The following is a 56066-nucleotide window of genomic DNA, read 5'->3' on the forward strand; positions in this document are numbered from 1 at the left end:
CTCCGGCGCAGCAGGCTCCGGCCCGCGCCGCCCGCCCGGCCCCGGCCGCCGCCCCCGCCGAGCAGCTGGCGCTGCGCGGCAAGACCGAGAAGATGTCCCGCATCCGGCAGACCATCGCCCGCCGCATGGTCGAGTCGCTCCAGGTCTCGGCGCAGCTGACCACCGTGGTCGAGGTGGACGTCACCAAGATCGCCCGGCTGCGGGACCGCGCCAAGGCCGACTTCGAGGCCCGCGAGGGCGTCAAGCTGTCGTTCCTGCCGTTCTTCGCGCTGGCGGCGGTCGAGGCGCTCAAGCAGCACCCGAAGCTGAACGCGGTCATCAACGGTGACGAGGTCACCTACCACGACGTCGAGAACCTCGGCATCGCGGTGGACGTGCCCGAGCGCGGCCTGATGGTCCCGGTCATCCACAACGCCGGCCAGCTCAACCTGGGCGGCCTGGCGCAGCGGATCGCCGACGTCGCCGCCCGCACCCGCGACAACAAGGTCAGCCCCGACGAGCTGGCCGGGGGCACCTTCACGCTGACCAACACCGGCAGCCGCGGCGCCCTGTTCGACACCCCGATCCTCAACCAGCCGCAGGTCGGCATGCTCGGCACCGGCGCCGTCGTCAAGCGCCCCGCCGTCATCGACGACCCCGAGCTGGGCGAGGTCATCGCGGTCCGGTCCATGGTCTACCTGGCCCTGACCTACGACCACCGCCTCATCGACGGCGCCGACGCCGCCCGCTTCCTGGGCACCATCAAGCACCGCCTGGAAGAGGGCAACTTCGAGGCCGACCTCGGCCTCTGAGAACCCCGAACACCACGGAGCCCCGCCGCGCGAACGCGCGGCGGGGCTCCGCGTTTACACATGCATGGCCGTACCGTCTACGGCATGCTGGGAGTGACACCATTGGGGAGAGCGACCCCAGCAGGGCGACTGGAGGCGACCACAGTGAGCGAGCACGCCCTCTCTCTCGGAAACCACGATGACGGTGCTCTGGATCTGCGAAGCTACGCGGAACAGCTTCTGGAGACCCACAAGGTCGAATACGTGGATGAGGGGGTACTGCTGGTGATGGCGCCGGCGGGCTTCGAGCATCGGTCGATCATCGAGTCGATCGTCGACGCCATCAAGGGAGCCTTCTACACCTCCCAGACCACGACCAACTGGGCCACGCACTCCGAGAACTTCCAGTGGGACCTTCCCGACCAGAGCGGGCGTTTCTACATCCCCGATCTGGTAGTGACACGCCGGGACGCGCACACCGCGCAGGAGGAGCGGGAAGGAATCGCCCTGGTCGTCGAGGTCACCTCGCCGAAGTCCCCCGACACCGTGCTGAACGACCGGGAGACCAAGCCCAAGCAGTACGCCAAGGCCGGGATTCCGCTCTATCTTCTGATCGACCAGGAGCTCCGCACCTGGACGCTGCACGCCCTGGCCGACGGCTGGATCCGCTACCAGATCGCGGCGGACGGCCGCTACGGCGAGAAGATCTTTCTCCCTGAGCCGTTCGGCTTCTCGATCCCCACCGGGGACTGGCCCGAGTACGGGTCGTTCTGACCTTCACACGTGGGAGCCCCCCGGCCATGTGGCCGGGGGGCTCCCACATGCCTCATTCGGACCTGCGGTCGGAGACGGCGTAGGCGGAGGCCGCCGACACGGCCGCCACTCCCAGGACGGCGGGCCAGGCGCCGGTCCTCTTGGCCAGGGGGTGGGAGCCGCCGAAGCCTCCCAGATAGATCGCGGTGAGGGCCGCGGCGGGCACCGGACCGGCGGTGCGGGCCCAGTCCCGGGCGCACCAGGCGCCCGCGGCGGCGAGGACCGCGCCGCCCAGTTCGCGGCGGCGGGTGAAGCGTGCGGTGGCGTATCCGCCGATGAGGCCGGACGCGGCCACGGCGGCAGAAGGGATCTTCGGCATGTCCTGGAGGTTACCCATCCGCCGCCCCCTAGGCTCGGCATATGAGGGTGACGGTCACGGGTTCGACCGGGCTGATCGGGACGGCCCTGGTGCGCTCGCTGCGCGCCGACGGGCACGAGGTGGTGCGGCTGGTGCGGCGCGAGCCGTCCGGGCCGGACGAGGCGCGCTGGGACCCGGCGGGCGGCACCGTGGACGCCGCCGCCGTGGAGGGCTCCGACGCGGTCGTGCACCTGGCGGGCGCGGGCGTCGGGGACCGGCGGTGGACCGCGTCCTACAAGAGGGAGATCCGCGACAGCCGCGTGCTCGGCACCCGGACGCTGGCCGAGGCGGTCGCGAGCGCCGCGCGCGGGCCGAAGGTGCTGGTGTCGGGGTCGGCGATCGGGTTCTACGGCGACACCGGGGACCGCGAGGTGGACGAGGACGCCCCGATGGGCCGCGGGTTCCTCGCCGAGCTGGTCCGGGACTGGGAGGCCGCGGCGCGGCCGGCGGCCGAGGCGGGCGTCCGGGTCGCGCACGCCCGCACCGGGATCGTGCTGGACGGGAGGGGCGGCCTGCTGGGCAGGGTGCTGCCGCTGTTCCGGCTGGGCCTCGGCGCCCGGCTCGGCGACGGCCGCCAGTGGGTCAGCTGGATCTCCGCCGACGACGAGGTCGCTGCGCTGCGCTTCCTGATCGACCACGAGATCTCCGGCCCGGTCAACCTCGTCGGTCCCTCCCCCGTCACCAACGCCGGCTACACCCGCGCGGTCGCGCGGGCCGTGCGCCGTCCGGCGGCGCTGGCCGTCCCGGCGTTCGCGCTGCGGCTGGCGCTGCGGGAGTTCGCCGACGAGGGACCGCTGATCAGCCAGCGGGTGCTGCCGCGCCGACTGGAGGAGGCGGGCTTCCGTTTCGCTCACCGCGACCTGGGGTCGGCCCTCGAAGCGGTCCTGTGAGGCCCAAGATTCACCAAAACGCCCTGCGGTCGCCGACGGTACCCGTACCGTGACCCTGAGAAACGCGCCGACTGCACTGAGGAGCGCCGGGAGCAATGAGCACAGACGGACAGCCGCACATCTTGGCCATCGGCGGCGGGACCTTCGTCCCGGACGGCAGGTACGGCGTGAAGCCGAGCCCGCTGCTGCGCTACGCCCTCGACCTGACCGGCCAGGACCGCCCCCGGGTGTGCTTCCTGACCACGGCCGTGGGCGACGGGGCCGAGTACATCGCCCGGTTCTACGGCGGGTTCTCCCGGCTGGACGCGGAGGTCAGCCATCTGGCGCTGTTCCCGATGCCGAACGTCGCCGACATGCGCGCCCACCTGCTGTCCCAGGACCTGATCTACGTGTCCGGGGGCAGCGTCGCCAACCTGCTGGCGCTGTGGCGGCTGCACGGCCTCGACGAGATCATGCGGGAGGCGTGGGAGGCGGGCGTGGTGCTGTCGGGGCAGAGCGCGGGCGCGCTGTGCTGGCACGTCGGCGGCACCACCGACTCGTTCGGCCCGCAGATGAGCCCGCTCACCGACGGGCTGGGGTTCCTGCCGTACTCGTGCGGCGTCCACTACGACAGCGAGCCGCAGCGGCGGCCGTTGCTGGAGCGGCTCGTCGGGGAGGGCAGGCTGCCGGGCGGGTACGCCGCCGACGAGTCGGTGGCGCTGCACTACGTGGGCGCCGAGTTCGTGCAGGCGGTGTCCTACCGCAAGGAGGCCGGGGCCTACCACGTCCAGGCCGACGGGCCGGGCACCGCCAAGGAGGTCCGGATCGAGCCGCGGCTGCTGGCCACGCTCTGACCGGCCGACGGCGACCGGCCGGTAACAACCAGGCGGCATAAGCTGGGCGGCGTGAGCGACGTAGACGTACGCGAGTCCGGCACGGAGACCCCGGAAACCGCCGAGCCGGTCCGCAACCCCCGCAGGGACGACGGCGACCTCGTCGTGGTGCACGTCGGGTTCGGGAGCGCGGCCGTTCCCTACCTGGAGGGCTGGGACCTGCAGAAGCGGGTCCAGCAGCGGCGGATCGACGACGAGATCGGCGACACCGTCCTGCTGATGGAGCACGAGCCCGTCTACACGGCGGGCAAGCGCACCGAGCCCCTGGACCGGCCGTTCGGCGACCCCGGCGCCCCGGTGGTGGACGTGGACCGCGGCGGGAAGATCACCTGGCACGGTCCCGGGCAGCTCACCGGCTACCCGATCGTCAAGCTCCGCGACTCCACCGGCGGCGTGGCCATGGTGCGGGTGCTGGAGCACATGATGATGGCGGTCTGCGCCGAGTTCGGACTGACCACCAAGTTCGTGGAGGGCCGCAGCGGGCTGTGGGTGCCGGGCGCGCCCGACCGCAAGCTCGGCTCGATCGGGATGCGGGTGCGCCGGGGCGTCACCATCCACGGCTTCCAGATCAACTGCGACAACGACCTGTCATGGTTCGACCGGATCGTTCCGTGCGGGATCCGGGACGTGGGGTCCACGAACCTGTCGCGGGAGCTGGGGCGTCCGGTGCCGGTGGCCGAGGTCGTCCCGCTGGTGGAACGCCACCTGGCCGAGCTGCTGGGCGCCCCCGCGGTGCTGCACCGCACCACCGCCCAGCTGGAGGCGTGAGGGCCGGGCGGCCGGGGTCCGTCCCGGCCGCCCGGCTCACGCCCGCGGCGCCATCGCCTTGTAGACGGCCTGCCCCTCGTCGGCGGCGTCCCGGAAGAACCGCGTGAGGCCCTCGTAGGCGGGCCGGAAGAACCGCTCGCGGGCCGCCTCGTCCAGGGCGGCCGCGTCCTGCACGCCGGCGGCGGCCATCGCGGCGCGGTCCCAGCGGCGCGCGACCGCGTCGAACGGCGTGTCCGCCAGGTGCTCGGCGGCGCTCTTGACCCGCTCGGCCGCCAGGTAGATCACGTCCAGGCCGAGGTCGGCGGTGCCGTTCTCGGTGAGCAGCCGCCCGCCGCACACGATGTCGGCCTCCGGCGGACGCCCGTCCCACGGGTCCCCGGTGATCAGATAGTGCAGCACCTGCCAGCCGCCGCCCAGGTCCAGCAGCGCCCCGGCGGACCGGTCCCGCCAGCGCGGCGTGCCGAAGACACGGTGGGCGATGCGCGCGGGATCGGGCTCCCCCTCCAGCACCGGCGGCACTCTGAGGTACGACATTGCCAGACCCAAGGGGTTCCTCCTGCGAAGGGTGAAGCGAAGGCGACAGCCAGTCACCTTAGAGAGATCCACAGCTACGGAGGGTAGAAACGCGGGAATCGGTGGCCGTCTCCCGTGGTCGCCGCCCCTCCGGGGACGATCATCCCCGATGTGCCGACGGGGTTGATCCGGACGTAACCTGAGGGGGTGACGACGGTGACACCTGAGGGGCGCAAGCTCCTGCGCATTGAAGCCCGCAACAGCCAGACCCCCATCGAGCGCAAGCCGGAGTGGATCAAGACCCGGCTGAAGATGGGCCCGCAGTACCGCGAGCTGACGTCCCTGGTGAAGTCCGAGGGGCTGCACACCGTCTGCCAGGAGGCCGGCTGTCCCAACATCTACGAGTGCTGGGAGGACCGCGAGGCCACGTTCCTCATCGGCGGCGACCAGTGCACGCGGCGCTGCGACTTCTGCCAGATCGACACCGGCAAGCCCGCCGAGTTCGACCGGGACGAGCCGCGCCGGGTCGCCGAGTCGGTGGCCACGATGGGCCTGAAGTACGCGACCGTGACCGGCGTGGCCCGCGACGACCTGGAGGACGGCGGGGCCTGGCTGTACGCCGAGACCGTGCGGCAGATCCACGCGGCCGTGCCCGGCTGCGGCGTCGAGCTGCTGATCCCCGACTTCAACGCCGACCCCGCGCAGCTGGCCGAGGTGTTCTCCTCCCGCCCCGAGGTGCTGGCGCACAACGTGGAGACCGTGCCGCGGATCTTCAAGCGGATCCGGCCCGGCTTCCGGTACGAGCGCTCCCTCGAAGTGATCACCCGGGCGCGCGAGGACGGCCTGGTCACCAAGTCGAACCTGATCCTCGGCATGGGCGAGACCCGCGAGGAGGTCTCCGCGGCGCTGCGCGACCTGCACGAGGCGGGCTGCGAGCTGGTCACGATCACGCAGTACCTGCGGCCGTCGCCGCGCCACCACCCGGTGGAGCGCTGGGTCAAGCCCGAGGAGTTCGTCGAGCTGTCGGCCGAGGCCGAGGAGATCGGCTTCGCGGGCGTGATGTCCGGGCCGCTGGTGCGCTCCAGCTACCGGGCGGGCCGGCTGTACAAGCAGGCGATCGAGGCCCGCCAGGGGTGACCGGCGGACGGTAGCGCACGACTATCCTTGGGGACATGTCGAAAAAGCCCACGGACGGGGCCCAGGAGCGAGTGGGCCGTTTCAAGCAGATCCGCATGGTCGCGGGCCTGCTCAAGCAGGCCGACCCGAAGGCCCTCCCGATCGTCTTCGGTGCCGCGCTCGCCACTCTGGTCGCCGTCATCCTCATCGGTCTGCTGATCGACCAGCTCTGGTTCTTCATTCCGCTGGGCGTCCTGGCCGCGTTCGCCGTGGGCATGATCATCTTTGGGCAGCGGGCGCAGAAGGCGCAGTACAAGATGATCGCCGGGCAGCCGGGCGCGGCCGCCGCGATCCTGAAGAACATGCGCGGCAACTGGTCGGTCACCGAGGCCGTCGCCGGCAACCGGAACCTCGACATGGTGCACCGGGTCGTCGGCCGCCCCGGCGTGGTCCTGGTGTCGGAGGGCCCGCGCAACCGGGTCGGCCAGCTGCTCGGCGCGGAGAAGAAGCGCCTGTCGCGCGCCGCCCAGCAGGTGCCGATCTATGACGTGCAGGTCGGCGACGAGGAGGGCCAGATCCCGGTCGACCGGCTCCAGCGCCATCTGATGAAGCTGCCGCGCAACCTGACCAAGGGCCAGGTCGCCGAGCTGAACGACCGCCTCCAGGCGCTGCCCCGCGCGATGCCCATGCCCAAGGGCCCGGTCCCGCGCGGCGCGCGGATGCCGAAGGGGCCCAAGCCGAAGACCCGCTGACCCTCCCCCACGACGAGGAAAGCGCCCCCTCGGGGGCGCTTTCGTGTTCCCGCCGCGTTCTCCCGCGGGGTCAGACGCGCACGACGATCGAGTTGGCGGCGCGGTCGTGCAGGCCCCGGTAGTCGCGGTCCCAGACGAGGGCGGGGATGACCAGCACCAGCAGGAGCGTCCGCACCAGCGCCCACACCGGCCCGACCGGGCCGCCGTCCGGCCGCACCACCCGGATGCCGGTGATGCGCTTGCCGATGGTGATGCCGAGCAGGCTGGTCAGGACCCACGCCTGGATCGCGAAGATCACCAGCGTGGCCAGGCTGCGGGTCGGCGGGGACCACGCGAGGACGTTGGCCAGCAGGCTCGCCACCAGCAGCGACAGCAGCCAGTCGATGAGCAGTGCCAGCAACCGGCGGCCATAGCCCGCCACCGACCCGCTGCCCTCCGCGGGCAGTCCCAGGCGTTCTCCCGGCGTTCCGAGGTCGACCCCGGCCGAGCGGGCGCCGCCCAGCCACGTCTGCGTCCACCGAGGCCCCTCGGCCTGGCGTCCCTTACCGCTGCTCATGCCCTCTACGCTATCCGCTCCCCGGCGCGGCCCCGATCCGGCCCCGCTTACCGCCCCCCGCCCGGGTCCCGGTCAGTGACCGACGTCATAGAGTGATGCGTAACACACCGGAAACACAAGGGACACGGCCGGGAAACGGCCGCCCCATAGCCTGCCCGAAGCCAAAAGCGCCCCAAGGAGGCTGGATGTTCAGCAGCGCCGACGAGGTCCTGAGCTTCATCAGGAACGAGGACGTGAGGTTCGTCGACTGCCGCTTCGTGGACCTGCCCGGCAAGATGCAGCACTTCACGTTCCCGGTGGAAAGCTTCGGCGAGAGCGCGTTCACCGAGGGGCTGATGTTCGACGGCTCCTCGGTCCGCGGATTCCAGGAGATCCACGAGTCGGACATGCTCCTGCTGCCCGACCCGAGCACGGCGGTGGTGGACCCGTTCCGCCAGCACAAGACGCTGAACCTGAACTTCTTCGTGCACGACCCGCTGACGGGCGAGCCCTACAGCCGCGACCCGCGCAACGTCGCCAAGAAGGCCCAGGACTACCTGCGCGGCACCGGCATCGCCGACACCTGTTACTTCGGCCCCGAGGCCGAGTTCTACATCTTCGACGACGTGCGCTTCGAGACGAAGCAGAACGCCGGGTACTACTACCTCGACTCGATCGAGGGCGCCTGGAACACCGGCCGCGAGGAGCCCGGCGGCAACCTCGGCGCCAAGCCCCCGTACAAGGGCGGCTACTTCCCGGTCCCGCCGATGGACCACTACACGGACCTGCGTTCGGAGATGGTCGCCCAGCTGCTGTCGTCGGGCATCCACGTCGAGATGCAGCACCACGAGGTCGGCACGGCGGGCCAGGCGGAGATCGACTTCCGCTTCGACACCCTGCTGAAGACCGCCGACAACCTCCTGCTCTACAAGTACATCGTCAAGAACGTCGCGCGCGCGGCGGGCAAGACGGTGACGTTCATGCCCAAGCCGATCTTCGGCGACAACGGCTCCGGCATGCACTGCCACCAGTCGCTGTGGAAGGACGGCTCCCCGCTCTTCTACGACGAGGTGGGCTACGCGGGCCTGTCCGACAACGCCCGCTACTACATCGGCGGCCTCCTCAGGCACGCGCCCGCGCTGCTGGCGTTCACGAACCCGACGGTGAACTCCTACCACCGGCTGGTGCCCGGCTACGAGGCCCCGGTGAACCTGGTCTACTCCCAGCGCAACCGCTCGGCCTGCATCCGCATCCCGATCACCGGGAACAACCCGAAGGCCAAGCGCGTCGAGTTCCGCGTGCCGGACCCGTCCTGCAACCCGTACCTGGCGTTCTCGGCGATGCTGATGGCGGGCCTGGACGGCATCAAGAACAAGATCGAGCCCGCCGACCCGGTCGACAAGGACCTCTACGAGCTGCCGCCGGAGGAGGCCCGCGCGATCCCGCAGGTCCCCGGCTCCCTGGAGGAGACCCTGGCCGCGCTGGAGGCCGACCACGACTTCCTGCTGGAGGGCGGCGTCTTCACGGCCGACCTGATCGAGACGTGGATCGCGATGAAGCGCGAGTTCGAGATCGACCCGATCCGCCTGCGCCCGCACCCGCACGAGTTCGAGATGTACTACGACATCTGATCCCGAGCCTGGCGCTCGCGGCACAGCACTCCGGACACGAGGCCGCCGGTCTCCCGCCGTACCACGGCGGGAGACCGGCGGCCTTCCGTGTGAGCCGGGTGGTCATGGGAACGACCCTCGCCGGACGAAATCCGATAGGACCGTTTTCCGGCGAAGTCCCCCTTTGTTGATCTTGATGCTTCTATGCTCAAGATCATGTTGATGCGCCGAACCCTGCGGGCCGTCACCGCGCTCACCGTTACCCTCGCCGTCGCCGTCACCGGCTCGGTCGGCGGTGGGACGGCGACGGCGCGGGCCGACGAGGCCCAGCCGCAGTCACTGTTCTACAACCACGCCTACGCGGTGGTCGACAAGGAGACCGCCGACGCCATCGAGAACTCCGACTACCTCCGGAAGTTCGCCAACTTCGAGGTCCGCACCACGACCGGGGGCGGCATGACCTGGAAGGGGCGCTACCTGTACGGCCGGGAGACCTACATCGAGTTCTTCGGTGAGGGCGACCTGCCCGGCCAGGACGCCCTGTTCGGGTCCTCCGGGATGGCCGTCTCGACCGAGAACGCCGGCGACCTGGTCAAGGTGACCGACCGGCTGAAGGCCCTGGGGGTCACCGACCCGGCCGAGTACCGCCAGACCCGGAACTTCGGCGACGGCGTGCCGGTGCCGTGGTTCGACACCATCCGTACCACCGGCGACCAGTACGACGCCTTCGACGCCTGGGCGATGGAGTACCTGCCGGAGTACTTCGCCGACCCGCGCAGCAAGACCGAGCCGGCGAGCCACCCCGGCGACGTCAGCCGGGAGCGCTACCTGCCCGACACCTACCGCGACCGCATGATGCGCGACGTGACCGCCCTCCACCTCGCGGTGCCCCAGCGCGACCTCACCAACACGGTGCCGCTGCTGAAGGCCGGCGGCTTCGCCGTCCAGACCCTTCCCAACGGGATCGTCGCGCTGCGCGGCGGGACGAGGATCCAGCTCGACGCCGTCCCGCGCGAGCGGGCGGGCCTGCGGCGGGTCGAGATGTCGCTCAACCAGTACCTGGACCACCGGCACGAGGAGCGGATCGGCAGGTCCACCCTCGCCGTCGGCCCCGGCGCCCGCGCCGTGTGGACGTTCGACGGCCCGAAGTAGGAACCGGACACCGGGACGAACGGCGCCCGGACCGGCCCGCGTCACGATCGTCGCGGGCCGGTCCGGGCGCCGTCGCGCGTGGGGGCGGATTCGGCCGTCCTGACCTGGGTAGGAACCGCGCCCCAGCGATCTGGAGGCGGCCATGACGGAGCAGGCGCCGGACCGGTCCGGCGACGTCGGACGCGGTGCCGCGGAGGAGACGGACGACTCCCCGCACGAGGACCCCGACGCGACGCGCGAGGGCGAGGGCGCGGGCGACCGCCCCGAGGAGCTGAACCCCGACGACTTCGAGTGACGGGCGGGAGGGAACGCGACCGTGAGGACACGGAGGCAAGCGGCGTCGGTGGCGGCGTCCGGCACCTGGCGGGACCCGGACGGGGTGCGGCTGCCCGCCGGGGAGGTGCACGCCTGGACGTCCGGGACCAACCAGACCCTGTGCGGCCTGCCGCTCAGCCGTGCCCGGCTGCTGCGGTTCCCGCACGTCGCCTGGCCGGACATCCTTCCCGAATCGGGAGGATCGGCCGACCGGGTGCAGCGGGTGTGCCCGCGCTGCGCCGCCGCCATGGGCCGCCGCCGCGACGAACGCCCCTGGACGCGCACCGATCCCCGTCCCTGACCGGCACCGGCCGCGCTTCCCGGCGTTCCCCGTCCGCGGGTGACGGCCGGGACGCGGACGACCGGCGGAGCGGGGCCGGGGGTCTTCGCGAGGCCCATCCCCACTGACCCGGGCGGAGTTGTCCGCAAAAGGCCATGCGGCCCTTCCCGCCGACCAACGGTGATCGCGCGAGCGTGCGCCGGTGCGTGGTGAAACGAACGGAGCCTGGAGTCCCTCCGCGCGGAAGAACGCCGACGGCGTTTCCGGTGCGACGGATCCGCAGGTCCGGGCCCGGCGGCCGCCGTCCGGAGACCGGACCGGCCGTCGCGGGCGAGGCCGTTCCCGTCCTCCCTGGTGGCGCGCCCCTCACCCCGACGGCCGCCGTCGCGCGTCATCCCTTTCGCCAACGGCCGTACACGGGTCTTTTCCCTGACGTCCGGTTGTCCGCCTTTTCTGACAGGGTTACTTTGATCGAAGTCAGATTTCAGCCGTCGACCGAAGCGGGGGTCGCGATGGCACGGTCCGGCGACAGGCGAACGGTGGCCGCGCACGAGGCGGTCGCCGCTCCCGCGCCGCCGTTTTCCGGGGAAACGCGCGGCGGATCCGGGTCGCCTGTGCTGGGGGTGGCGCTCCTGCTGGTCTCCGCGGGCTCGTTCGGCGCCATGGCGATCTTCGCGCGGATCGCCTACCGGCACGGCGCCGACGTCCACGGCGTACTGGGGGCGCGGTTCCTGATCGCGGCGACGATGCTGGTGGCGCTGATGGCGGTCACGTCGGCCCGCTGGCCGCGCGGCCGTGACCTGTGGGTGCTGCTGGCCATGGGCGCGGTGGGCTACGTCGGGCAGTCGTTCTTCTACTTCACCGCGCTGACCCGCATCCCGGCGGGCCTGGTCGCGGTGCTGTTCTACACCTACCCGGCCCTGGTCGCGGTGTGCTCGATGGTCGTGACGCGCCGGGCCCCGGCGCGCGGCACGGTGACGGCCATCGTCCTCGCGACGGCGGGCGTCGTGCTGATCGCGGGGGTGCAGTGGTCGGCCGACGCGGTGGGCATCGCGCTGGCACTGGCGGCGGCGGTCGTCTACACCGGCTACATCATGGCGGGCAGCCGCCTGTCACCGCAGGTCGGCTCCCTGTCCTCGACGGCGGTGGTGTGCCTGGCGGCGGCCGCCGTGTACCTCGGCGCGTGCGCGGCGCACCGGCCCGCGCTCCCGGTGGACGCGGCCGGGTGGAGCGGCGCCGCCGCCACGGCGGTGCTGTCCACCGTGGTCGCGATCATCACGTTCTTCGCGGGCCTGCGCCTGCTGGGCGCGGCGCCCGCCGCGGCGATCTCCACGGCCGAACCGGCCGTCACGGCGGTCCTGGCCTTCCTGGTCCTGGGCGAGGGTCTGTCCGGGCTCCAGGTGGCCGGAGCCGCGGCGATCTGCGTTTCGGTTCTGTTCATTGTCCGAGGTCAGCAACAACCGGAATAGTCCGGTTGCGATTAACCGTCCGCCTCTTCCGCGCTTTACCTCGAACGGCCGACCGTGCTTTCACCGGCCGTTCCCATCGGACTTGACCGATTTTCGGATTCCCTCCTGACTGAACCCATCCGATGAACGCCTGCGCCTTTTCCGGGCCGCGGGCCGCGGCCGCGCCCGCGTGCGGCCGCCGAGGAGGAACGCTCCATGACCGACTGCCATCCCGTCGCGCACCGGCGCGACGCGTCCGCCGTCGCCATCGTCGGCACCGGCTCCTACCTGCCCGCCACCGAGGTCACCAACGCGCAGCTCGAATCGCGCCTGAACGTCCCGCCCGGCTGGATCGAGGAACGCACCGGGGTGCGGGCGCGCCGGGTCGCCCGCGAGGACGAGGCGACCTCGGACCTGGCCACGGCGGCCGGCGAGGCCGCCGTGGCCGACGCCGGGATCGACCGCCGCGAGATCGACCTGGTGGTCGTCGCCACCTCCACCCCCGACCAGCCACTGCCCGCCACCGCCTGCACCGTGCAGGCCAACCTGGGCCTGGCGGGGTGCCCGGCCTTCGACGTCGACGCGGTGTGCACCGGCTTCCTCTACGCGCTGGAGGTCGCCCGGTCCATGATGACCGGCAACCCCTCCCTCCGGCACGCGCTGGTGATCGGCGCCGACACCTACTCCCGTGTCCTGGACCACACCGACCGGCGCACCTCCGTCCTGTTCGGCGACGGCGCGGGCGCCGTCGTCCTCGGCCGGGCGCCGGTCGGCATCACCGACCTGGAGCTGGGGGCCGACGGTTCCATGGCCGACTACGTCCGCATCCCCGCGGGCGGCAGCCGCCGTCCCACCAGCGCCGACACCCTGCGCTCGGGCGGGCACCTGTTCCGGATGGAGGGGCGCGCCGTCCGCCTCTTCGCCGAACAGATCTTCGCCGACCTAGTCGACCGGGCGCTGGCCCGCGCCCGGCTGGACGTCGGCGACCTCGGCCTGGTCGTGCCGCACCAGGCCAACGTGCGCATCCTCGAACGCTGCGCCGGGCGGGCCGGACTGTCGCCCGGCCAGATCGCCATCACCGCCGACACCTACGGGAACACCGGCGCCGCGTCGGTTCCGGTCACGTTGCACCAGGCCGTGCGCGACGGGCGGGTGCGCCCGCGCGACAAGGTGCTGTTCGTCGCCTTCGGCGGCGGCATGACCTGGGGAAGCGCCCTGATGACATGGGCGGGACGCGACGACCGGGGCCCCGGCCACGCCTCCCGACCGACCGAACTGCAGGGGAGCACGCGATGACCGCCGACGTCGGCCACTCCTACCTCGGCCGCACCGGGCGGTCCCACAAGCTGTACCGCAGGGCCCTGGCCACGATGCCGGCCGGCGCCACCCGCAGCCTGAACTCCTGGCCGCCGCATCCGCTCTACCTGACCCACGGCCGCGGGTCCCGCGTCACGGACGTGGACGGCAACGAGTACGTCGACCTCCTCAACAACTACACGGCCCTGGTCCTGGGGCACGCCGACCCGGAGGTCGTCGAGGCCGTCAGCGCCGCGGCGGCCCGCGGGACCAGCTTCTCCTTCTCCACCCCCCAGGAGAGCGAGCTGGCCGAGCTGCTGTGCGCGCGCGTGCCGTCGCTGGAACGGGTGCGTTTCGCCGGTTCCGGCACCGAGGCGGTCATGTTCGCGCTGCGCCTGGCCCGCGCGCACACCGGGCGTTCGCGCATCGCCAAGATGGAGGGCGGGTTCCACGGAACCCACGACGACGTGGCCGTCAGCGTCCGGCCCTCGCCCGGCTCCTGGGGGCCGGCGCACGCGCCGGCGTCCACCGCCGACATGGCCGGACTGCCCGACGGCTGCCCGGACCGCGTGCTGGTGCTGCCGTTCAACGACGTCGCGTCCACCACCGCCCTGCTGCGCCGCCACCACCGCGACCTCGCCGCGGTCATCGTCGAGCCGATCCTGGGCGTGGGCGGCATGCTGCCCGCGACCGGGGAGTACCTGGCGGCGCTGCGCGCGCTGTGCACCGAGCTGGGCATCGTGCTGATCTTCGACGAGGTCATCACCCTGCGGGTCTCCCCCGGCGGGGCCCAGGCCGCCTACGGGGTGCGCCCCGACCTGACGGTGATGGGCAAGGTCATCGGCGGCGGGCTCCCCATCGGCGCCTACGGCGGGCGCGACGACCTGATGAGCCAGCTCGAACCCCAGGGCGGCACCGATGTCTACGACGCCCGCTCCGGCGGTCCCCGCCTCTACCAGGGCGGCACCTTCACCGGCAATCCCTGCAGCCTCGCCGCCGGGCTGGTCACCCTGCGGCGTCTCACCCCGCGGGTCCAGAACGAGCTGGCCGCCAAGGGCGACCAGCTGCGGGGCGCGCTCGCCCGCCGCATCGCCGACGGCGGGCTGGCCGCCGCGGTCACCGGTCACTCCTCCCTGTTCAACATCCATGTCGGCGTCACCGACGTCACCGGGTTCCGCGACGTCCGCCGCGTGGACGCCGCCGCGCAGCAGGCGCTGTTCCTGGACCTGCTGACCGAGGGGTTCATCATCGCCCCGCGCGGGATGGGCGCCGTCTCCACCGCCACCGACCGCGCCGACATCGACGCCTTCGTCGACGCGGTCATCGCCGCGCTGACCCGCCTCGCCGCCCCCTGACGGACCGCACCCGCCCGCGAAGGAGTGCCGACCATGCAATGGACCCCCGACCAGCGGCGACGCCGCCGCCACTTCCACGATTTCGCCGCGCGCGTCATCGCCCCCGGCAGCGCCGGACGCGACCGCGCGGCGGCCTTCGACCGCTCCCTCTGGCAGGCCCTGGCCGACGAGGGCTTCTGGGCCGCCCGCGTGCCCGCCGAGTACGGCGGCTCCGGCGGCGACCTGTGGGACTTCCTCGCCGGGTTCGAGGGCCTGGCCCTGGGCGCCGACGACTGCGGCTTCGTCCTGTCGGCCGTCGCCCACGCCGGGTTCATCCAGCTCCTGCTCGACCACGGCACCCACGAGCAGCGGGCCGACCTGCTGCCCCGCCTGGTCGGCGGCGCGGTCGGCGCGACCGCCGCCACCGAACCGGGCGGCGGCTCCCACGTGGCCGCCATCACCACCAGCGCCGTCCGCCGCGACGGCGGCTACCTGCTGTCCGGTTCCAAGTCCCACATCACCAACGCCCCCGTCGCCGACCTCATGCTGATCGTGGGACGCGTCCCCGAGGCGGGCGGCCACGACATCACCCTGTTCGTCATCGACGCCGGGCAGCCCGGGGTCGAACGCGGCAAGGCCGAGGAGCTGCTCGGCCAGCGGACCAGCCCCACCGGCGCCATCGAGATGGACCACGTCCCCGTCGGCCCCGACCGCGTCATCGCCGGCGTCGGCCAGGGGCTGGAGACGCTCTACTCCTTCCTGGCCTTCGACCGCCTCATGTACGGCGTCGTCGCGGCCACCCAGCTGGAGAACATGATCGACCTCGCCCGCCGGCACGTCACGACCCGGCGCGCCTTCGGCGCCCCGCTGGCGGAGCACCAGTTCATCCAGGACAAGCTCGTCGACATGAAGGTCACGCTGGAGGCCAGCCGCCATCTGGCCTACGCCACCGTCGCCGCCCTCCTGCGCGACGACCCCGACCTCGGCTCGCTGGCCTCCTGCACCAAGCTCACCGCGTCCGAGGGACTGGTCCGCGCCGGCACCGAGCTCATCCAGATCTTCGGGCACCTGGGCTTCCGGACCGACCAGGGCGTCGAGCGCTACCTGCGCGACGCCGTGGCGTTCCGCATCGCCGGCGGCACCACCGAGATGCAGAAGAAGAACATCATCAAGTTCCTGCTGCGGCCCCGGCCCGCCTCGGACCCGGCGCGCGAACCCGTCCCGGCACCGTCCTGAGATCCGCCGTCCCGAAGGAGAACCCCATGTCCGGCACCCCCGACCGGCCCGCGCCCGGCCCGCGCGTCGACGCCCGCCGCACCATCACCGTCGCGCCCGCCGACTGCGCCACCCAGTGGGGCAACGACGACCTGGAGGTGCTGTCCACCCCGGCCATCCTCGGCCACATGGAACGGCTGTGCGTCACCGCCGTCGCACCCCACCTGCGCTCGGGCCAGATGACCGTGGGCGTCTCGGTCGAGATGCGCCACCTGGCCCCCACGCCGGTCGGCGAGAAGGTCGAGTTCCACATCACCACCGCGCTCACCGGCCGCAGGTTCACCGTGACCTTCACGGCCGCCGACTCCGCGGGCCGGGTGCTGGCCACCGGCACCCATGACCGCGCCATCGTCGACGAGGCGGCCTTCCGTGCCCGCATCGGCGGCCCCGCGTCCTGACCGGACGCCCGTCCCCACCGAAACCGCCCAGGCCGAGGAGCCACCATGGACTCCCCCACCTCGTTCGCCGTCCCCTCCGAGATACGCATCCTGACGAACCCGCCGCTGCTCCTGCGGAAACACGACGGCACCGCCGTGTGCAAGCTCATCGCCACCCGCTATGTGCCCGACCTCGGCTGGGTCTACGAGACCGTCGACGCGGACTCCGACGCCGAGCACGTCAAGCAGGTGGAGTGCCTGCGCAGCATCATGGGCTACACCGTCCTCGGCGAGGCCGGCCCGGCCGCCTGACCCCGCCCGTCACGACACCCGCCCACCGGCGATCCGGGCGGTGGCGCAGGCGCCGCCGCCCGGGTGGAGGCTCGGTGTTCCGTCACCGGGTGGTGCCATCATGTGCCATTGGCAGTGGGAGGGGCAGGGCGTGATGGTGCAGCAGGGTCTACGGCCCGTTCGGGAGCCGCGGGAGGTTCTGCGGGGGGCCCACGAGCTGTTGGAGGCCGCGCGGGCGTTGCTCGGGGACCACCGGGAGGCCCGCGCCGGCGTGCACGAGGCGTTGCGGCCGTTGCGGAACGGGATCGCGCGGGAACAGCTCTCCGCCATGCCCGTGGCGCGGCTGAAGGACGTCACCGGCGGGCGGCTGCGGCTCGGGGCCGTCGAGCAGGCCGGGATCTCCACCGTCCTCGACGTGCTCGACTCCACCCCCTACCGGCTCCAGCTGATCCCCGGCGTCGGGCCCCAGACCGCCAACCAGCTGCATGCCGCCGCGCGCCAGCTCTGCGAGGCCGCCGAGCGGTCCGCCTCCATCCGCGTCGACGCCGGGTCGCGGGACGAGGCCACCACCCGGCTGCTCATCGCCCTGCACCGCCTCGTCAACGCCGGGACCGGCCTCACCAGGGCCCGCGCCCTCGCCGAGGAGCTGGACGAGCGGCTGAGCCCGCTCCTCGCCGACGCCCGGCCTCTGCGCAGCTGGTGGCGGCGCGTCCTGGCCACCAGAGCCCAGCGGGAACGCGCCCGCGCCGCCGTCGCGCGGGCGGCCGCGATCCTGGAGGAACGGGCCGGGTCCCGGACCCTGCTCGCCCAGGCGTCGGTGGACCTGCTGCGCCCCCCGGCGGACGGCGACCGGGCCTGGATCGACTACGAGCTGCGCGCCGCCGACTACCAGACCCTGCTGGCCGAGCTGGCCGCCGTCGACCCCGAGCACGACGCCGTCGAGGGCTTCCTCCCCACCGACCTGGCCGAACGCGTCCGGGCCCAGCCCCTGGACGACACCCACCGCGACGTCTCCCTGCGCGGCTACCAGGCGTTCGGGGCGCGGTTCGCGCTCGCCCAGCGCCGGGTGATCCTCGGGGACGAGATGGGGCTCGGTAAGACCGTCCAGGCCATCGCCGCCATGGCCCACCTGCGCGCCGAGGGGGCCACGCACTTCCTGGTCGCCTGCCCGGCCAGCGTCCTGGTCAACTGGGTGCGCGAGGTCGAGAGCCGCAGCTTCCTGCCCGTGCGGCCGGTCCACGGGCCCGGCCGGGCGCGGGCGTGGGAGGAATGGGCGCGGGACGGGGGCGTCGCGGTCACGACGCTCGACAGCCTCCACACCCTGCCGCCCGCGCCGGGGGTGGACGTCGGCATGTTCGTCGTCGACGAGGCCCACTTCGTCAAGAACCCCGAGACCCGCCGGTCCAGGGCCGTGGCCGCGTGGTGCGGGAACGTCGGGCGCGTGCTGTTCCTCACCGGCACCCCCATGGAGAACCGCGTCGAGGAGTTCCGCAACCTCGTCGCCCACCTGCGGCCCGAGCTGCTCCCCGCGATCCGGCAGAGCGACGCGGCCGTGGGGCCGAGGGCGTTCCGCGCGGCGGTCGGGCCCGTCTACCTGCGCCGCAACCAGCGGGACGTGCTGCTGGAGCTGCCCGAGGTCATGCACGTGGACGAGTGGGAGGAGTTCAGCGCCGCCGACGCCCGGGCGTACCGGAAGGCCGTGCGGGACGGCAACTTCATGGCCATGCGCCGCGCCGCCTACGCCGACCCGCAGCGGTCGGCCAAGCTGCGCCGCGTCGTGGAGCTGGTCCAGGAGGCCGCCGAGAACGAGCTCAAGATCGTCGTCTTCTCCTACTTCCGCGACGTGCTGGCCGCCGTCCACCAGGCGCTCGGCCGGGAGGTCCACGGCCCCGTCACCGGCGACGTCCCGGCCGCGCGGCGGCAGGAGATCGTGGACCTGTTCACCGACGAGCCCGGGCACGCCGTGCTGCTCGCCCAGGTCCAGGCGGGCGGCACCGGGCTGAACCTCCAGGCCGCCTCGGTGGTCATCCTGTGCGAGCCGCAGGTCAAGCCCACCCTGGAGGCGCAGGCGGTGGCGCGGGCCCACCGGATGGGGCAGGCGCGGCGGGTGCAGGTCCACCGGATCCTCACCCCCGAGGGCGTCGACCAGCGGCTGCTGGAGATCCTGCGCGTCAAGGAGGGCCTGTTCGACGCCTACGCGCGGCGCAGCGACCTGGCGGAGGCGACGCCGGACGCGGTGGACGTGTCCGAGCCGGAGCTCGCCCGGATGATCATCGCGGAGGAGAGGGAACGGCTGGCCACCTGAGCGTCCGGGAACTCTGGGAAGATCGCCGGTGCCGGGCGTGTTGGCATGGGCGCCGGCTTCCGCAAGTGACCGAAGGGGATCTCATGGCCACGGTGAACGTCGAGCGCACCGCCGACGGCTTCCAGGCGACCAACGACCGCGGGGCGCGCGTCGCGATCGGGGACGGCGACACCGAGGGCGCGTTCACGCCGGTGGAGCTGCTGCTGGCCGCGCTGGGCGGCTGCGAGCTGGTCACCGTGGAGCCGCTGACCTCCCAGCGCGGGCACCGCATGGCGCGGCTGGCCGCGACGGTGTCGGCCGACAAGGTCGCGACCAGCAGGCTCGGCACGATCACGATCACCTACGACGTGGAGCTGCCGGAGGGCGACGCGGAGGCCGACGAGGTGCTGCGGAAGGTCGCCAAGCGCGTCCACGACAGCTACTGCACGGTCGGCAACGCCCTCAAGGAGCCGATGAAGGTCGAGCAGATCGTCCCCTGAGCCGGTCCGCCCGCGGGCTCCCCTCCCCGGCGGCTCCCCCGCCGGGGTGCCGCGCCTCCCCCCTAGGTCCGGAGGCCGTGCGGGGTTCGTACTACTCAAGGCTGAGATGAAGACCATTCGTCGCGGTGATCTCAGGGAGGTGGCCTCCCGGCAAAGATAAATAACATGGCCCAAACCGCCCCCGCAGCCCCCCGCGGCCATGTCGCGGACCGGCCCGCCCCCACGAGCCGGCGCCCCTCCCCCGGCGGGACCGCCGCCGCCCGGCGAAGGCGCGCGCTCGCCGCGCCGCCGGTCTGGCGGGAGCTGCTGCTGATCGCGCTGTTCTACGCGGCCTACACGCTGACGCGCCTGCTGCTCGTCGAGGACGGCACCGGCCCGGCGTTCGCGCACGCCGACCAGATCCTGGGGTTCGAACGGGCGATCGGCCTCGACGTGGAACTGGGCCTCAACCAGCTACTGCTCCAGGTGCCGTGGCTGGCGCGCACCGCCAACCTGTTCTACGCCACCGCGCACTTCGCGGTGACGCTCGCCGTGGTGGTGTGGCTGTACCGGCGGCGACCGCGCGACTACCGCTGGCTGCGCGCCTCGATCATGCTGGCGACCGGGGCCGCGCTGGTCGGGTTCTGGCTGTACCCGCTGGCCCCGCCGCGGTTCCTGCACAGCGAGGGCTTCGTGGACCCGGTGACGGCGCTGCACTCGTTCGGCCTGTACGCCAGCGACGCGTCGGGCACCCTCACCAACCAGTACGCCGCGATGCCGTCGATGCACGCCGGATGGGCCCTGTGGTGCGGCTACGTCATCATGCGGCTGGCGCGGCGGCGCTGGGCACAGGTCGTGGGCCTGCTGTACCCGGCGACGACGGTGTTCGTGATCCTGTCCACCGCCAACCACTACGTGCTGGACGCGGTCGCGGGGATCGCGCTGGTGGGCGCGGCCCTGGCGGTGTCGTGGGTCCTGTACCACCGGTGCCCGGCGCCGCTGCTGCGGCTGCGGGCCGCCGCGTGGCAGCGGGCCGCGGACTGGACGCGCCCCCTGGCCGGCTCCGACCGGGCCCGCGCCGTCCGCTGACGGATCGCCCGGCGGGTCAGTCGGCCCCGTAGAAGACGCGGTCCACGACGGCGCGGGCGCGGCGGGCGTGCCGCCGGTAGTCCTCCAGCAGCTCCCCGGTGGCCGGGTAGCGCAGGACGCGGGCGACGGCGCTGCGCTCGCGGTGGTGCTCGGTGGGCAGCAGGTCGGACGGGCGGCCCCGCACCAGCATGGTCGTGCCGCGGATGCGGGTGGCCAGCCGCCACGCGTCGGCCAGCACCCCGGCGTCGGACCGGTCGAGCAGCCCGGCGTCGGCGGCGGCGTCCAGCGCCGCGAGGGTGCGGGTGGTGCGCAGCCCCGGGACGTCGTGGGCGTGCCGCAGTTGCAGCAGCTGGGCGACCCACTCGACGTCGGACAGCCCGCCGGGGCCGAGTTTGGTGTGCAGCCGCCGGTCGACGCCGCGCGGGAGCCGTTCGGACTCCATGCGTGCCTTCAGCCGCCGGATCTGCCGGACGGCGGCCTCGTCGATGCCGCCGTCGGGCCAGCGCAGCGGGTCGATGAGCGCGCCGAACCGCGCGCACAGCTCCGGGTCGCCGACGAACGGGTCGGCGCGCAGCAGCGCCTGCGCCTCCCACGGCTCCGACCAGCGGGCGTAGTAGGCGGCGTAGGAGGCGAGGGTGCGCACCAGCGGTCCCCGGCGCCCCTCGGGCCGCAGGTTCGGGTCGATCTCCAGCGGCGGGTCGGGGGCGGGCAGCGCCAGCAGCCTGCGCAGCTCCTCGGCGACGGCGTACGCGGCGCGGCCCGCCTCCTGCTCGTCCGCGCCGGGCATCGGGTCATGGACGAACATCACGTCGGCGTCGCTGCCGTAGCCGAGCTCGTGCCCGCCGAACCGGCCCATCGCCACCACCGCCATCCGGGTCGGCAGCGGCCCCCGCCGCTCCAGTTCGATCTTGTGGCGGGCGGCGCGCAGCGCGGCCTCGACCGTGACGGCCGCGATGTCGGTCAGCGCCTCCCCCACCGTCCCCACGTCGACCAGGCCGAGCAGGTCGGCGACCGCGACCCGGAACAGCTCGCGGCGGCGCAGCCCCCGCACGACCGCGACGGCCTCCTCGGCGAGCAGGGTGCCGTTCGCGCCGCCCTCGGCGTCGGTGTGCCGCCGCACGGCCGCCAGCGCCTCGCCGCGCAGCGCCGCGTACGGCCGGGGCGTCAGCTCGGCGGCGGTGCCGAGCATCGCGACGGCGTCGGGGGCGCGCAGCAGCAGGTCGGTGGCGTACCGGCTGGAGCCCAGCACCCACGCCATCCGCTCGGCGACGGTGACCTCGTCGCGCAGCAGCCGCAGGTACCAGGGGGTCGTGCCGAGCGCGTCGCTGACCTGCCGGAACCCCAGCAGCCCGCCGTCGGGGTCGGGCGCGTCGGCGAACCAGCCGAGCATCACCGGCAGCAGCGTCCGCTGGATGGCCGCGCGCCGTGACACCCCGGCGGTCAGCGCCTCGATGTGCCGCAGCGCCCCCGCCGGGTCGTGGTAGCCGAGGGCCTCCAGCCGGGTACGGGCCGCCTCCGGCGTGAGCCGCGCCTCCTCCTCCGGGAGCCGCGCCACCGCGCGCAGCAGCGGCCGGTAGAACAGCTTCTCGTGGATGCGGCGCACCTCGCGGGCGTGCCGCCGCCACCGCGCCGTGAACTCCCCCACCGGGTCGGCGCGCAGCCCCAGCGCCCGCCCGAGCCGCCGCAGGTCGGCCTCGGCGTCCGGCACCACGTGCGTGCGGCGCAGCCGGTGCAGCTGGATCAGGTGCTCCACCTGCCGCAGGAACCGGTAGGCCGCCGTCAGCGCCGCCGCGTCGTCGCGTCCCACGTAGCCGCCCCGCGACAGCGCCGCGAGCGCGTCCAGCGTGGTGGGGCTGCGCAGCGACTCGTCGGTCCGCCCGTGCACCAGTTGCAGCAGCTGGACGGCGAACTCCACGTCCCGCAGCCCGCCCGGGCCCAGCTTGAGCTGGCGTTCGGCCTCGGCGGTGCGCTGGTTGAGGTGGGTCTCCACGCGCCGCCGCATGTCCTGCACGTCCGCGACGAAGCTCTCGCCGTCGGCGGCCCGCCACACGATCGGGGCGGTCATCTCCAGGTAGCGGCGGCCGAGACCGGCGTCCCCGGCGACCGGCCGGGCCTTCAGCAGCGCCTGGAACTCCCACGTCTTGGCCCACCGCTCGTAGTAGGCGCGGTGGCTGGCCAGGGTGCGCACCAGCGGCCCGGCCTTGCCCTCGGGCCGCAGCGCCGCGTCCACCTCCCACAGCGCGCCCTCGGCGGTGCTGGCCGAGCACGCCCGCATCATCGCCGCCGCCAGCCGGGTCGCCACCCGCAGCGCCGCGTCCTCGGCGTGCCCGTCGCGCGCCTCCGCCACGAAGACCACGTCGACGTCGCTGACGTAGTTGAGCTCGCGACCCCCGGCCTTGCCCATGCCGATCACCGCCAGGCGGCACGCATCGTGCCCCTCGACCTCGGCGCGCGCGACCGCCAGGCCCGCCTCCAGCGCCGCCGCCGCCAGGTCCGCCAGCGCGGCGGCGACCTCGGCGAGGTCGGCCGCGCCGGTCAGGTCCCGCCCGGCCAGCGCCAGCAGGTGCCGCCGGTACTCCACGCGCAACGCCACCAGCGTCTCGGGCGAGGCGTCGCGCGCCACCGGGGCCTCGGCGTCGGGATCGGCGCCCACGGCCCGCAGCAGCGCCGCACGCAGCCCGTCGGCCGTCGGGGCGTCGCCTCCCCCGTCGCGCAGGACGGTCCAGTGCCCGGGGTGCCGTGCCAGGTGCCCGCCGAGCGCGTCGCTCACGCCGAGAACGGCCAGCAGCCGGTCCCGGACGGCGGGCTCCTTCTCCAGCGCCGCGCGCAGCCCGTCGCCGGCACCGCGTTCGTCGGCCGCCGCCAGCAGCCGCAGCAGCCCGGCGAGCGCCAGGTCGGGGTCGGGGGTGCCGCCGACCGCCGCCAGCAGGTCGTCGTCCAAAGGATCGCCCTCCGTGAGGAGCCGGTGGGCCCGGCCCGGATCGGTGAAGCCCAGCCGGGCGAGCCGGACGGTCGGGGACGGGCGGCGTTCGGGACTCCACGGCGCGCTCACGCCCCAACCGTAGTCCGCCGGACGTCCGCACGCCCGCACGCGGATCCCCGACCGAGAAGGGCGCCGACCGAGAAGGGCGCCGCCCGGCGCGGCGGCCTGTTCGGCCACACCCTCGCTCGGCGTCGCGGGTGATTCCGCGTTCCCGGGAGGGAACCTGCTGTTCTGGCCCGGTGGCACGAACCACCGGACTTCCGCGACGTGCGGGTAAACCGGAAATGATCTTGCGGCGTCCTTTCTGCGAACGCATCACCGAACAAAGGACGTTCATGCGGATCAGAACCCTCACCACGTCGGCCGCGGCCGTCACGGTCGCCCTCGGCACCGTCGCGGCCGTCGTCGTCACCCAGGGCGGCACCGAGAGCAACGCCGCCCCCGTCGCCGCCACCGCCAAGAAGGCCGCCGCCCCCGGCGACTTCAACGGCGACGGCTACGCCGACGTCGTCTCGGGCACCCCCCAGCAGGGCGGCGGATTCGTCACCGTCGTCTACGGCGGGGCCAAGGGCCTGGACCCGGCCCGCCGCCAGGTGGTCGCCAACCCCGGCGGCACCGGCGTCATCGGCAGCCAGGTGCTGTCGGCCGACTTCGACCGCGACGGCTACGCCGACCTGGCCGCGCGCCGCACCGGCGCCCCGTCGGTCATCGTCTACGGCGGACCCAAGGGACTGACGTCCCGGACCGCCGCGCTGCCCGCCGTGGGCGGCTGGATCGCCGTGGGCGACTTCGACGGCAACGGCGCGCCGGACCTGTCCTCGACCGACGCCGAGAAGAAGAACGTCGTCACCTACATGAACCCCGGGGCCAAGCCTGGCGCGCCGGTGCTGTCCAAGGTCGCCCAGTTGGGCGACTACAGCATCAGCCTGCGTCCGGTGGTCGGCGACTTCAACGGCGACCGCCGCACCGACCTGCTGCTGGCCGCCAGCAACTGGCTCGACGGCATCGTGTCGAACTCCTGGCTGGAGCTGCGGCCGGGCACCGCCAAGGGCCTGGGCGCCGCCAAGGTCATCTCCGGTGACCAGACCAGGGGCATCGACTCGGCCGAGGTCGAGGCGGGCGACGTCAACGGTGACGGCCGTGCCGACCTGGTCGCCAAGCTCGACGAGGATTCCGCGGCGCCGCACGGGGCGTTCACGGTCCGGCTGGCCACCGCCACCGGCTTCGCCAAGGCCCGCGTCTTCAACGGCGCGACCTCCGGCATCCCCGGCTCGACCTCCGCCTTCTCCACCCTGGAGGTCGGCGACGTCAACAAGGACGGCAAGGCCGACATCGTGGCGGGGGCCCCCGGGGAGAAGGACGGCTCCAAGCCCCAGGCCGGAATGGTGTACGTCCTGTTCGGCACCAAGAGCGGCCCGACCACCAAGGGCCTCCAGCGGTTCGGCCAGGACTCCCGGGGCATTCCCGGCACCGCCGAAACCGGTGACAGGTTCGGCGACGGCCTCCAGATCACCGACACCAACCGCGACGGCAAGCCCGAGCTGGTCGTGGGCGTGCCCGGGGAGGACAAGGGCGAGGGGCGCCTGTACGTCTTCGCCAGCACCACCAAGGGCCTGACGACCAAGGGCGTCAAGCACTTCGGCACCACCCACCTGGGCATCGCCGGCAAGCAGGCGGGCCTGGGAGGGATCCTGCTCGACTGAGCCGGACGGCCACGGACGCCCCGGACCTCCGCACGGCGGTCCGGGGCGTCCCCGTGCGCCCGCACGGATAGCGGCGCCCCGTGAAGCGCGGGCGGACCGCTCCGCTACCGGAGTCAGGTTGAGAACGGGTAAACCTTTGATGATCTTGTGGCGTCCTTTCTGCGAACGCATCACCGAACAAAGGACGTTCATGCGGATCAGAACCCTCACCACCTCGGCCGCGGCCGTCACGGTCGCCCTCGGCACCGTCGCGGCCGTCGTCGTCACCCAGAGTGGTGTCGAGAGCAACGCCGCCCCCGTCGCCGCCACCGCCAAGAAGCCCGCCGCCCCCGGCGACTTCAACGGCGACGGCTACGCCGACGTCGCCGACGGCAGTCCCTACGGCAAGATCAAGGGCACGCGCCCCACCGGCTTCGTCACCGTCGTCTACGGCGGCCCCAAGGGCGCGAGCGCGGGCCGCCGCCAGATCGTGACCAGCCCCGACAAGGAGGGCCTGCTGTTCGGCCTCGCCCTCGCCTCGGCCGACCTCGACCGCGACGGCTACGCCGACCTGGTCGTCAGCAAGGGGGGCGGTCCGGGCCGCGTGATCTACGGCGGTGCGAAGGGCCTGACCTCGCGCACGGTGACGCTTCCCGGCGGGTCGTTCCGGAACGCCGCCGCCGGGGACCTGGACGGCAACGGCGTCGCCGACCTGGTCACCACGCGGGAGGGCGACGTCCACCTGTACCTCAACCCCGGTGCCAGGCCCGGCGCGCCCCAGGTCACCAGGCTGCCGCTGCCGCCCAACCCCGACCCGGGCGCGCCCGGCGGGCCGGAGGACAACTCCGTCCGGCCGCTGATCGGCGACTTCAACGGCGACCGCCGCACCGACCTCCTCCTGGTCCAGTCGTACCGCATCGCGTTCGACCTGACCGAGTCCAAGCTCGTGGTGCGCCTGGGCACCGGCAAGGGGCTGGGTCCGGCCAAGGCCACCTCCCAGCCCTCCACCGAGGCGGTCCCCTCCGCCTTGGTCCGCGCGGGCGACGTCAACGGCGACGGCAGGACCGACCTGGTGCACACGGCCGACGCCAACGGGAGCAACACCAGGGCGTTCGCGGTGCGGCTGGGCACCGCCTCCGGCTTCGCCAAGCCGCACTACGTCAGCCTCAAGAGCTTCGGATCGGCCGTCAAGGGCGCCTACACCGGCTACGCGCTCGCGGTCGGCGACGTGGACGGCGACGGCAGGGCCGAGGTCGCCGTCAACCTCAACAAGGGCAAGGGCGGCACGCGCGGCGGCGTGGTGCTGCTGGTGCGCGGCACCAGGACCGGACCGTCCACCAAGCTGTTCCAGGTCTTCGGCCAGGACAGCAAGGGCGTTCCCGGCACCGACGAGAAGGGCGACGAGTTCGGCGGGGGGCTGGCGTTCCGCGACGTCAACCGCGACCGCAGGGCCGATCTCGTCGTCGGCGTCCCCCGCGAGGACAAGAACGAGGGCCGCCTGTACGTGTTCCCCGGCACCGCCGGGGGCGGCGTGACCACCAAGGGCGTCGTCAACATCGGCACCTCAGCCCTCGGCGTCGCGGGCAGCACCGCCAGCCTGGGCGGCAACCTGCTGTTCTGACCCGGCGGTACGACGAGCGCCCCGGACCGTGGCCGACGGCCCGGGGCGCGCTCGGATCCCGGCGGCGGACCGCTCCACTACCGGCGTCAGGTTGAGAACGGGTAAACCTTTGATGATCTTGCGGCGTCCTTTCTGCGAACGCACCACCGAACAAAGGACGTTCATGCGGATCAGAACCCTCACCACCTCGGCCGCCGCCGTCACGGTCGCCCTCGGCACCGTCGCCGCCGTCGTCGTCACCCAGAGTGGTGTCGAGAGCAACGCCGCCCCGGTCGCCGCCACCGCCAAGAAGCCCGCCGCCCCCAACGACTTCAACGGCGACGGCCGCGCCGACATCGCGGCGGGCGCCCCCGACGGGAGCAGGGGCGACTTCGTCACCGTCGTCTACGGCGGCCCCAAGGGGGCCGACCCGGCCCGCCGCCAGGTCGTCGAGGGCAAGCCCGGGTCCGGCGAGCGGCTCGTCTCGGCCGACTTCGACCGCGACGGCTACGCCGACCTGGTGGTCGGCCGCCGCGGCGGCGGCCACGCCATCGTGTACGGCGGCGCGAAGGGACTGACCTCGCGCACCGCCGAGCTGCCCGGCCCCGCCGGGGAGAACGCGGTGGCCGCCGACTTCGACGGCAACGGCGCCCCGGACCTGGCCACCGTCAGCTCGGGGTTCCACAGCGAGTTCCTGTACGTGTACGCCAATCCCGGCGCCAAGCCGGGTCAGCCGGTGAGGCTGCGCAACAACAACGTCCCCGACAACGACGACGGCGCGCCCCAGCTCCCCGGCTTCGGGACCGAGGTGCACCTCGCCGCGGGCGACTTCAACGGCGACCGCCGCACCGACCTGGCGGCCGTCGTCTCCCAGCTGAGCGACGGCACGGTGAGCCACTCCTGGATCGACCTGCGGCCGGGCACCGCCAAGGGGCTGGGGGCGGCGAAGTCCCTCAAGCAGCACTACCTCCACGAGCCCGAGGCCCTCCCGGTCGCGGCGGGCGACGTCAACGGCGACGGCCGGGCCGACCTCGTGTCCCTGCTCGCCGCCGACCACCGCAACCCGACCCCCACGGCCGTGTCGGTCCGCCTCGGGCTCCCCGGCGGCTTCGCCAAGCCCAGGCACCACAAGGGCACGGGCCTGACGTCGGTGGCGGTCGGCGACGTCAACCGGGACGGCCGGGCCGACGTGGCCGTGGGCGCGGGCGCCGCGACGGTCGGCGGCAAGCGCGAGGCCGGAAGCGTCGTCGTCCTGTACGGCGCCAAGGGCGGCCTGACCTCCACCGGGGCGCAGAAGGTCCACCAGGACTCCAAGGGCGTGCCCGGCACCGGCGAGAAGGGCGACCGGTTCGGCGGTGCGGTGACGTTCGCCGACGTCAACGGCAACGGCCGTCTCGACCTGGTCGTCGGCGTTCCCGGCGAGGACAAGGGTGAGGGCCGGCTCTACGTCTTCCCCGGCACCGGCAAGGTCCTGACCGTCAAGGGCGTGCAGAACATCGGCACCACCGCCCTCGGCATCGCGGGCCGCAGGGCCGCGCTGGGCGGCGTCCTGTCGCGCTGACACGACGGGCCCCGGCCGGGTCCGCCCAGCCGGGGACCCGTTCCCGGGCGTACCGCTACAGGACCTCGATCAGGCGCTTGCGCTCGAAGTCGGTGACCTGGCGGCGGTACTCCTCCCACTCCTGGCGCTTGTTGCGCAGGAAGAAGTCGAACACGTGCTCGCCCAGCACGTCGGCCATCAGCTCGCTGCGCTCCATCGCGCGGATCGCCTCGTCCAGGCTCTGCGGCAGCGGCTCGATGCCCATCGCCCGGCGCTCGGCGGCGGTCAGCGCCCACACGTCGTCCTCGGCGCCCGGCGGCAGCTCGTAGCCCTCCTCGATGCCCTTCAGCCCCGCGCCCAGGATCGCCGCGAACGCCAGGTAGGGGTTGGCGGCGGTGTCCAGCGACCGGAACTCGATCCGCGTCGAGTGGCCCTTCTGCGGCTTGTACATCGGCACCCGCACCAGCGCCGAGCGGTTGTTGTGGCCCCAGCAGATGTAGGCGGGGGCCTCGCCGCCCGCGCCCGCCGTGGACCCGACGCCACCCCACAGCCGCTTGTAGGAGTTCACCCACTGGTTGCACACCGCGGTGATCTCGGCGGAGTGGCGCAGCAGCCCGGCGATGAACGCGCGCCCCACCTTCGACAGCTGGTACTCGGCCCCGGGCTCGTAGAAGGCGTTGCGGTCGCCCTCGAACAGCGACATGTGGGTGTGCATGCCGGAGCCGGGGTGGTCGGTGTACGGCTTGGGCAGGAAGGAGGCGAACACCCCCTGTTCGAGGGCGACCTCCTTCATCACCAGCCGGAACGTCATGATGTTGTCGGCGGTGGTCAGCGCGTCGGCGTACCGCAGGTCGATCTCCTGCTGGCCGGGGGCGCCCTCGTGGTGGGAGAACTCCACCGAGATGCCCATCGCCTCCAGCATCATGATCGCGTTGCGGCGGAAGTCGTGCGCGGCGCTGTGCGGGGTGTGGTCGAAGTAGCCGCCGGAGTCGACCGGCATCGGCTCGCGGCCGTCCTCGGGACGCTCCTTGAACAGGAAGAACTCGATCTCGGGGTGGGTGTAGAAGGTGAACCCGAGGTCGGCGGCCCGCTCCAGCGCCCGCTTCAGCACGAAGCGCGGGTCGGCGAAGCTGGGCGTGCCGTCCGGCATGAGGATGTCGCAGAACATGCGGGCCACGCCGGGCGACTCGCTGCGCCAGGGCAGCACCGCGAACGTCGCCGGGTCCGGCTTGGCGATCATGTCGGCCTCGTGGACGCGGGCGAAGCCCTGGACGGCCGAGCCGTCGAAGCCGATGCCCTCGGCGAAGGCGCCCTCCAGCTCGGCGGGCGCGACGGCCACGGACTTCAGGAACCCCTGCACGTCGGTGAACCACAGCCGGATGAAGCGGATGTCGCGCTCCTCCAGCGTGCGGAGCACGAACTCCTGCTGACGGTCCAAAGCCCTCTCCCTCGCTGACGCGGTGCCGTACCGGTCCGGCCCGCCGCCCTGACGCCCCTCCGGCGCGGCCGTGCGGCGGTCGCCAGGCGCGGTCACCTCGCAGTATGCCCGGTCGCTGTTACCGCGACGTTACGGATCCGCGGACGGTGCCGTACGGCAAACTCTGCCATACCCCCCATCTCACGTCACACGCCGCACGGCGCCCCCGACGGTTTGTGTTTTCTTGACGTGGCGTTGTCCCCGCAGGTCAGGGACCGGTCACTAGCGTAGGCCGGGTTGTGGACGTGTCGCTGCTGCAATCGATGACCGAACGGGTGTCCGGACTGGCCACCCCCTCGGTGCTGCCCTCCGACGCCTGGCCGCTGGGCGAACGGGTCACCACCTGGGCGCGGGCCAACGGCCTGGTCCTGGGCGATCCCGACTCCTCGCCGCTGGGCCGGGCCCGGTGCGACCGGCTGGCCGCCCGGCTGTTCCCCACCGCCGACCTGGACCGGCTGGAGCTCCTGGGACGCTGGCTGACCTGGGCGTTCGCGCTGGACGACATGCTGGACTGCGAGCCGCTGGCGGCCAGCGCCACCGGAGTGCACGGGCTGTACGGGGCCCTGCTGGCCGCCGTGCGGCGCGGGCACGCCACGCCCGGCGCGCGCCCGCTGGAGAGCACCCTGGTCGAGCTGTGGGAGGCCACGGCCGCGGGGATGACCCGCGACTGGCGGCGCCGGTTCCTCCAGCACATGGAGGAGCACCGGGCGGGCTGCGCGCAGGAGGCGGTCAACCGCCGCATCGGCGAGGCCCCCGGCGTGGACGACTACCCGTCGGCCCGCCGCCGGGCGTGCGCGCCGTTCCTGTTCGACCTGGTCGAGCCGATGCTGGACGTGGAACTGCCGACCGGGCTGCTGGTCACGCCGTGGTGGAAGAACCTGTCCGAGGCCACGGCGGACATCGTCGCCTGGTCCAACGACGTGGCCTCCCACGCCCGCGAGGCCGAACGCGGCGACGCCCACAACCACGTCACCGTGCTCTCCGCCGCCTACGACTTCCCGCCGGAACGCACCGTCGAGTGGGTGGTCGAGCGCATCGAGCACCGCGCCGGGGACCTGGCGGCCGCCGGGCGGACCATGGACGAGGCCCTGAACTGGCTCCAGCTCACCCCCGAACGGCGGTCGGACGTCGAGCGGGTGGTGGAGGTGTTCCTGGCGCTGCCGCGCGCCCACATCGACTGGCTGTGCGAGTCGGGCCGCTACCGTCCCCGGGCCGAGGACCGCAGGCAGGGGGACGACGGCCCGCGCCGCGCCAAGGGCCTGTGGGACGTGCTGGCGTCCATGTGACCGCCGCCGGGGCCGCGTGATCACTCCTGCGGCTCGGCCAGCGCGTCGCCGGCCCGGGTCCGCGTGTACAGCACGCGGTGGCCCAGGCGGTGCCCGGTGACCAGGCCGCAGGCGCGCAGCACGCCCAGGTGCTGGCTGACCGCGCCCGCGGTGACGCCGAGCCGCCGCGCCAGCTCGGTGGTGGAGGCGGGGGTGCCGAGCGCGGCGAGCAGCCGCGCGCGGGTCCGGCCGACCAGCGCGGCCAGGGCGTCCGGCGGCGCGGCGGGCCGGGTCTCCCACAGCGTGGCGATCCCCTGGGCGGGATAGCCGATCATCGGCTGGTAGGGCGGCACCATCACCGACGCGCGGGGCCAGACGAACACGCTGGGCACCAGCAGCAGCCCGCGCCCGCCGAGCGGGCCGCGAAAGTCCCACCAGCGGTCGATCCGCAGCGTCCCGGCCTCCCACCGGACGGTCGGGTGCAGGCCGGCGAAGACCCCCTCGGCCCCCTGCTCGGCGAGCGCGCGGGCGCGGCGCAGCACGTCGCCCTCCAGCAGGTCGCGGACCGCCTCCCAGTGCGGTTCCAGGGCGGCGGCCCAGTACCGCTCCAGCTGGTCGGCGACGCGTTCCAGGGTGCGTCCGGGCTCGGCGACCAGGGCCCTGCGCTCCGGGGCGACCGGGCCCCACCGCGTCCAGCCGATCTCGCGGGCGACGACCTCCGGCGGCGTCGCCCGGACGGTCTCCAGCTCGGCGGCGAAGTCGGGCAGCGGGGTCGTCGGCGGCGGCGTCAGGAAGTCGGGGATGTAGCCGCCGGCCGGGACCAGCGCGCGCAGCAGCCCGATGTCGAGCCCGCGCAGCCGGGGCCGCACCCGGTGGACCCACGGCAGGTGCAGCGCGAACCGGGCCGGGTCGTCCAGGACCCGCAGCGTGTGGACCAGCTCCCACAGCGGCGAGAACGCGAACCGGACCCGCGCCACGTCCTGCGGCGCGCACTCGAACTCGATCATTTAGCCCAGGCTAAATCACTTCCGCGGCCGGTGCCCCGCCCCGAGGATCTCGTCCATGACCATCCCCGAACCCGCCGTCCTCCCGGCGCCGCCCGGCCGCATGCCCGCCTTCCTGCACACCCGCGTCGGCGGGTTCCCCCGGTCGTTCTGGGCCCTGTGGGCGGGGACTCTCGTCAACCGCACCGGCGCGATGGTCGAGCCGTTCCTCGCGCTGTTCCTCACCACCATGCGCGGGCTGTCGATCACGCAGGCGGGCCTGGTGGTGACGGTCCTCGGGATCGGGTCGCTGGGCGCGCAGGTGATCGGCGGGACGCTGGCCGACCGGATCGGGCGCCGCACCACGATGACGCTGGCCACGTTCGCGACCGGCGGGGCGATGCTGGCGCTCGGCCACGCCCGCGGCCTGCCGATGATCATGGCGGCGGCGCTGCTGCTCGGCCTGACCATGGACATGTACCGGCCCGCGTCCGCCGCGGCGGTCGCCGACATCATCGACCCCGCCGACCGGCCCCGCGCGTTCGCGATGCTGTTCTGGGCGGTCAACCTCGGCTGGGCGGTCGCGATGGTGTTCGGCGGGATGCTCGCCGAGCAGGGCTTCCTCTGGCTGTTCTGGATCAACGCGGCCACCTGCGTGCTGTTCGGCGCGCTGGTGTGGCGGGCGGTCCCCGAGTCCCGGCCCGAGCCCGGCGCGGACGACGGCGCCCCGCGGGGCGGGTTCGGCGAGGTGCTGCGCGACCGGGTGATGGTCGCCTACACGCTGCTGTTCCTGGCGTACGTGTTCACGCTGATGCAGGGCATGACGACCATGCCGCTGGCGATGCGGGAGCTGGGCCTCGGCCCGCGGGACTACGGCCTGGCGATCGCCATGAACGGCGTGCTGATCGTGCTGGTGCAGCCGCTGGTCGGCCCCTGGCTGGCGCGCTTCGACCGCGGTCCGGTGCTGGCCGCGGGGTTCGCGCTGGTCGGCGTCGGCTACGCGGCGACCGCGCTGGCCACCACGGTGTGGGGGTTCGTCGGCACGATCCTGCTGTGGACCGTCGGGGAGATCATCGCCTCGGTGTCCGGGCAGGCGATCGTCGCCGACCTGGCCCGGCCGCACCTGCGCGGCCGCTACAACGCGCTGTGGGGCGTGGCGTGGTCCGGCGGCTTCCTGCTGGCCCCGCTGGGCGGCACCCAGCTGCTCGGGTTCGGCCGGGAGGTCCTCTGGCTCACCTGCGGCGGGATCGGGGTCGCGGCGGCGGCGGGCGTGCTGGCGCTGTCCCCCGCGCTGCGCCGCCGTGCCACACCCCCCTTCTCGTCAAAGTGACGAAACCAGGGGCGATCACCTAGGCTGGGGCCGTGGCACAGCTCCGGATCGCACTCGCGCAGGTGAACCCGACCGTCGGCGACCTCGACGGCAACGCCGACCTCATCGTGGAGTGGAGCAGGCGCGCCGCCGACGCGGGCGCACACCTGGTCGCCTTCCCCGAGATGACGCTGACCGGCTACCCCGTGGAGGACCTGGCGCTGCGCTCGTCGTTCGTCCAGGCCTCCCAGCGCGCCCTGGAGAAGCTCGCGCGGCGCCTGGCCGACGCGGGCCTCGGCGACCTGCCCGTGGTGGTGGGCTACCTGGACCGCCGCTCCGTCAGCCTGGTCCGCGCGGGCCAGCCCGCCGGGTCCCCGCTGGACGCGGCGGCCTGGCTGCACGGCGGCGAGGTGCTGGTCCGCTCGGCCAAGCACCACCTGCCCAACTACGGCGTCTTCGACGAGTACCGGATCTTCGTGCGCGGCGACCGGCTCCCGGTGGTCCGCGTCCACGGCGTGGACGTCGCCACCGTCGTCTGCGAGGACCTGTGGCAGGACGGCGGCCCGGTCGGCGTCACCGCCGCGGCGGGCGCCGGGCTGCTGCTCGCCCTCAACGCCTCCCCCTACGAGCGCGACAAGGACGACGTCCGGCTGGAGCTGTGCGCCCGGCGCGCCCGCGAGGCGGGCTGCGCCCTGGCCTACGTCAACATGGTCGGCGGCCAGGACGAGCTGGTCTTCGACGGCGACTCGGTGATCGTGGCCGCGGACGGGACGCCGCTGGCCCGCGCCCCGCAGTTCGTCGAGCACCTGCTGGTGGCCGACCTGGCGCTGCCCGCCGCCGACCCGGCGCGCGAGCCGGGCCGCACCCCGGTGGACGCCCTGGACGGCACCACCATCACCGTCGAGCGGCACGTCCTGACGCCCGACCCGGTCCCGGCCTACGACGTCCTGCCCCAGGAGGCCGCCGAGCCGCTGGACGGCCTGGCCGAGGTGTACGGCGCGCTGGTCACCGGCACCCGCGACTACGTCCGCAAGAACGGCTTCCGCTCGGTGATCCTCGGCCTGTCCGGCGGCATCGACTCGGCGCTGGTCACCACGATCGCCTGCGACGCCATCGGCCCGGAGAACGTCCACGTGGTCCTGCTGCCGAGCCGCTACTCCACCGACCACTCGGTCTCCGACGCCGAGGAGCTGGTCAAGCGCCAGGGCGTCGCCTCCCGGCTGGTCCCGATCCGGGGGATGGTGGACGCGTTCGAGGCCGAGCTGGAGCTCACCGGCCTGGCCGCCGAGAACCTCCAGGCCCGCGTCCGCGCCAACGTCTGGATGGGCCTGTCCAACCAGGAGGGCCACCTGGTCCTCACCGGCGGCAACAAGAGCGAGCTGGCGACCGGCTACTCCACCCTGTACGGCGACTCGGCGGGCGGCTTCGCCCCCATCAAGGACCTGGTCAAGACGATGGTGTGGGCGCTGGCCCGGTGGCGCAACGCCGCGGTCGGCCGGGACCTGCCGTTCCTGCACCCCTTCGAGGCCGAGCCGATCCCCGAGGCGATCATCGTCAAGGAGCCGTCGGCCGAGCTGCGCCCCGACCAGAAGGACCGCGACACCCTGCCGCCCTACGACGTGCTGGACCCGCTGCTGGTGGACTACGTCGAGCGGGACATGGGCCGCGACGCCCTGGTCGCCGCGGGCCACGACCCGGCGCTGGTGGAACGCGTGATCCGCCTGACCGACCTGGCCGAGTACAAGCGCCGCCAGTACCCGCCGGGCCCGAAGGTGACGCCGAAGAACTTCGGCCGCGACCGCCGTGTGCCGATCACCAACCGCTGGCGCGAGACCACCTGACCCGCTCCCGGCGGGTCACTCCCGGTGGTGGTTCTCGCCCGGCCAGGCCGGAACGGGCTCGGCCGGGTCGGGGTCCACCCCCGGGATCAGCTGCTCGCACCACACCACCTTGCCCTCGGGGGTGCGGCGCGTGCCCCAGCGGTGCGCGACCTGGCTGACGACCAGCAGGCCCCGGCCGTTCTCGTCGTCGTCGGCGGCGTGGCGCAGCCGCGGCAGCGCCGCCGAGCCGTCCAGCACCTCGCAGGTGAGGGTGCGTTCGCGCAGCAGGCGCAGGCGGATCGGTCCGGTCGCGTAGCGCAGCGCGTTGGTGATGAGCTCCGAGGCCAGCAGCTCGGTCTGGTAGGTCAGCGACTCCAGGCCCCACTCGTCGAGCCTGGTGCGGACCAGGCCCCGGGCGCGGCGCACGGCCGCCGGGTCGGCGGGCAGCGTCCAGGACGCGACGTGCTCCTCGGGCAGCCGGCGCAGCCGGGAGATCAGCACGGCGATGTCGTCGCGGTGCTGGTCGGCGTACACCCCGGCCAGGGTCGCCTTGGCCAGGTCCTCCATCGGCCGGGTCGCGGTGTCGGAGCCGAACACCCCGCGCAGCCGGGCCAGGCCGTCGTCGATGTCGCGGCCCCGGTTCTCCACCAGGCCGTCGGTGTAGATGACGAAGACGCTGCCGTCCTCGACGGTGAACTCGCGGCTCTCGATGGCCGCGCCGCCCGACACGCCGAGCGGCGGCGCGGGCGGGATCTCCAGGTACTCGTTGGAGCCGTCGGGCGCGACCAGCAGCGGCGGCAGGTGCCCGGCCGACGCGATCTCCAGCGCCCCGGTGGTCGCGTCGTACACGGCGTACACGCAGGTGGCGAAGTGCGGTTCCTGCTCGCCCAGCTCGATCATCAGCTCGTGCATGACGTGCAGCGCGTCGGCGGGCGGCAGCTCCAGGTTGGCGAGGGTGTGCAGCGCGGTCCGCAGCCGTCCCATCGTGACGGCGGCGCGCACCCCGTGCCCGGCGACGTCGCCCACGATCAGCGCGACGCGCGCGCCGGGCAGCGCGATCGACTCGTACCAGTCGCCGCCGACCTCGACCAGCTTGCTGCCGGGCAGGTAGCGGTGCCGCACCTCCACCGGGGTCGGCGCGGACAGCCGGTTGGGCAGCAGGCTGCGCTGCAGCGCCAGCGCGGTGGCGCGCTCGCGGCTGAAGCGGCGCGCGTTGTCGATGACGATCGCCGCGCGGGTGGCGAACTCCATGCCGATCTCGACGTCGTAGGCGTCGAACCGGCGGAACCCCGGAACGCGCGTGCAGGCGATGAAGCCGAGCAGCGTGTCGCGGGCGATCAGCGGCAGCAGCACCATCGACACGTCGGTGAGCAGCCCGGCGACCGGGTTGCGCCGCCACTTGCGGGCGATGTCCCCGGCCAGGTCGATGTTGACGTGCGGCAGGTGGACGGGCCGCGCGGTGTCCAGGACCTCCCGGTAGGGGGTGCCCTCGGGGAAGACCAGCACCTCGCCCACCGGGAACGTCGCGGTCCACAGCGCGTTGCCGTCGTCGGAGGTGACCGCGATGCGGCGCAGCACCGCCGACCCGGACTCGCCGTGCACCTCGTCGGCGGCGACCAGGCTCTCCAGCACCAGCACCGACGCGGTGGTGCAGTAGTGCGGGACGATGACCTCGACGAGGCCGCGCGCGGTCTGGTCCAGGTCCAGCGACGCGCCGAACCGGGTCAGCGGGTCGTCCATCAGCGCCCGCCGCATCAGCGCCGGGTCCTGGTAACGCTCGCTGGGCGGCAGCGCCACCCGCACGTACAGCAGCCCCGCCAGCGCGGTCGCGGCGGAGGCGCCGTCGGCGGAGGCGCCGTCGAGGGTGCCCTCGACCGGGCCGACCAGCGGCTGGGCGGTCACCACGGCGTCGGCGCCGCCGCCGTCGCCGCGCCGCACCGTCAGCATCACGGTGCGCTCCTGGGCGCCCGCCAGGGCCTCCAGGAGGTTCTCCAGGTCGGCCTTGGCGTCGTCGTCGACCAGGTCGGCGGCGGGCCGCCCGATCAGGTCGTGCGGCTCCCGGCCCAGCACCGCCGCCGCGTTGGGCCCGCACTGCGCGACGCGGCGGGCGCGGTCGACGCCGAGGACCAGGGTGCGGGACGGCGAGTCGCCAACGGGCGCATCGCCTCTCGGCGCCATCACGGATCTCACTGACGCGCTCCAGTCAGCCGTCGTCCAACCACTCCCCTGCGCCAGTATGGGGCATGACAGGGCCTCACGGGGAGAAGATCACGCTTACCGCGGAGAAAAGGGTAAGGGGTTCCTTACCCTCCGGGGTGCGCGATGCCCCGGAGCAGGGTGTCCACGGCGCTCTCCACGAAGCCCGGCGCGAGGGCCTCGCGGGGGCCGCGCATCGCGAACGGCCCCACCAGCAACGTCATCACGACCTCCACGTCGAGGTCGGGACGCAGCTCGCCGCGTTCGACGCCCCGGCGCAGCACCCGGCGCATCACCTCGCGGCGCGGCTCGATGACGTCCTGCCGGTACCGGGCGTACAGCTCGGGGTGCTTCTCGGCGCCGCCGAGCACGTTGAAGAAGCACCGGCCGTGCTTGGCGTGGCGCTCGGCGGCGAGGGCCTCGCCCAGCACGAGCAGGTCCTCCCGCGCCGAGCGGCCGGGCGGTTCGGGCAGCGGCCCCTTCAGGGTGGCGAGCGCGCCGACGATCAGCGCCTCCTTGTTGGGCCAGCGCCGGTAGATGGTGGTCTTGCCGACCCCGGCGCGGGCGGCCACGGCCTCGATGGTGACCCCGGCCACGCCCGACTCCTCGGCGAGCAGGTCGATGGTGGCCTCGATGATCGCCTGCTCGGCGCGTTCGCTGCGGGGCCGGCCCGGCGTCCGCCCCGGCGCGCCGTCGCCCATGGTGCTCTCGGTGGTCATCGCGGTTCAGGCTTTCACACTTCGGCGACCTCGCGAGAGGGCGCCTCCGGTCGCACGGCGGGGGCCGGGGGCGGCTCGGCGGCGGCGCGGCCGGGCATCCAGCGCAGCGCCACCATCGCGCCCACGAACGCGATGACGGCCGCCGCCGCGGCGGCGGCGTGCATGCCGTCGAGGAACGCCGCGTTGGCGGGCTCGACCAGGCCGCGGCCGGCCTCCCCGAGCCGGGCGGCGACGGCGTGCGCGCCCTCGATGGACTCGCCGGCCATCCCGCGCACCCCGGCGGGCAGCGCGGCCAGCTCCTCGCGGATCCCGTCGCGGTAGACCGAGGCGACGACCGAGCCGAGCACCGCGACGCCGAGGGCGACGGCGACCTGGCGGGCGGTGTTGTTGACGGCCGAGCCCGAGCCCGCCTTCTCGCGGGGCAGCGCCGACATGATCGACTCGGTGGCCGGGGGCATCACGTTGGCCATGCCCGTGCCCTGCACGAAGAAGATGACCCCGAGCACCCACAGCGGGGTGTCGGCGCCGATGAGCTGGTAGCCGAGCAGCGCGGCCGACACCAGCAGCAGCCCGGTGGCGCTGACGGCCTTGGCCCCGAAGCGGCGGACGATCGCGGCGCTGCGCGGCGAGAACATCAGCTGGGCGGCGGCGAACGGCAGCACCATCGCGCCCGCCTGGAGCGGCGACAGCCCGCGCACCGACTGCATGTAGAAGTTGGCGAAGAAGAACACCCCGGCGGCGGCGAAGAAGCACAGCGCGATCGCCGCCACGGCGGCGGACATGCGCGGGTCGCGGAACAGCCGCACGTCGAACGCCGGGTGCTCGCTGCGCGCCTCGTGCCAGGCGAACGCCGCCAGCACCGCCGCGCCTCCCAGCAGCGGGCCGAGCACGCCGGCCTCCAGCCAGGAGCCGCGCTCGCCGCCCTGGATGATGCCGTAGGACAGCGCGACCAGGCCGACGACCGACAGCAGCACGCCGAGCGGGTCGAGCCCGCCGGGGGCGGTGTTGCGGGAGTCGGGCACCAGGAACACCATCGCGACCAGGCCGACCACGACGACCGGGACGTTGATCAGGAAGACCGAGCCCCACCAGAAGTGCTGGAGGAGCAGGCCGCCGGTGACCGGGCCGATGGCGACGGCCAGGCCGACCGCGCCGGTCCAGATGCCGATGGCGCGGGCGCGCTCGTGCGGCTCGAACACGTTGGTGATGATCGACAGCGTCTGCGGCATGATCGCCGCGCCGCCGAGGCCCATCAGCGCGCGGGCCCAGATGAGCTGCTCGGGGCTCTGCGCGTAGGCCGAGGCCAGCGAGGCGACGCCGAAGACGGCCATGCCGCCCAGCAGCACCCTCTTGCGGCCCAGCCGGTCGCCCAGCACGCCGAAGGTGAACAGCAGGCCGGCGAAGACCAGCGTGTAGGAGTTGATCGACCAGGCGAGCTCGCTCTGGGTCGCGCCGAGGCCCTTGTCGGGGTCGGCGATGGTCTTGAGGGCGACGTTGAGGATGGTGTTGTCCAGCACCACCACCAGCAGGCTGAACGTCAGCACCCCCAGGACGTACCAGCGTCGGCGCTGGACGGTCTGCGGATCCATGGGGCTCCTCGGGGAGAGCCGGAGGCTCAATCGATACGGGGACGTTTCGTAATGACCCGACGAGCGTACGCCCCGGAGAATCGATACGCAACAGTATCGTTTCGAAACGTGGGAGGAATCCGGGGGCTACCGCAAACGTTGGGACAGTGGGATCATCGGTCCCGTCCGGGTACGCCACCGTGGCGCCTCGAGACTGCTGGAGGTACAACCGTGTCTGTAGCGACGTCCACGTCCGCCCAGTCGTCCGCCCCGTCGACCGCTCTGTACGGCGGCCAGGGCACCCGACGGGTGACCGTCCGGGACATCGCCGCCGCCAAGCGGCGCGGCGAGAAGTGGCCCATGCTGACCGCCTACGACGCCATGACCGCGCGCGTCTTCGACGAGGCGGGGATCCCCGTGCTGCTGGTCGGCGACTCCGCCGCCATGGTCGTCTACGGCTACGACTCGACGATCCCCGTCACCGTCGACGACCTCATCCCGCTCACCGCCGCCGTCGTACGCGGGTCCCGGCGGGCGATGGTCGTGGCCGACCTGCCGTTCGGCTCCTACCAGACCGGCGTCCCCGAGGCGCTGGCCACCGCCAGCCGGTTCCTGAAGGAGACCGGCGCGCACGCCGTCAAGCTGGAGGGCGGCCGCCGCGTGCTGCCGCAGGCCGAGGCGATGGTCGCCGCCGGGATCCCGGTGATGGGCCACCTCGGGCTCACGCCCCAGTCGGTGAACGTGTTCGGCGGCTACCGCGTCCAGGGGCGCGGCGAGTCGGGCGAGGAGCTGATGGCCGACGCCAAGGCGCTGGAGGCGGCCGGGGCGTTCGCCGTCGTGCTGGAGTGCGTCCCCGAAGAGCTGGCCGAGCGGGTGACCACCTCGCTGTCGATCCCCACCATCGGCATCGGCGCGGGCGGCTCCACCGACGCCCAGGTCCTGGTCTGGCAGGACATGGCCGGGCTGACCGAGCACACCGCCAGGTTCGTCAAGAAGTTCGCCGACCTGCGGACCCTCCTCGGCGACGCCGCCCGCGAGTTCGGGCGCGAGGTCGTCGGCGGCGCGTTCCCGGGCCCCGAGCACGCCTACCACTGATCATCTGACGCGGACGGCCGCGTCCCCGCGCTCCGGGGGCGCGGCCGTCCGCGCGTCCGCACGGTCAGGCGGCGCCGGTCAGGGCCGGTTCGGTGGAGATCTCCGCGCGCAGCGTCTCCACGGCGGCCTTCAGCACGTCGGGACCGGCGACGTTCATCAGCAGCAGGCCGAGGTTGAGGGCCTTCTGCCCGTCGGTCATGTCGCTGCCCGCCAGGGCGTCCACGGCGGTGCGCAGCGCGGCCTGGTCCTCGGCCGACACGTTCTGCAGCAGGCCCAGGCAGTAGGTGGGCAGGGCCAGCTGCGCCTTGGCGAACGAGATGCCCTGCATGATGTCCCCGGCCTCGTTGGCGCGGGTCTTGGCCTGCATCCGGTCCACGCCCCGGTCGGCCGCCGCCAGCAGCGAGGTCAGCAGCGTGCTCGGCCCGACCGCCACGTCCTCGTCCCCGACCCGCACCGTGAACACGGCACTGCGGAACACCATCATCGACCCGAGGCTGGCCACCAGGACCTGGGTGGCGCCGACCACCTCGGGCGACTTCACCCCGAACCGCCAGTCGAAGGTATGGAGCAGCAGCAGCGAGCCCGCCCCGGCCGCGCCGTTGATGAGCACGTAGACCCAGGTGCTGGGCACCCGCACCAGCGTGGTCGGGCGGTCCCGGTAGCGGCTGACCAGCTCGGCGATCCCGACCAGGCAGCTCAGCGAGACCGCGATGACGTATCCGATCACCCGGCGCGGTCACCGCCGGTCAGCCGGACCACCTCGTCGACCTCGCGTTCGACGGTGACCAGGCCGCGTTCGCGCAGGTCCGCCACCGCTCCGGCGATCTCCAGCGACCCGAGGCCGGTGTCCTGCCGCAGCTCCTCCACGGTGCGCGGGCCGCGGGCGGCGCGCAGCCGCTCCAGCACGCGGCGGGCGGCGTCGGAGGGGTCGGGCCCGGCGGCGCGGGCCGGTGGCCGGGAGATCCCCGAACGCGTCTCCCGCCGCAGGTCCTCGGCGGCGACGGCGTGCCCGGGGGCGAGGAACGTGCTCCATGGATCGGCCGAGCGGATCTGTCTCATCTTCACCTGCCCTGTCCCGAACCGATCATAGGACGCGACAGGTCCGTTCCGCCGGAACGGCCGCACAAACCACCGCAGGGGGCGGTACGTCCGGCCGGTCGCGCGCATCCCTCCACGACAGCATCCGGACGCGCCGCCGTCACCCCTCCGGCGCGGCCGGTTCCGCGTCCCGGGGCGGGGTGGACCGGACGACGATCAGCCGGTCGCCGGGGGCCAGCGCCGAGCAGGCCGCGTGGTCGTAGGGCAGGGTCACCCCGTCGCGGACCACCGCCACGGCGGGCTGACCCACGGCCGTGACCGGCCTGCCGACCTCCTCCGGCCGCACCTCCCGCTCGGTCAGGTCCAGGCCGCTGCCCTGCTCCAGCAGGTCCTCCAGGACGGCGCTGACGTGCGGGTGGCTGGCGGACATGCCCAGCAGCCGCCCGGCCGCCTCGGAGGAGGTGATGACGTTGTCGGCGCCGCTCTGCCGCAGCAGCGGGACGTTCTCCGCCTCGCGGACCGCCGCCTGGATCACCGCGGTCGGGTTCAGCTGGCGGGCGGTGAGGGTGATCAGCACGGCGGTGTCGTCGCGGGCGCTGGCCACCACGACCTGCCGGGCCCGCCGCACGCCCGCCCGGCCCAGCACGTCGCTGCGGGTGGCGTCCCCGAGCACCCCGACGAACCCGGCCTCGGCGGCGTCGGCCACCATGCGCGGATCGGGATCGACCACCACGATCGAGGCCCGGTCCACCCCGGTGCCGAGCAGGGTCTTGATGGCGCTGCGGCCCTTGGTGCCGTAGCCGGCCACCACGATGTGATCGTGCACCCGGGACCTCCAGCGGGCGACGCGCCAGTCCTCGCGGGTGCGCTCGGCCAGCACCTCAAGGGTGGTGCCGACCAGCACGATCAGGAAGAGCACCCGGACCGGCGTGATGAAGACGATGTTGATGAGGCGGGCGGCGGGCGACACCGGCGTGATGTCGCCGTACCCGGTCGTGGAGACGGTGACGGTGGCGTAGTAGAAGGCGTCCAGCAGCGACACCTTCCCGTCATGGGAGTCGCGGTAGCCGTCGGCGTCCAGGGCGACCACGAGGACCACCAGGAACAGCAGCGCCGTCGCGACGGCGACGCGCTTGGCGACGGCGCGCAGCGGACGGGTCGTCCGGTGCGGCAGCTGGACGCGGGGACGCCGCGTCACCTCCTCCGTACCCACGTCGGGTAACGGTACCCAACGCGGGCGCGGAAGATCGGCGGGGGTGGATCAGACGTCGGTCACGCGCAGGCCCGCGTGCGCCTTGTAGCGGCGGTTGATGGAGATCAGGTTGGCGGTGAACGCCTCCACCTGGTGGGCGTTGTGCAGGCGTCCGCCGTAGATCCCGCGCATGCCGGAGATCCGCCCGGCGAGGGCCTGCACCAGGTCGGTGGCCTCCCGGTCGTTCCCCAGCACCAGCACGTCCAGGTCCATCGACTCCACCGACGGGTCCAGCAGCAGCTTGGCCGACACGTGGTGGAACGCGGCGACCACGCGGCTGTCGGTCAGCACGGCGGCGGCCTGCTCGGCGGCGCTGCCCTCCTCGACCGGCAGCGCGAACGCGCCCTTGCCCTTCTCGAAGCCCAGCGGGTTCACGCAGTCCACGACGATCTTGCCCGCCAGCTCCGAGCGCAACGACTCCAGAGTGGGCCTGTGGCCCTCCCACGGCACCGCGATGATCACAACGTCGGCCGCGGTGGCGGCGGCCGGGTTCTCCGCCCCGCGCACCGGCAGGTCGGCGACCACCGAGCGCAGGTCGTCGGCGGCCTCCTGGGCGCGGTCGGCCTTCCGGGACCCGATGATCACCTCGTGGCCGGCCATGGCGAACCGCAGCGCCAGCCCCTTGCCCTGGTCACCGGTGCCGCCCAGGATCCCGATCGTCAGGCCGGAGGCGTCGGGAAGGTCGTGCGGGCTCTTCTGCTCAGTCATGCCTGCGAGTCTGCCAGGTCCGGGACGAACCCCCCGGATCCGGGCCCCGGTTGCCCCGGCGCGCTCCGCCACCCCGCCGTTTCTCGGCGAAACCGCCTGCCCCGCGCGGCCGGTGGGGCACCATGAGTCGGGTGGACGCCGAGCAGGTGACGATGTTGCGCGAGGTGCTGTCGACCACCGGGTGGCTGGAACGCACCGGGGAACTCGGCCGCGCCCTGCGCGCGGGGGCCCGTACCCCGGGGGGCCTGCTGCTGGTGGGCACGCCCGCCGACGAGCCGTGGCACATGGCCGCCCACCTGGACGACGAGAGCCGGCTGGCGGGACTGCCCGGCCTGTCCCCCACCCTGGTGCGCTGGTCGCCGCCGCCGGACGCGCCCGCGCACCTGCGGATCGGCCTGGACCGGCTGGAGGAGGCCCGGCGCGGCGAGACGCTGCTGGTGGTCGCCGAGGACGACGCCCCCGACCCGCTGCTGGAACGCGTCGACGACGCCCGCCGCACCGGCGCGGTCATCCTGGCGCTGGAGGGCGGCGACCGGGAGCTGCGCGGCCTGGCCCACGAGGCGCTGACGGTGCCGCCGGGCGACCCGCTGGTCACCTTCGACGGCGCGCAGCACCTGGTGAGCGCCGCCGCCGGCCAGGAGCCGTTCACCCCCCGCCGCCGCGAGCGCGGGCTGCGCGGACGCCTGGCCCGCCTGCTGGAGACCGTCAGCGGCCCCGTGGTCGACTAGCTGTGTTTCAAAAGCCCTGGCCTACGGCGCTCGCCCGGGGGGCTCGCGCCTCACCAGGTCTTGGCGAGCGCGGCATCGCTTCGCGATCTGACCCGCGGGCCCTCGCCTTCGGCGTCGGACCCGCAGGTCAGGTCACGCGCTCGCGTGCGTGGCTGAGGCCCACCTTGAAACAGGCCCTGGGCGTAGGGGTCGACTGCGCCGTGGTCGGCTAGGGCTGCGTCACCAGGTCGCGCGATTTTCTGAGCGCCGGGGGGAGGGCGCCGTCCTGGTTGGTCAGGATGACCACCGTGTGCCCCGTGGCCGGGTACATGTCGAGCTGGCACCAGTAGCCCATCGTGCCGCCGTTGTGCCCGACGACGTCGACGCCGTTCACCCGGTCGAGGCTGAAGCCGTAGCCGTACCTGGCGCCCGGCGGCCCCGGCCGGTCGACCTTGCCCTCCAGGACGGTCGCGGTGAGCCCGGGGTCGAGCAGCCGGTGGCCCAGCAGCGCCCGGGAGAACGCCAGCACGTCCGCGACCGTGGAGATGGCACCGCCGCCCGGCGTCGCGGACGAGGTCCGGTCGCCCACGTCGCGCAGCTCGCCCTCGGGAAGGGTGCCGTCGGGCCGGGGCATCCCCACCCACCTGCCGTTCGCGTCGAGCAGGGCGTAGGGGTGGGCCATGTGCGGCACCTTCGACGGCGTGTACACGCGGAAGGCGGTGTGGCGCATCCGCGCGGGCGCGAGGATGCGCCCGCGCACGTGGCGGGCGTAGTCCCCGCCGCTGACGCGCTCGATGATCGCCCCGAGGACGATGTACCCGGCGTTGCTGTAAACCATGGGACCGCCCGGCTCGGCCTTCGGTGGCTGCTTGACGATCTCCTTCATCAGCTCGTCGATGGTGAGCGGCCGCCTGCCGTCGACGAGCGGCACGTCCCCCAGGCCCGAGGTGTGGGTGAGCAGGTGATGGACGGTGACCCGGTCGGCGATCTCGCGCGGGAAGCCGGAGAGGTGGGCGCCGATCGTGTCCTGGAAGGACAGCCGTCCCGCGGCGACGAGCTGCGCGGTCGCCACGCCCGTCATCATCTTGTTCATCGAGCCGATGCTGAACCCGGTCCTCGCCGTGTTGGGCTCGCTCCTCGCGCGGTCGGCCATTCCGTAGCCCTTCGCGAGCAGGGTCCGGCCGCCCTTCGCCACCAGCACCGCGCCGGAGAACCTTCCGGCCGCCGCGAGTTCTTCGAGATGGTCGTCGTATGCCTTCCATTTATCCGGAACGTCTGCGAAAATTCGGGGCCGGGCGATCGCCGGCTCGGCGGAAACGAGCGCGGCCAGGGCGATTCCACCGAGAAATGTCCTCCGCTGAATGGTCACGGAGATGCCTCCTTCGTGCTGGCGTCGAAAAGGACCGTACGCGAGCGCGGAGGCCGGGCCCAACTGATCAACGAACGAGTCAATCGGTAGGAGCGGGCACCATGGGCATGCGGGTCCGGATGGACGCGGCGGATCTCGGCGCGGTCGCCTTCGGCGGTTCGGCGGCCCACGAGATGCTGCGCAGCCTGCACGTCCTCGGCACGGTGAAAGACCATCCCCTGCACATCTCCTGGTCCCTGGAAATGCGCGAGCGCATCGACGCCGAACTGCGGAAGGAAATCGACGCGTTCGCCTTCTGGCTGCGGAACCGGCCGCTGGGGTTCCCCCGGATATGGGAGGAGAGCGGAGTATGGTCGTGGCCCGACCAGGCGGCGGCGTTCCGGAAGGCGCCGGTGGAGCATTACGCCGAACAGTTGATCGCGGGCGCGCTGGAAGAGAACGGGCGCGCTTTTCATGTGCGGCTGGAGGATTTCCTCCGCGACCCCGCCCTACGGGAACGGGCGGAAAAGCGGGTCGCGTCGCTGCACCCCGCGTCGCTGCCGGTTCTCGGTGAGCTCGCCGCCGACCCCGAACGCTCCCGCGAGCGGTTCGCCGGGCTGCTGTCGTCCTACTGGGACGCGTGCCTCGCCCCGGACTGGCCGAGCCTGGAGAGGCACCTGCTCGCCGACATCGTCCGGCGCGGCCGGGCGGGGGCGCGGCACGGCGTGGCCGCCACGCTGGAGGGGCTCGCCCCGCGGCTGCGCGTCGAACGCCACGGCCACGAGGTGGTCCTGTCCTCTCCCCCGCGCCGCGGCGGCGCCCCCGCGCTCGACCTCGCGCTGGCGGAGGGCGACCGGCTCCTGCTCGTGCCCTCCCACTTCACCTGGCCGCAGGTCGTCGCCGCGGGGCACCGCGAACGGCGGGCGGGCCGCACCCGGCAGACCGTGCGGATCACCTACGCGCTGGCCGAGCTGGAACGGCAGGCGCGCCCGCCGTCACCGCCCGAGGACCTGCTCGGGCTCCTGCGTTCGGCGGCGGACCCCACCCGGCTCCAGGTCCTGGGCCTGCTGGCGGCGCGGCCGCGCTCGACCCGCGAGATCGCCGGGCTGGTCGGCCTCACCGAGGCCGCCGTCTCCCGGCACCTGAAGGTGCTGGCGGAGGCCGGGTGGGTCAGCGCGGAACGGCACAGCTACTACGTCTACTACCACCTGGTCCGCGACGCCCGCGGCAGGCTCACCGACGCTCTGGGCGACATCCTCGCCTGACCGGGTTCAGGGCCGCGACGGGCCGAGGAGGCGTTCCATGCGAGCGCGTCCGGCCGCCAGCAGGGCCGGCAGCGGCGCGGCGCCGGGGTGCCAGGCGGCCTCGTACTCCCAGCACAGCCAGCCGTCGTAGCCGTGCGCGCCCAGGACGCGGCCGACCTCGTCCAGGGGCAGCGTCCCGGCGCCGAGCGCGACCGGGGTCCCGGCCGGGTCGGCGTCCTTGACCTGCACGTAGGCCAGGCGGTCGGCGAGGGCGGCGTGGGTGCGTTCGGGGGTCTCGCCCGCCCGGTGGCCGTGCAGGACGTCCCACAGCGCCCGCGCGCCGGGCACGCCGTCCAGCAGCCGCGCCAGGTCCCGTCCGGCGCGGTGGGAGTCGTGGGTCTCCACCGCGACCGCGACGCCCCGGGCCCGCGCGGCGCCCGCCACGGCGGTCAGGCGGGCGGCGGCGCGGCGTTCGGCGTCGGGGTCGGCGGGGTCGGCGCCGGGGAACACCCGCACGTGCGCCGCGCCGAGGTCGGCGGCCAGGTCGAGGTGGGCGCGCAGCGCGTCGACCACCGGGCCGTCCGGGCCGGGCGCGGCGACCCGGACGTAGGAGGCCGCGCACAGCGGGACGACGCCCGCGCCGTCGAGGGCGGCGGCCACCGCCCGGCGACCGGCGGACGTCAGCCCGGTGTGGACGGGCCCGTCCTCGGCGCAGCGCAGTTCGAGACCGGCGTAACCGGTCCGGACGGCCAGGTCCAGCACCTCGGGCAGGGGCATGCCGGGGACGCCGAGCGTGGAGAACGCCGCCCGCGTCACCGCGCCTCCCCCGGCCGGTCGCGGATCTCGACGCGGCGGTCCGGGACGGGGTCGGCGGGCTCGTCGAGCTCCAGCACGACGATCTCGTTGCGGCCCGGGGCGAGCAGCGGCCACGGCAGGTACAGGGCGCGCTGCGGCCCGGCGGCCTCCCAGTAGCGGCCCAGGCAGAACCCGTTCACCCACACGTAGCCCTTGCCCCAGCCGGGCAGCGCGACGAAGGCGTCGGCGGGTGCGGCGACCTCCAGCCAGGCGCGGTGGAACGCCGGTCCCGCGCTCCGGCGCGCGCGGCCCCAGGGGACGCGGGCGATGTCGTCCAGCGGCACCGAGGCGGTGCGCCAGCCGTGGACGTACTGGCGCTCGTGCAGGACACCGCCGGTGATGCCCTTGCGCTCGCCGAGCAGCGGCCCGTAGTTGATCCGTCCCATGGCCTCCACGACCAGGGTGACCTCGGCGCCGCCGCCCGGCACGGCGACCGGCGCGCCGGTGCGGCCGTCGCGTTCCAGGACGGCGCGCGGCTCGCCGTCCACCAGCAGGTGGGCGCGGTCGCGCAGGCCGCGCACCGACAGCGGGAGCTCCGGGCGCGGGCCCGGCAGCGTCGCCCGGTACACCGCCAGCCCGTACGCCTGCCCCAGCTCCTCGAACGTGGGCGGCACGGCCGTCTCCGCCGTGCGGGCGGTCAGTTCCGGCAGGCAGTCCAGCAGCCGGACGGTGTCGGCCACCGGCAGGCTCGCCGGGGGCAGGGTCGGCGCGGGCGGCGGGGGCTCGGGCGGCGGCGCGGCGGCGTGGCGGGACAGGATCTCGCGGAACGCCCGGTACTTGGCGGTGGGCGCGCCGCGTTCGTCGAGCGGGGCGTCGTAGTCGTAGGAGGTGGTCTGCGGCCGGTAGACGCCGTCGTGCAGGTCGCCGTCCGCGTTGGCGCCCGCGTGGAAGCCGAAGCTGGTGCCGCCGTGCGCCATGTAGACGTTCACCGATGCGCCCGCCGCGAGGACCTCCGCCAGCGCGGCCGCCGCGTCCGCGGCGGGCCGGGTCACCGCCGGCCTCCCCCACTGCCCGAACCAGCCGCACCAGAACTCCATGCAGAACAGCGGGTCGTCCGGGCGGTGGCGGCGCAGGGCCGCGAACTCCCCGGCCGCGCCGCTGCCGAAGTTGGCGGTGGCGGGGACGCCGGGCACGTTCCCGCCGGTCAGCATCAGGTCGGTGCCGCCGTCGGAGGTGAACAGCGGCACGTCCACGCCCCGCGCGCGCAGGCCGTCGCGCAGGTGCGCCAGGTAGGCGCGGTCGCTGCCGTAGGAGCCGTACTCGTTCTCCACCTGCATCATGATCACGTTGCCGCCGCGGGTGGCCAGGTGCGGGACCAGCCGGGGGATCAGCACATCGAACCAGCGGTCCACCGCGTCCAGGTAGCGGCGGTCCATGCAGCGCAGCGGGATCTCGCCGTCGGCCCGGAGCCAGGCGGGCAGGCCGCCGTTGTCCCACTCGGCGCAGATGTAGGGGCCGGGCCGCACGATGGCGCGCAGGCCCGCGTCGGCGGCGGCGCGCAGGAAGCCCTCCACGTCGGTCAGGCCGGTGAAGACGTACTCGCCGGGCCGGGGCTCGTGCAGGTTCCACGGCACGTAGGTCTCGACGGTGTCCAGCCCCATCGCGCGCAACGCCGCCAGCCGCTGCGGCCACTGCGGGGGGAGCGTGCGGAAGTAGTGCATGGCCCCCGACAGCACGCGCGTTCCCCGCGCACTCACGGCATCGGCTGCGGCATCGGGTGGGGTGTTGGAGGTGGGGGTGGGCATTGGGGCTCCGGGGGTCGGGCGTTGGAAGCGTGGAACGCGGCGCCACCGTACGGAGCGGAAAGCGATCACGTCAAGAGTGGTTTGATCGTTCGATCATAAACGTTCAATTACGAACAGGAACGCTAGACTTCCGGAACAGCACGGTCCGGCGCCGCCCCGGTGGCGCCGCCGTCCCGTCCCCCCGTTGACCAGAAGGAGCCCCGGTGCTCGCCGACCACCGGCACAACGCCATCCTCGAAGAACTCCGCCGCCACGGGTCGATCCGCGTCAGCGACGTGGCCGACCGGCTCGGCGTCTCGGCCGTGACCGTCCGCCGTGACATCGAGCAGCTGGCCGCGCAGGGGCTGGTCACGCGGGTGCACGGCGGGGCCACGCTCCCGGAGGCCGCCGGGTCCGAGGGACTCGCGGGACCGGCGCCCGACCTGGTGCTCGGCCTGGTGGTCCCGTCGGCGGGCTACTACTTCCCCGAGATCATCCAGGGGGCGCGGACGGCCGCGGCGGCGCTGGGCGCCCGGCTCACCCTCGGCATCTCCGGCTACGCGGCCGGGCAGGACCGCGAGCAGGCCGAACGGCTGGCGGCCGCGGGCGCGGCCGGGCTGCTGGTCACCTCCAACGAGGCCCCCGGCGACTCGCCCGCGACCCTGGAGTGGCTGGCCGCGCTGCGGGTGCCCGCCGTGCTGGTGGAACGCGAGAGCGCGCGCGGCTGCGTCCCGCTGGAGCACGTCCGCTCCGACCACGCCCAGGGCGCCTACCAGGCCGTCCGGCACCTGGCGGGGCTGGGCCGCGAGCGGCTCGGCCTGGTGCTGCGCACCACCCCCACCGAGCCCTGGCTGCGCGCGGGCCACGACGCCGCCCTCGCCGACCTGGGCCTGGCGGCGGGCCCGGCGTTCACGCTGCCCACCCAGGCCCCCGACGTCGCCGCCCCCACCACCGAGGACCAGGTGGAGCGGATCGTGGCGGCGGTGCGCCGGGGCGAGCTGGACGGGGCGCTGGTGCACACCGACCAGGACGCGATCCTGCTGGTCCAGCGGTTGCGGGCGGCCGGGCTGGACGTCCCGGGCGACCTGGCGATCGTGGCCTACGACGACGAGGTCGCGGGGCTGGCCGACGTTCCGCTCACCGCCGTGGCCCCGCCCAAGCGCGCCGTGGGCGCGGCGGCGGTGGAGACGCTGGTGCGGCGGCTGCGCGACCCGCGGCGTCCGCCGCACCGGCTGAGCCTGGTGCCCGAGCTGCGGGTGCGCTCCTCCTGCGGCGCCGCGGAGCGGTGAACGAACGCTCAGCCCACCTCATCGATCATGCCGAGATCCTTTCGTTGCTGATCGAAATGTTCGTTCGCTCTTGACTGTGAACGAACAGACATCAAAGATGTCCAGCATTTCCCCCGTGTCCCCCTCACGTTCAGGAGCTGGACGATCATGATGCGCATGTCCCGGCGGACGCCCCGCCGTCCGGCCGCCGCCCTCGCCGCCTCTCTGACGGCGCTCGCCCTGGCCGCCACCGCCTGCGGCGGTTCGGGCGGGGACGCCGGAGGCGACGGCGGTCCGGTCACCCTCACCTACTGGTCCTGGCTGAAGGGCCAGAAGGAGGCCGTGGAGCTGTTCAACCGGACCCACAAGGACGTCCAGGTCAGGTTCGAGGAGATCCCCGCCGGGGCCAACGGGGGCTACGACAAGATCAGCAACGCGGTGAAGGCGGGCAACGCCCCCGACGTCGCGACCGTCGAGTACGCGATGCTCCCGGCGTTCGTCACCCAGGGCGTCCTGAAGGACCTGCCCTCCGCCGGGGCCTCGACCGTCAAGGGCCGGTACCCCGCCTCGGTCGGCGAGCTGGTGACGTTCGGCGGCAAGACCTGGGCGATGCCCCGCGACATCGGCACGATGGTCTACTTCTACCGCAGGGACCTGTTCGACAAGCACGGGCTGGCGGTGCCCAGGACCTGGGACGACTACAAGGCCGCCGCCGAGAAGGTGAGGAAGGCCGACTCCAAGGCCCGCCTCGGCTCGTTCCTCACCGACGACCCGGTGCTGCTGGCCGGGCTGTCCTGGCAGGCCGGGGCCAGGTGGTTCGGCACCCAGGGCGACAGCTGGAAGGTCGCCATCGACTCGCCCGAGTCCCGGAAGGTCGCCGACTACTGGCAGGGGCTGGTCGACAAGGACCTGGTGAAGGCGCAGAGCGCCACCGACCCGCTCACCCAGAGCATGCAGAAGGGCGAGGTCCTCAGCGTCATCAGCGGCGCCTGGAACGCGGGCGTGCTGAAGACCCTCGTCCCCGGACAGTCCGGCAAGTGGGCCGTCGCGCCGCTGCCCAGCTGGAACGGCAGGCCGACCTCCGCCGGGTACGGCGGCGCGGGCGCGGCGCTCACCAAGGGCACCACCAAGGCCGACAAGGCCACCCAGTTCATCACCTGGCTGAACAACTCCGCCGACGGCATCAGGGCGCAGCTGTCCAGCGGCACCAGCAGCGCCCTGCCCGCCTCCCCCGACCTGGTCCCGGTCGCGGCCAAGACGTTCGACACCGCCTTCTACGGCGGCCAGGACATCTACAAGGTCGCCGGGGACGCGCTGGGGACGATGCCGACGGGCTGGGCGTGGGGCCCGGCCATGGCCGCCACCAACACCGAGCTCAAGACCGGCATCAACGCCTTCACCAGCGGTTCGGCCAAGCTCGCCGACGCCCTCACCGCCGCGCAGGGCAAGACCGTCGCGGAGCTGAAGGGCCGCGGGCTGTCGGTCACCTCCTGACCGCCGCCCCGCCGACCCGCCGACCCGCCTTCCCGCGCGGCCCGCCGGGCCTCCCCCGGCGGGCCGCGCGCTCTCCGTCCCTCGATCACTGGAGCACGCATGGCCCAGACCTCGCCGCGCCGGCGGCGCGGCGCGCCGATCCTGTTCCTCGGCCCGTTCCTCGTCCTGTTCGCCGCGTTCACGCTGGCGCCCCTCGGCTACGCCGCCTGGCTGAGCCTGTTCACCGAGCGCGGTTCCGGACTGGGCTTCGGCGGCGCCGAGACGGTCTTCGCCGGACTGGGCAACTACGCCAGGGCCCTGCGCGACGACGCGTTCGTCGACGGCTTCGCGCACATCGTCGCCTACTGCCTGGTCTACATCCCCGTGATGATCGGGGCCGCGCTGCTGCTGGCGCTGCTGCTGGACTCGGCGTACGCGCGGGCCCGCCGGGCGGTGCTGCTCGGGCTGTTCCTGCCGCACGCGGTGCCCGGCATCATCGCCGCGATCGTGTGGGTGTTCCTCTACACGCCGGGCCTCAGCCCGGTGGTGGACCTGCTGCGCGCGGGCGGGATCGGGTGGGACTTCCTGTCGGCCGACCGCATGCTCGTCTCGGTGGTCAACATCGCCGCCTGGCAGTGGACCGGCTACAACGTCGTGATCTTCTTCGCGGCGCTCCAGGCGGTGCCGCGCGACGTGCTGGAGGCCGCCACCATCGACGGCGCCGGGGCCGCGCGGACCGCCTGGAGCGTCAAGCTGCCGCTGATCCGGCCCGCCGTGCTCACCGCCGCGCTGTTCACCACGATCGGGGCGCTGCAACTGTTCACCGAGCCGCAGGTGCTGTTCCGGGCGGGCGCGGGCATCGAGGCCGCCTGGAGCCCCGCCATGTACGCCTACAACGCCGCCGCCGGGCAGGACCACGGCCTGGCCGCGGCGTCCTCGCTGCTGCTGGCGGCGTTCGCCGGCCTGCTGTCGTTCCTGGTCACCCGTCTCAGCGCCCGCCGGAGGACCGCATGAGCGCCCCCGTCCTGACGAAGGCCCCGGCCCCGCCCGCGCGCCGCCCCGCGCCCGCGCCGCGCCGCCGCCCCGCCCTGATGGCCCCCACCGTGGTCAACGCGGTGCTGGTGGTGGGCCTGGCGTACATGCTGCTGCCGCTGACCTGGCTGGTGATCGCCGCCACCAAGGACCGCCGCGACCTGTTCGGCACCGGCGGCTTCGAGCTCGCCCGGTTCGACCTGTGGGACAACCTCGTCCGCCTGTTCACCGAGAACGGCGGCGTCTACGGCCGCTGGCTGCTCAACAGCGTCCTGTACGCGGGCGGCGGCGCCCTGGTCGGCGCGCTGGTCTGCGTGGCGGCCGGGTTCGCGTTCGACAAGTACCGTTTCCGGGGCAAGGAGCGGCTGTACGGGCTGGTGCTGCTGGGCGTGCTGGTGCCCGCCACCGCGACGGCGCTGCCGACCTACCTGCTCGCCTCCGAGGTGGGGCTGGTCAACTCGTTCTGGGGTGTGTTCCTACCGATGCTGGTCAACCCGTTCGGGGTGTACCTGGCGCGGGTGTTCAGCGCCTCCTACGTGCCGGACGAGGTGCTGGAGGCGACCCGGATCGACGGGGCGTCCGAGCCGGTCGCGTTCTGGCGGGTGGCGCTGCCGATGCTGCGCCCCGCGTTCGTCACGATCTTCCTGTTCCAGTTCACGGCGGCCTGGAACAACTTCCTGCTGCCGCTGCTGATGCTGTCCGACGACCGGCTCTACCCGGTCAGCCTGGGCCTCTACATGTGGAACGCCTCCTCCCGCGCCACCCAGCCCGAGCTGTACCCGCTGGTGGTCACCGGGTCGCTGGTGGCGGTGGTGCCGCTGGTGCTGGCGTTCGTGCTGCTCCAGCGGCACTGGAGATCGGGCCTGACCGCCGGAGCCGTGAAGTGAGGGAACCCATGACCGAACCCGGCCGCCGCCCCCGCGCGGTGCTGGCGATGGACCCGGGAGTGCTCCCGGCGCTGTTCGACCCGGCGGCGCTGGCCCGGCTGGAACGGCTCGCCGAGGTGGACCCCGCCCTGGTGGTCGACGACTTCGCCGCCCCGGCCGCCGCCGGGCCGCTGGCGGCGGCCGAGGTGCTGGTGACCTGCTGGGGCTGCCCTCCGCTGGACGCCGCCGCGCTGGCGGCCATGCCGGGGCTGCGGGCCGTGGTGCACGCCGCCGGATCGGTGAAGCACCACGTCACCGACGCCTGTTGGGAACGGGGCGTCGCCGTGTCGTCGGCCGCCACCGCCAACGCGCTGCCGGTCGCCGAGTACACCGTCGCCGCGATCCTGTTCGCGGGCAAGCGCGTCCTGGACATCGCCCGGCACTACGCCGCCGACCGGACCCGCCGCGACTGGGCGGCCCTGTACCCCGGCCTCGGCAACTACCGGCGGGTCGTGGGCGTCGTCGGCGCCTCCCGGATCGGCCGCCGCGTCCTGAAGCTGCTGCGCCCGTTCGACCTGGACCTCCTCGTCCACGACCCCTATCTGGACGCGGCCGGGGCGCACGCACTGGGCGCCCGTCCCGTCGGGCTGGAGGAGCTGCTGTCGGCCAGTGACGTGGTGACCCTGCACGCCCCCGAGCTGCCCGAGACCCGTCACCTGCTGGACCGGCGGCGGCTGGCGCTGCTGCGCGACGGCGCCACCGTGGTCAACACCGCGCGGGGGTCGCTGGTCGACACCGCCGCGCTGGAACGGGAGCTGGCCGCCGGACGGCTGCACGCGGTGATCGACGTGACCGACCCCGAGCCGCTGCCGCCCGACTCGCCGCTGTTCACGCTCCCCAACGTCCTGCTGACCCCGCACATCGCCGGGTCGCTCGGCGGGGAGCTGCCGCGCATGGCGCACGCGGCGCTGGACGAGCTGGAACGCTACGCCGCCGGGCTGCCGTTCGCGCACGCCGTCCACGCGGAGGCGCTGTCCCGGTCGGCCTGACCGGACCGGCCCGACCGGGAGGGGGGACGGGAGCGGGCCGTCCCCCCGCCGCCGGGGCCGCCCGGTCCCGGTTCAGTCCTCTTCGTCCTGGCGCGCCCACGCCTCGTTGCGCTCACGGGCCAGTTGCAGGGCGTTGGCGGCCTCGCCCTCGGTCCGGTAGGGGCCCATCCGATCCTTGTTCGGGCAGCCCGCGCCGTGCTCCACCTTCATGTGCTTGAGGCAGAACCACCAGTCGCCGTCGCCGTCCTTCATCCGCGTCCTCCGATCGATCTTGTCCCCCGTGCCGGATTACTGCCCCGTCGTGGCTGACTACACTCAAGCACTATGACGACCCACCTACTCCAGCCCGGCCGTGTCTCGCCCATGCGGAAGGTCCCCTCGCACATCCCGCGACCGGAGTACGTGGGAAAGAAGCGGCCGAAGACCGGTGAGGCCGACGTCAAGACGCCCGAGACCATCGAGCGGATGCGGGTCGCGGGCAGGATCGCCGCGCAGGCCCTGGAAGAGGTCGGCAAGCACATCCGGCCGGGGATCACCACCGACGAGCTGGACGTGATCGGGCACGAGTTCCTGCTCGACCACGACGCCTACCCCTCCACCCTCGGCTACCGGGGCTACCCCAAGTCGCTGTGCACCTCGATCAACGAG

General features: G+C 73.6%; 52 protein-coding genes (1 of these 52 running past the window's edge). 35 read left to right on the top strand and 17 right to left on the bottom strand.

What is annotated here, in order from left to right:
- On the top strand, positions 1–791 hold a 791-nt coding region (locus AKI01S_RS20330; protein ID WP_174567401.1), incomplete at its 5' end, for a 2-oxo acid dehydrogenase subunit E2.
- Between the two features lie 84 nt (positions 792–875).
- On the top strand, positions 876–1544 hold the full coding sequence (locus tag AKI01S_RS20340) for a Uma2 family endonuclease (protein WP_281186085.1): 669 nt from the start codon (positions 876–878) through the stop codon (positions 1542–1544).
- A 52-nt stretch (positions 1545–1596) separates the two neighbouring features.
- Here the strand turns inward: AKI01S_RS20340 and AKI01S_RS20345 are convergent, their stop codons facing one another.
- Complete coding sequence (locus AKI01S_RS20345) at positions 1597–1902, bottom strand: hypothetical protein (protein WP_067820027.1); 306 nt, start codon at positions 1900–1902, stop codon at positions 1597–1599.
- Positions 1903–1943: 41 nt separating this feature from the next.
- Between AKI01S_RS20345 and AKI01S_RS20350 the strand changes: the two genes are divergently transcribed.
- The 3 genes from AKI01S_RS20350 (at position 1944) to lipB (ending at position 4471) form a co-directional block, all read left to right on the top strand.
- Complete coding sequence (locus AKI01S_RS20350) at positions 1944–2831, top strand: TIGR01777 family oxidoreductase (RefSeq protein WP_067820030.1); 888 nt, start codon at positions 1944–1946, stop codon at positions 2829–2831.
- A 95-nt stretch (positions 2832–2926) separates the two neighbouring features.
- Complete coding sequence (locus AKI01S_RS20355) at positions 2927–3664, top strand: Type 1 glutamine amidotransferase-like domain-containing protein (RefSeq protein ID WP_067820033.1); 738 nt, start codon at positions 2927–2929, stop codon at positions 3662–3664.
- 51 nt (positions 3665–3715) lie between these two features.
- Positions 3716–4471, top strand: coding sequence for a lipoyl(octanoyl) transferase LipB (gene lipB, locus AKI01S_RS20360; RefSeq protein WP_083999913.1), 756 nt, complete (start codon positions 3716–3718; stop codon positions 4469–4471).
- Between the two features lie 36 nt (positions 4472–4507).
- Here the strand turns inward: lipB and AKI01S_RS20365 are convergent, their stop codons facing one another.
- A complete protein-coding gene (locus tag AKI01S_RS20365) occupies positions 4508–5005 on the bottom strand; it encodes a DUF1877 family protein (RefSeq protein ID WP_245681705.1) in 498 nt (165 codons plus the stop codon).
- Between the two features lie 186 nt (positions 5006–5191).
- On the opposite strand from AKI01S_RS20365, the gene lipA reads away from it, so the two are divergent.
- Complete coding sequence (gene lipA / locus AKI01S_RS20370; protein ID WP_067820039.1) at positions 5192–6121, top strand: lipoyl synthase; 930 nt, start codon at positions 5192–5194, stop codon at positions 6119–6121.
- A 35-nt stretch (positions 6122–6156) separates the two neighbouring features.
- Complete coding sequence (locus tag AKI01S_RS20375; RefSeq protein WP_067820042.1) at positions 6157–6852, top strand: DUF4191 domain-containing protein; 696 nt, start codon at positions 6157–6159, stop codon at positions 6850–6852.
- Positions 6853–6922: 70 nt separating this feature from the next.
- Here AKI01S_RS20375 and AKI01S_RS20380 read toward each other — a convergent pair whose 3' ends face one another.
- Entirely contained in the window at positions 6923–7408 is a 486-nt protein-coding gene (locus tag AKI01S_RS20380) for an RDD family protein (protein WP_067820044.1), read from the bottom strand.
- A 185-nt stretch (positions 7409–7593) separates the two neighbouring features.
- Between AKI01S_RS20380 and glnA (AKI01S_RS20385) the strand changes: the two genes are divergently transcribed.
- The 13 genes from glnA (AKI01S_RS20385) (at position 7594) to AKI01S_RS20440 (ending at position 20617) form a co-directional block, all read left to right on the top strand.
- Positions 7594–9018: a type I glutamate--ammonia ligase gene (gene glnA / locus AKI01S_RS20385; RefSeq protein ID WP_067820048.1), complete on the top strand. Its 1425-nt coding sequence runs from the start codon at positions 7594–7596 to the stop codon at positions 9016–9018.
- Between the two features lie 195 nt (positions 9019–9213).
- Positions 9214–10149 (top strand): DUF5829 family protein, encoded by a 936-nt coding sequence (locus AKI01S_RS20390; RefSeq protein WP_067820172.1) that lies wholly within the window; start codon positions 9214–9216, stop codon positions 10147–10149.
- 142 nt (positions 10150–10291) lie between these two features.
- Complete coding sequence (locus AKI01S_RS50730; RefSeq protein WP_157419969.1) at positions 10292–10444, top strand: hypothetical protein; 153 nt, start codon at positions 10292–10294, stop codon at positions 10442–10444.
- Between the two features lie 21 nt (positions 10445–10465).
- Entirely contained in the window at positions 10466–10765 is a 300-nt protein-coding gene (locus AKI01S_RS20395) for a hypothetical protein (protein ID WP_067820050.1), read from the top strand.
- 602 nt (positions 10766–11367) lie between these two features.
- Positions 11368–12213 carry a DMT family transporter gene (locus AKI01S_RS20400; RefSeq protein ID WP_218009748.1) on the top strand — a complete coding sequence of 282 codons (846 nt, stop codon included), beginning with the start codon at positions 11368–11370 and terminating at the stop codon, positions 12211–12213.
- Between the two features lie 195 nt (positions 12214–12408).
- A complete protein-coding gene (locus AKI01S_RS20405) occupies positions 12409–13488 on the top strand; it encodes a 3-oxoacyl-ACP synthase III family protein (RefSeq protein WP_067820056.1) in 1080 nt (359 codons plus the stop codon).
- A complete protein-coding gene (locus tag AKI01S_RS20410; RefSeq protein WP_067820060.1) occupies positions 13485–14843 on the top strand; it encodes an aspartate aminotransferase family protein in 1359 nt (452 codons plus the stop codon). The genes AKI01S_RS20405 and AKI01S_RS20410 overlap by 4 nt, the downstream gene beginning before the upstream one ends.
- Before the next feature lie 33 nt (positions 14844–14876).
- Positions 14877–16058, top strand: a complete 1182-nt coding sequence (locus AKI01S_RS20415) for an acyl-CoA dehydrogenase family protein (RefSeq protein ID WP_067820063.1) — start codon at positions 14877–14879, stop codon at positions 16056–16058.
- A 26-nt stretch (positions 16059–16084) separates the two neighbouring features.
- Positions 16085–16495, top strand: a complete 411-nt coding sequence (locus AKI01S_RS20420) for a thioesterase family protein (RefSeq protein WP_083999919.1) — start codon at positions 16085–16087, stop codon at positions 16493–16495.
- Positions 16496–16540: 45 nt separating this feature from the next.
- Positions 16541–16786, top strand: a complete 246-nt coding sequence (locus tag AKI01S_RS20425; protein WP_067820066.1) for a hypothetical protein — start codon at positions 16541–16543, stop codon at positions 16784–16786.
- A 100-nt stretch (positions 16787–16886) separates the two neighbouring features.
- Positions 16887–19070, top strand: coding sequence for a DEAD/DEAH box helicase (locus AKI01S_RS20430; protein WP_218009749.1), 2184 nt, complete (start codon positions 16887–16889; stop codon positions 19068–19070).
- 83 nt (positions 19071–19153) lie between these two features.
- Positions 19154–19549, top strand: a complete 396-nt coding sequence (locus AKI01S_RS20435) for an OsmC family protein (protein ID WP_067820074.1) — start codon at positions 19154–19156, stop codon at positions 19547–19549.
- 165 nt (positions 19550–19714) lie between these two features.
- Positions 19715–20617 (top strand): phosphatase PAP2 family protein, encoded by a 903-nt coding sequence (locus AKI01S_RS20440; protein WP_083999921.1) that lies wholly within the window; start codon positions 19715–19717, stop codon positions 20615–20617.
- A 16-nt stretch (positions 20618–20633) separates the two neighbouring features.
- Here the strand turns inward: AKI01S_RS20440 and AKI01S_RS20445 are convergent, their stop codons facing one another.
- A complete protein-coding gene (locus AKI01S_RS20445; protein ID WP_067820077.1) occupies positions 20634–23669 on the bottom strand; it encodes a bifunctional [glutamine synthetase] adenylyltransferase/[glutamine synthetase]-adenylyl-L-tyrosine phosphorylase in 3036 nt (1011 codons plus the stop codon).
- 266 nt (positions 23670–23935) lie between these two features.
- Between AKI01S_RS20445 and AKI01S_RS20450 the strand changes: the two genes are divergently transcribed.
- From AKI01S_RS20450 to AKI01S_RS20460, 3 genes are all read left to right on the top strand, one after another.
- Positions 23936–25303, top strand: coding sequence for a VCBS repeat-containing protein (locus AKI01S_RS20450; protein ID WP_067820080.1), 1368 nt, complete (start codon positions 23936–23938; stop codon positions 25301–25303).
- Between the two features lie 190 nt (positions 25304–25493).
- Entirely contained in the window at positions 25494–26903 is a 1410-nt protein-coding gene (locus tag AKI01S_RS20455) for a VCBS repeat-containing protein (protein ID WP_067820084.1), read from the top strand.
- 163 nt (positions 26904–27066) lie between these two features.
- The gene (locus AKI01S_RS20460; RefSeq protein ID WP_067820088.1) at positions 27067–28443 is read left to right on the top strand and encodes a VCBS repeat-containing protein; all 1377 of its coding nucleotides are present in this window, start codon (positions 27067–27069) and stop codon (positions 28441–28443) included.
- Between the two features lie 55 nt (positions 28444–28498).
- Here the strand turns inward: AKI01S_RS20460 and glnA (AKI01S_RS20465) are convergent, their stop codons facing one another.
- A complete protein-coding gene (glnA, locus tag AKI01S_RS20465) occupies positions 28499–29860 on the bottom strand; it encodes a type I glutamate--ammonia ligase (RefSeq protein ID WP_067820091.1) in 1362 nt (453 codons plus the stop codon).
- A 284-nt stretch (positions 29861–30144) separates the two neighbouring features.
- On the opposite strand from glnA (AKI01S_RS20465), the gene AKI01S_RS20470 reads away from it, so the two are divergent.
- Positions 30145–31185 (top strand): terpene synthase family protein, encoded by a 1041-nt coding sequence (locus tag AKI01S_RS20470; protein ID WP_174567402.1) that lies wholly within the window; start codon positions 30145–30147, stop codon positions 31183–31185.
- 20 nt (positions 31186–31205) lie between these two features.
- Here the strand turns inward: AKI01S_RS20470 and AKI01S_RS20475 are convergent, their stop codons facing one another.
- Entirely contained in the window at positions 31206–32171 is a 966-nt protein-coding gene (locus AKI01S_RS20475; RefSeq protein WP_067820098.1) for an ArsR/SmtB family transcription factor, read from the bottom strand.
- Positions 32172–32226: 55 nt separating this feature from the next.
- Here AKI01S_RS20475 and AKI01S_RS20480 point away from each other — a divergent pair, with 55 nt between their 5' ends.
- Together AKI01S_RS20480 and AKI01S_RS20485 are read left to right on the top strand one after the other, a co-directional pair.
- A complete protein-coding gene (locus AKI01S_RS20480; RefSeq protein ID WP_218009750.1) occupies positions 32227–33477 on the top strand; it encodes an MDR family MFS transporter in 1251 nt (416 codons plus the stop codon).
- Positions 33478–33509: 32 nt separating this feature from the next.
- Positions 33510–35297: an NAD+ synthase gene (locus tag AKI01S_RS20485; RefSeq protein WP_067820101.1), complete on the top strand. Its 1788-nt coding sequence runs from the start codon at positions 33510–33512 to the stop codon at positions 35295–35297.
- A 15-nt stretch (positions 35298–35312) separates the two neighbouring features.
- Here AKI01S_RS20485 and AKI01S_RS20490 read toward each other — a convergent pair whose 3' ends face one another.
- From AKI01S_RS20490 to AKI01S_RS20500, 3 genes are all read right to left on the bottom strand, one after another.
- Positions 35313–37454 carry a SpoIIE family protein phosphatase gene (locus AKI01S_RS20490; protein ID WP_067820104.1) on the bottom strand — a complete coding sequence of 714 codons (2142 nt, stop codon included), beginning with the start codon at positions 37452–37454 and terminating at the stop codon, positions 35313–35315.
- 125 nt (positions 37455–37579) lie between these two features.
- Positions 37580–38191, bottom strand: coding sequence for a TetR/AcrR family transcriptional regulator (locus tag AKI01S_RS20495; protein WP_067820109.1), 612 nt, complete (start codon positions 38189–38191; stop codon positions 37580–37582).
- Positions 38192–38205: 14 nt separating this feature from the next.
- Positions 38206–39780 (bottom strand): MFS transporter, encoded by a 1575-nt coding sequence (locus tag AKI01S_RS20500; RefSeq protein ID WP_067820113.1) that lies wholly within the window; start codon positions 39778–39780, stop codon positions 38206–38208.
- 210 nt (positions 39781–39990) lie between these two features.
- On the opposite strand from AKI01S_RS20500, the gene panB reads away from it, so the two are divergent.
- Positions 39991–40854: a 3-methyl-2-oxobutanoate hydroxymethyltransferase gene (gene panB, locus AKI01S_RS20505; RefSeq protein WP_067820116.1), complete on the top strand. Its 864-nt coding sequence runs from the start codon at positions 39991–39993 to the stop codon at positions 40852–40854.
- A gap of 64 nt (positions 40855–40918) precedes the next feature.
- Here panB and AKI01S_RS20510 read toward each other — a convergent pair whose 3' ends face one another.
- The 4 genes from AKI01S_RS20510 to npdG form a co-directional block, all read right to left on the bottom strand.
- On the bottom strand, positions 40919–41581 hold the full coding sequence (locus AKI01S_RS20510; RefSeq protein WP_067820119.1) for a hypothetical protein: 663 nt from the start codon (positions 41579–41581) through the stop codon (positions 40919–40921).
- On the bottom strand, positions 41578–41913 hold the full coding sequence (locus AKI01S_RS20515; protein WP_157419970.1) for a hypothetical protein: 336 nt from the start codon (positions 41911–41913) through the stop codon (positions 41578–41580). Before AKI01S_RS20515 ends, AKI01S_RS20510 begins: the two co-directional genes overlap by 4 nt.
- Positions 41914–42052: 139 nt before the next feature.
- On the bottom strand, positions 42053–43105 hold the full coding sequence (locus AKI01S_RS20520; RefSeq protein ID WP_067820125.1) for a potassium channel family protein: 1053 nt from the start codon (positions 43103–43105) through the stop codon (positions 42053–42055).
- 48 nt (positions 43106–43153) lie between these two features.
- On the bottom strand, positions 43154–43852 hold the full coding sequence (gene npdG, locus AKI01S_RS20525) for an NADPH-dependent F420 reductase (RefSeq protein WP_067820128.1): 699 nt from the start codon (positions 43850–43852) through the stop codon (positions 43154–43156).
- A gap of 122 nt (positions 43853–43974) precedes the next feature.
- On the opposite strand from npdG, the gene AKI01S_RS20530 reads away from it, so the two are divergent.
- Complete coding sequence (locus AKI01S_RS20530; protein WP_067820131.1) at positions 43975–44580, top strand: hypothetical protein; 606 nt, start codon at positions 43975–43977, stop codon at positions 44578–44580.
- A gap of 208 nt (positions 44581–44788) precedes the next feature.
- On the opposite strand, the gene AKI01S_RS20535 is transcribed toward AKI01S_RS20530, so the two are convergent.
- Positions 44789–45928, bottom strand: a complete 1140-nt coding sequence (locus AKI01S_RS20535) for a serine hydrolase domain-containing protein (protein WP_169813986.1) — start codon at positions 45926–45928, stop codon at positions 44789–44791.
- A gap of 101 nt (positions 45929–46029) precedes the next feature.
- On the opposite strand from AKI01S_RS20535, the gene AKI01S_RS20540 reads away from it, so the two are divergent.
- Positions 46030–47172 (top strand): ArsR/SmtB family transcription factor, encoded by a 1143-nt coding sequence (locus AKI01S_RS20540; RefSeq protein ID WP_067820137.1) that lies wholly within the window; start codon positions 46030–46032, stop codon positions 47170–47172.
- A gap of 6 nt (positions 47173–47178) precedes the next feature.
- Here AKI01S_RS20540 and AKI01S_RS20545 read toward each other — a convergent pair whose 3' ends face one another.
- Complete coding sequence (locus tag AKI01S_RS20545; protein WP_245681706.1) at positions 47179–47967, bottom strand: sugar phosphate isomerase/epimerase family protein; 789 nt, start codon at positions 47965–47967, stop codon at positions 47179–47181.
- Positions 47964–49682 (bottom strand): glycoside hydrolase family 35 protein, encoded by a 1719-nt coding sequence (locus AKI01S_RS20550; RefSeq protein ID WP_245681707.1) that lies wholly within the window; start codon positions 49680–49682, stop codon positions 47964–47966. The genes AKI01S_RS20545 and AKI01S_RS20550 overlap by 4 nt, the downstream gene beginning before the upstream one ends.
- Before the next feature lie 272 nt (positions 49683–49954).
- Here AKI01S_RS20550 and AKI01S_RS20555 point away from each other — a divergent pair, with 272 nt between their 5' ends.
- From AKI01S_RS20555 to AKI01S_RS20575, 5 genes are all read left to right on the top strand, one after another.
- Entirely contained in the window at positions 49955–51019 is a 1065-nt protein-coding gene (locus tag AKI01S_RS20555; protein WP_067820143.1) for a substrate-binding domain-containing protein, read from the top strand.
- Between the two features lie 156 nt (positions 51020–51175).
- Entirely contained in the window at positions 51176–52492 is a 1317-nt protein-coding gene (locus tag AKI01S_RS20560) for an ABC transporter substrate-binding protein (protein ID WP_083999933.1), read from the top strand.
- A 99-nt stretch (positions 52493–52591) separates the two neighbouring features.
- A complete protein-coding gene (locus tag AKI01S_RS20565; protein WP_067820149.1) occupies positions 52592–53485 on the top strand; it encodes a carbohydrate ABC transporter permease in 894 nt (297 codons plus the stop codon).
- Positions 53482–54390, top strand: a complete 909-nt coding sequence (locus AKI01S_RS20570) for a carbohydrate ABC transporter permease (RefSeq protein WP_067820153.1) — start codon at positions 53482–53484, stop codon at positions 54388–54390. The genes AKI01S_RS20565 and AKI01S_RS20570 overlap by 4 nt, the downstream gene beginning before the upstream one ends.
- Before the next feature lie 8 nt (positions 54391–54398).
- Complete coding sequence (locus tag AKI01S_RS20575) at positions 54399–55418, top strand: hydroxyacid dehydrogenase (protein WP_067820156.1); 1020 nt, start codon at positions 54399–54401, stop codon at positions 55416–55418.
- A 72-nt stretch (positions 55419–55490) separates the two neighbouring features.
- Here AKI01S_RS20575 and AKI01S_RS20580 read toward each other — a convergent pair whose 3' ends face one another.
- Positions 55491–55670 (bottom strand): hypothetical protein, encoded by a 180-nt coding sequence (locus AKI01S_RS20580; protein ID WP_067820159.1) that lies wholly within the window; start codon positions 55668–55670, stop codon positions 55491–55493.
- A gap of 72 nt (positions 55671–55742) precedes the next feature.
- Between AKI01S_RS20580 and map the strand changes: the two genes are divergently transcribed.
- On the top strand, positions 55743–56066 hold the beginning of the coding sequence (gene map, locus AKI01S_RS20585; protein ID WP_067820162.1) for a type I methionyl aminopeptidase. The gene runs 528 nt beyond the window's last position; the window shows 324 of its 852 coding nt (coding positions 1–324); it begins with the start codon at positions 55743–55745; the stop codon falls past the right edge of the window.

It is taken from the genome of Actinomadura kijaniata NBRC 14229 (assembly GCF_001552175.1).
GTDB classification, from domain to species: Bacteria; Actinomycetota; Actinomycetes; order Streptosporangiales; family Streptosporangiaceae; genus Spirillospora; species Spirillospora kijaniata.

What these genes read in the sequence shown, in the direction of transcription:
- glnA (WP_067820048.1), top strand. Translation starts at nt 7,594, where the DNA reads ATGTTCAGCAGCGCCGACGAGGTCCTGAGCTTCATCAGGAACGAGGAC.
- AKI01S_RS20560 (WP_083999933.1), top strand. Translation starts at nt 51,176, where the DNA reads ATGTCCCGGCGGACGCCCCGCCGTCCGGCCGCCGCCCTCGCCGCCTCT.
- AKI01S_RS20390 (WP_067820172.1), top strand. Translation starts at nt 9,214, where the DNA reads ATGTTGATGCGCCGAACCCTGCGGGCCGTCACCGCGCTCACCGTTACC.
- AKI01S_RS20380 (WP_067820044.1), bottom strand. Translation starts at nt 7,408, where the DNA reads ATGAGCAGCGGTAAGGGACGCCAGGCCGAGGGGCCTCGGTGGACGCAG.
- AKI01S_RS20495 (WP_067820109.1), bottom strand. Translation starts at nt 38,191, where the DNA reads ATGACCACCGAGAGCACCATGGGCGACGGCGCGCCGGGGCGGACGCCG.
- AKI01S_RS20530 (WP_067820131.1), top strand. Translation starts at nt 43,975, where the DNA reads ATGAGTCGGGTGGACGCCGAGCAGGTGACGATGTTGCGCGAGGTGCTG.
- AKI01S_RS20365 (WP_245681705.1), bottom strand. Translation starts at nt 5,005, where the DNA reads ATGTCGTACCTCAGAGTGCCGCCGGTGCTGGAGGGGGAGCCCGATCCC.
- AKI01S_RS20570 (WP_067820153.1), top strand. Translation starts at nt 53,482, where the DNA reads ATGAGCGCCCCCGTCCTGACGAAGGCCCCGGCCCCGCCCGCGCGCCGC.
- AKI01S_RS20425 (WP_067820066.1), top strand. Translation starts at nt 16,541, where the DNA reads ATGGACTCCCCCACCTCGTTCGCCGTCCCCTCCGAGATACGCATCCTG.
- AKI01S_RS20500 (WP_067820113.1), bottom strand. Translation starts at nt 39,780, where the DNA reads ATGGATCCGCAGACCGTCCAGCGCCGACGCTGGTACGTCCTGGGGGTG.
- AKI01S_RS20340 (WP_281186085.1), top strand. Translation starts at nt 876, where the DNA reads ATGCTGGGAGTGACACCATTGGGGAGAGCGACCCCAGCAGGGCGACTG.
- AKI01S_RS20435 (WP_067820074.1), top strand. Translation starts at nt 19,154, where the DNA reads ATGGCCACGGTGAACGTCGAGCGCACCGCCGACGGCTTCCAGGCGACC.
- AKI01S_RS20460 (WP_067820088.1), top strand. Translation starts at nt 27,067, where the DNA reads ATGCGGATCAGAACCCTCACCACCTCGGCCGCCGCCGTCACGGTCGCC.
- AKI01S_RS20575 (WP_067820156.1), top strand. Translation starts at nt 54,399, where the DNA reads ATGACCGAACCCGGCCGCCGCCCCCGCGCGGTGCTGGCGATGGACCCG.
- AKI01S_RS20565 (WP_067820149.1), top strand. Translation starts at nt 52,592, where the DNA reads ATGGCCCAGACCTCGCCGCGCCGGCGGCGCGGCGCGCCGATCCTGTTC.
- AKI01S_RS20410 (WP_067820060.1), top strand. Translation starts at nt 13,485, where the DNA reads ATGACCGCCGACGTCGGCCACTCCTACCTCGGCCGCACCGGGCGGTCC.
- AKI01S_RS20515 (WP_157419970.1), bottom strand. Translation starts at nt 41,913, where the DNA reads ATGAGACAGATCCGCTCGGCCGATCCATGGAGCACGTTCCTCGCCCCC.
- AKI01S_RS20475 (WP_067820098.1), bottom strand. Translation starts at nt 32,171, where the DNA reads ATGATCGAGTTCGAGTGCGCGCCGCAGGACGTGGCGCGGGTCCGGTTC.
- AKI01S_RS20540 (WP_067820137.1), top strand. Translation starts at nt 46,030, where the DNA reads ATGGGCATGCGGGTCCGGATGGACGCGGCGGATCTCGGCGCGGTCGCC.
- AKI01S_RS20405 (WP_067820056.1), top strand. Translation starts at nt 12,409, where the DNA reads ATGACCGACTGCCATCCCGTCGCGCACCGGCGCGACGCGTCCGCCGTC.
- AKI01S_RS50730 (WP_157419969.1), top strand. Translation starts at nt 10,292, where the DNA reads ATGACGGAGCAGGCGCCGGACCGGTCCGGCGACGTCGGACGCGGTGCC.
- npdG (WP_067820128.1), bottom strand. Translation starts at nt 43,852, where the DNA reads ATGACTGAGCAGAAGAGCCCGCACGACCTTCCCGACGCCTCCGGCCTG.
- AKI01S_RS20455 (WP_067820084.1), top strand. Translation starts at nt 25,494, where the DNA reads ATGCGGATCAGAACCCTCACCACCTCGGCCGCGGCCGTCACGGTCGCC.
- AKI01S_RS20580 (WP_067820159.1), bottom strand. Translation starts at nt 55,670, where the DNA reads ATGAAGGACGGCGACGGCGACTGGTGGTTCTGCCTCAAGCACATGAAG.
- AKI01S_RS20480 (WP_218009750.1), top strand. Translation starts at nt 32,227, where the DNA reads ATGACCATCCCCGAACCCGCCGTCCTCCCGGCGCCGCCCGGCCGCATG.
- AKI01S_RS20420 (WP_083999919.1), top strand. Translation starts at nt 16,085, where the DNA reads ATGTCCGGCACCCCCGACCGGCCCGCGCCCGGCCCGCGCGTCGACGCC.
- AKI01S_RS20350 (WP_067820030.1), top strand. Translation starts at nt 1,944, where the DNA reads ATGAGGGTGACGGTCACGGGTTCGACCGGGCTGATCGGGACGGCCCTG.
- AKI01S_RS20450 (WP_067820080.1), top strand. Translation starts at nt 23,936, where the DNA reads ATGCGGATCAGAACCCTCACCACGTCGGCCGCGGCCGTCACGGTCGCC.
- AKI01S_RS20375 (WP_067820042.1), top strand. Translation starts at nt 6,157, where the DNA reads ATGTCGAAAAAGCCCACGGACGGGGCCCAGGAGCGAGTGGGCCGTTTC.
- AKI01S_RS20355 (WP_067820033.1), top strand. Translation starts at nt 2,927, where the DNA reads ATGAGCACAGACGGACAGCCGCACATCTTGGCCATCGGCGGCGGGACC.
- AKI01S_RS20415 (WP_067820063.1), top strand. Translation starts at nt 14,877, where the DNA reads ATGCAATGGACCCCCGACCAGCGGCGACGCCGCCGCCACTTCCACGAT.
- AKI01S_RS20490 (WP_067820104.1), bottom strand. Translation starts at nt 37,454, where the DNA reads ATGGCGCCGAGAGGCGATGCGCCCGTTGGCGACTCGCCGTCCCGCACC.
- AKI01S_RS20440 (WP_083999921.1), top strand. Translation starts at nt 19,715, where the DNA reads ATGGCCCAAACCGCCCCCGCAGCCCCCCGCGGCCATGTCGCGGACCGG.
- AKI01S_RS20430 (WP_218009749.1), top strand. Translation starts at nt 16,887, where the DNA reads ATGTGCCATTGGCAGTGGGAGGGGCAGGGCGTGATGGTGCAGCAGGGT.
- AKI01S_RS20345 (WP_067820027.1), bottom strand. Translation starts at nt 1,902, where the DNA reads ATGCCGAAGATCCCTTCTGCCGCCGTGGCCGCGTCCGGCCTCATCGGC.